This is a genomic window from Lacticaseibacillus paracasei subsp. paracasei (assembly GCF_000829035.1).
GTDB lineage: Bacteria > Bacillota > Bacilli > Lactobacillales > Lactobacillaceae > Lacticaseibacillus > Lacticaseibacillus paracasei.
The window spans coordinates 1-57,671 of sequence record NZ_AP012541.1 but is presented as its reverse complement, the minus strand read 5'-3'; the positions used below and the strand labels follow the sequence as shown (position 1 = coordinate 57,671).

The 57,671-nt window shown below is 46.4% G+C and carries 55 protein-coding genes and 2 pseudogenes; 28 read left to right on the top strand and 29 right to left on the bottom strand.

Annotated features, from left to right (window positions below):
- Positions 1-101 precede the first annotated feature (101 nt).
- The 11 genes from LBPC_RS00280 (at position 102) to LBPC_RS00230 (ending at position 11,301) form a co-directional block, all read left to right on the top strand.
- Positions 102-1,118: an IS30 family transposase gene (locus LBPC_RS00280; RefSeq protein WP_003596308.1), complete on the top strand. Its 1,017-nt coding sequence runs from the start codon at positions 102-104 to the stop codon at positions 1,116-1,118.
- Between the two features lie 283 nt (positions 1,119-1,401).
- On the top strand, positions 1,402-2,055 hold the full coding sequence (locus LBPC_RS00275) for a CPBP family intramembrane glutamic endopeptidase (protein WP_016365705.1): 654 nt from the start codon (positions 1,402-1,404) through the stop codon (positions 2,053-2,055).
- Positions 2,056-2,287: 232 nt separating this feature from the next.
- The gene (locus LBPC_RS16785) at positions 2,288-2,623 is read left to right on the top strand and encodes a hypothetical protein (protein ID WP_016365706.1); all 336 of its coding nucleotides are present in this window, start codon (positions 2,288-2,290) and stop codon (positions 2,621-2,623) included.
- Between the two features lie 51 nt (positions 2,624-2,674).
- Complete coding sequence (locus LBPC_RS00265) at positions 2,675-3,928, top strand: betaine/proline/choline family ABC transporter ATP-binding protein (RefSeq protein ID WP_003662250.1); 1,254 nt, start codon at positions 2,675-2,677, stop codon at positions 3,926-3,928.
- 2 nt (positions 3,929-3,930) lie between these two features.
- Positions 3,931-4,560 carry an ABC transporter permease gene (locus LBPC_RS00260; protein WP_003568628.1) on the top strand — a complete coding sequence of 210 codons (630 nt, stop codon included), beginning with the start codon at positions 3,931-3,933 and terminating at the stop codon, positions 4,558-4,560.
- Positions 4,561-4,571: 11 nt separating this feature from the next.
- Entirely contained in the window at positions 4,572-5,501 is a 930-nt protein-coding gene (locus tag LBPC_RS00255) for an osmoprotectant ABC transporter substrate-binding protein (RefSeq protein WP_003562594.1), read from the top strand.
- Positions 5,501-6,163: an ABC transporter permease gene (locus LBPC_RS00250; protein ID WP_003562592.1), complete on the top strand. Its 663-nt coding sequence runs from the start codon at positions 5,501-5,503 to the stop codon at positions 6,161-6,163. The genes LBPC_RS00255 and LBPC_RS00250 overlap by 1 nt, the downstream gene beginning before the upstream one ends.
- A gap of 212 nt (positions 6,164-6,375) precedes the next feature.
- Entirely contained in the window at positions 6,376-6,636 is a 261-nt protein-coding gene (locus LBPC_RS00245) for a hypothetical protein (protein WP_003572931.1), read from the top strand.
- A 250-nt stretch (positions 6,637-6,886) separates the two neighbouring features.
- A complete protein-coding gene (locus LBPC_RS00240; protein WP_003572929.1) occupies positions 6,887-7,489 on the top strand; it encodes a TetR/AcrR family transcriptional regulator in 603 nt (200 codons plus the stop codon).
- A complete protein-coding gene (locus LBPC_RS00235) occupies positions 7,486-10,797 on the top strand; it encodes an MMPL family transporter (RefSeq protein WP_003662255.1) in 3,312 nt (1,103 codons plus the stop codon). The genes LBPC_RS00240 and LBPC_RS00235 overlap by 4 nt, the downstream gene beginning before the upstream one ends.
- A 180-nt stretch (positions 10,798-10,977) precedes the next feature.
- On the top strand, positions 10,978-11,301 hold the full coding sequence (locus LBPC_RS00230; protein ID WP_016365800.1) for a hypothetical protein: 324 nt from the start codon (positions 10,978-10,980) through the stop codon (positions 11,299-11,301).
- Positions 11,302-11,518: 217 nt separating this feature from the next.
- On the opposite strand, the gene LBPC_RS00225 is transcribed toward LBPC_RS00230, so the two are convergent.
- Positions 11,519-12,535 carry an IS30 family transposase gene (locus tag LBPC_RS00225; protein ID WP_003596308.1) on the bottom strand — a complete coding sequence of 339 codons (1,017 nt, stop codon included), beginning with the start codon at positions 12,533-12,535 and terminating at the stop codon, positions 11,519-11,521.
- A 135-nt stretch (positions 12,536-12,670) separates the two neighbouring features.
- On the opposite strand from LBPC_RS00225, the gene LBPC_RS00220 reads away from it, so the two are divergent.
- Complete coding sequence (locus tag LBPC_RS00220) at positions 12,671-14,044, top strand: MFS transporter (protein WP_016365799.1); 1,374 nt, start codon at positions 12,671-12,673, stop codon at positions 14,042-14,044.
- A 336-nt stretch (positions 14,045-14,380) separates the two neighbouring features.
- Here LBPC_RS00220 and LBPC_RS00215 read toward each other — a convergent pair whose 3' ends face one another.
- Complete coding sequence (locus tag LBPC_RS00215; RefSeq protein WP_003662262.1) at positions 14,381-15,973, bottom strand: ATP-binding cassette domain-containing protein; 1,593 nt, start codon at positions 15,971-15,973, stop codon at positions 14,381-14,383.
- Between the two features lie 91 nt (positions 15,974-16,064).
- Between LBPC_RS00215 and LBPC_RS00210 the strand changes: the two genes are divergently transcribed.
- Positions 16,065-16,940, top strand: a complete 876-nt coding sequence (locus LBPC_RS00210) for an Rgg/GadR/MutR family transcriptional regulator (protein WP_003577278.1) — start codon at positions 16,065-16,067, stop codon at positions 16,938-16,940.
- A 188-nt stretch (positions 16,941-17,128) separates the two neighbouring features.
- Here LBPC_RS00210 and LBPC_RS00205 read toward each other — a convergent pair whose 3' ends face one another.
- From LBPC_RS00205 to LBPC_RS00190, 5 genes and pseudogenes are all read right to left on the bottom strand, one after another.
- The gene (locus tag LBPC_RS00205) at positions 17,129-17,449 is read right to left on the bottom strand and encodes a hypothetical protein (RefSeq protein ID WP_003562576.1); all 321 of its coding nucleotides are present in this window, start codon (positions 17,447-17,449) and stop codon (positions 17,129-17,131) included.
- A 64-nt stretch (positions 17,450-17,513) separates the two neighbouring features.
- The gene (locus LBPC_RS00200; RefSeq protein WP_016383971.1) at positions 17,514-17,870 is read right to left on the bottom strand and encodes a hypothetical protein; all 357 of its coding nucleotides are present in this window, start codon (positions 17,868-17,870) and stop codon (positions 17,514-17,516) included.
- Between the two features lie 276 nt (positions 17,871-18,146).
- Positions 18,147-18,266 (bottom strand): annotated as a pseudogene (locus LBPC_RS14875) (GntR family transcriptional regulator); the annotation flags it as partial.
- A gap of 123 nt (positions 18,267-18,389) precedes the next feature.
- Positions 18,390-19,268, bottom strand: coding sequence for an IS3 family transposase (locus LBPC_RS00195; protein ID WP_274990968.1), 879 nt, complete (start codon positions 19,266-19,268; stop codon positions 18,390-18,392).
- A 17-nt stretch (positions 19,269-19,285) separates the two neighbouring features.
- Positions 19,286-19,537, bottom strand: coding sequence for an IS3 family transposase (locus LBPC_RS00190; protein ID WP_002816285.1), 252 nt, complete (start codon positions 19,535-19,537; stop codon positions 19,286-19,288).
- 881 nt (positions 19,538-20,418) lie between these two features.
- Here LBPC_RS00190 and LBPC_RS00185 point away from each other — a divergent pair.
- Positions 20,419-21,030 (top strand): hypothetical protein, encoded by a 612-nt coding sequence (locus tag LBPC_RS00185; protein ID WP_032781128.1) that lies wholly within the window; start codon positions 20,419-20,421, stop codon positions 21,028-21,030.
- 172 nt (positions 21,031-21,202) lie between these two features.
- On the opposite strand, the gene LBPC_RS00180 is transcribed toward LBPC_RS00185, so the two are convergent.
- Positions 21,203-21,835: a DUF6198 family protein gene (locus LBPC_RS00180; RefSeq protein ID WP_003662275.1), complete on the bottom strand. Its 633-nt coding sequence runs from the start codon at positions 21,833-21,835 to the stop codon at positions 21,203-21,205.
- Positions 21,836-22,029: 194 nt separating this feature from the next.
- On the bottom strand, positions 22,030-23,472 hold the full coding sequence (locus LBPC_RS00175; RefSeq protein ID WP_003662276.1) for a C69 family dipeptidase: 1,443 nt from the start codon (positions 23,470-23,472) through the stop codon (positions 22,030-22,032).
- 240 nt (positions 23,473-23,712) lie between these two features.
- Here LBPC_RS00175 and LBPC_RS00170 point away from each other — a divergent pair, with 240 nt between their 5' ends.
- Together LBPC_RS00170 and LBPC_RS00165 are read left to right on the top strand one after the other, a co-directional pair.
- A complete protein-coding gene (locus tag LBPC_RS00170) occupies positions 23,713-24,072 on the top strand; it encodes a hypothetical protein (protein WP_003562540.1) in 360 nt (119 codons plus the stop codon).
- Between the two features lie 75 nt (positions 24,073-24,147).
- The gene (locus LBPC_RS00165; protein ID WP_003562527.1) at positions 24,148-24,492 is read left to right on the top strand and encodes a hypothetical protein; all 345 of its coding nucleotides are present in this window, start codon (positions 24,148-24,150) and stop codon (positions 24,490-24,492) included.
- Positions 24,493-24,714: 222 nt separating this feature from the next.
- On the opposite strand, the gene LBPC_RS00160 is transcribed toward LBPC_RS00165, so the two are convergent.
- The gene (locus LBPC_RS00160) at positions 24,715-26,091 is read right to left on the bottom strand and encodes an Nramp family divalent metal transporter (RefSeq protein WP_003568512.1); all 1,377 of its coding nucleotides are present in this window, start codon (positions 26,089-26,091) and stop codon (positions 24,715-24,717) included.
- Between the two features lie 228 nt (positions 26,092-26,319).
- On the opposite strand from LBPC_RS00160, the gene LBPC_RS00155 reads away from it, so the two are divergent.
- Positions 26,320-26,958 carry a TetR/AcrR family transcriptional regulator gene (locus tag LBPC_RS00155; RefSeq protein WP_003662282.1) on the top strand — a complete coding sequence of 213 codons (639 nt, stop codon included), beginning with the start codon at positions 26,320-26,322 and terminating at the stop codon, positions 26,956-26,958.
- Positions 26,959-27,006: 48 nt separating this feature from the next.
- Positions 27,007-27,900 (top strand): magnesium transporter CorA family protein, encoded by an 894-nt coding sequence (locus LBPC_RS00150; protein ID WP_003568507.1) that lies wholly within the window; start codon positions 27,007-27,009, stop codon positions 27,898-27,900.
- Between the two features lie 123 nt (positions 27,901-28,023).
- On the opposite strand, the gene LBPC_RS00145 is transcribed toward LBPC_RS00150, so the two are convergent.
- A complete protein-coding gene (locus LBPC_RS00145; RefSeq protein WP_003600709.1) occupies positions 28,024-28,629 on the bottom strand; it encodes a TMEM175 family protein in 606 nt (201 codons plus the stop codon).
- A gap of 177 nt (positions 28,630-28,806) precedes the next feature.
- Here LBPC_RS00145 and LBPC_RS00140 point away from each other — a divergent pair, with 177 nt between their 5' ends.
- The gene (locus LBPC_RS00140) at positions 28,807-29,580 is read left to right on the top strand and encodes a sulfite exporter TauE/SafE family protein (protein WP_003662284.1); all 774 of its coding nucleotides are present in this window, start codon (positions 28,807-28,809) and stop codon (positions 29,578-29,580) included.
- A 56-nt stretch (positions 29,581-29,636) separates the two neighbouring features.
- Here LBPC_RS00140 and LBPC_RS00135 read toward each other — a convergent pair whose 3' ends face one another.
- The 3 genes from LBPC_RS00135 to LBPC_RS00125 are packed head-to-tail and all read right to left on the bottom strand — an operon-like array spanning position 29,637 to position 31,363.
- Entirely contained in the window at positions 29,637-29,957 is a 321-nt protein-coding gene (locus LBPC_RS00135; RefSeq protein ID WP_003662286.1) for a hypothetical protein, read from the bottom strand.
- Between the two features lie 4 nt (positions 29,958-29,961).
- Positions 29,962-30,768: a Cof-type HAD-IIB family hydrolase gene (locus LBPC_RS00130; RefSeq protein ID WP_003662288.1), complete on the bottom strand. Its 807-nt coding sequence runs from the start codon at positions 30,766-30,768 to the stop codon at positions 29,962-29,964.
- Positions 30,769-30,811: 43 nt separating this feature from the next.
- Positions 30,812-31,363: a TetR/AcrR family transcriptional regulator gene (locus LBPC_RS00125; RefSeq protein WP_016366194.1), complete on the bottom strand. Its 552-nt coding sequence runs from the start codon at positions 31,361-31,363 to the stop codon at positions 30,812-30,814.
- Positions 31,364-31,659: 296 nt separating this feature from the next.
- Here LBPC_RS00125 and LBPC_RS00120 point away from each other — a divergent pair, with 296 nt between their 5' ends.
- The 6 genes and pseudogenes from LBPC_RS00120 to LBPC_RS00095 form a co-directional block, all read left to right on the top strand.
- Positions 31,660-32,361, top strand: a complete 702-nt coding sequence (locus LBPC_RS00120) for an ABC transporter ATP-binding protein (protein WP_003568488.1) — start codon at positions 31,660-31,662, stop codon at positions 32,359-32,361.
- Positions 32,362-32,373: 12 nt separating this feature from the next.
- Positions 32,374-34,947, top strand: a complete 2,574-nt coding sequence (locus LBPC_RS00115) for an ABC transporter permease (protein ID WP_003662290.1) — start codon at positions 32,374-32,376, stop codon at positions 34,945-34,947.
- A gap of 203 nt (positions 34,948-35,150) precedes the next feature.
- Positions 35,151-36,386, top strand: a complete 1,236-nt coding sequence (locus LBPC_RS00110) for a cell wall hydrolase P40 (RefSeq protein WP_003577228.1) — start codon at positions 35,151-35,153, stop codon at positions 36,384-36,386.
- Between the two features lie 523 nt (positions 36,387-36,909).
- Positions 36,910-37,212 carry a hypothetical protein gene (locus LBPC_RS00105; protein WP_011673935.1) on the top strand — a complete coding sequence of 101 codons (303 nt, stop codon included), beginning with the start codon at positions 36,910-36,912 and terminating at the stop codon, positions 37,210-37,212.
- Positions 37,213-37,424: 212 nt separating this feature from the next.
- A complete protein-coding gene (locus tag LBPC_RS00100) occupies positions 37,425-37,820 on the top strand; it encodes a hypothetical protein (protein ID WP_003584064.1) in 396 nt (131 codons plus the stop codon).
- A 396-nt stretch (positions 37,821-38,216) separates the two neighbouring features.
- Positions 38,217-38,807 (top strand): annotated as a pseudogene (locus tag LBPC_RS00095) (TMEM175 family protein); the annotation flags it as partial.
- Positions 38,808-38,977: 170 nt separating this feature from the next.
- Here LBPC_RS00095 and LBPC_RS00090 read toward each other — a convergent pair.
- The 3 genes from LBPC_RS00090 to LBPC_RS00080 all read right to left on the bottom strand — a co-directional run bounded on the left by LBPC_RS00090 (position 38,978) and on the right by LBPC_RS00080 (position 40,211).
- Positions 38,978-39,193, bottom strand: a complete 216-nt coding sequence (locus tag LBPC_RS00090) for a Blp family class II bacteriocin (protein ID WP_016366383.1) — start codon at positions 39,191-39,193, stop codon at positions 38,978-38,980.
- A gap of 184 nt (positions 39,194-39,377) precedes the next feature.
- Positions 39,378-39,596: a Blp family class II bacteriocin gene (locus LBPC_RS00085; protein ID WP_003662299.1), complete on the bottom strand. Its 219-nt coding sequence runs from the start codon at positions 39,594-39,596 to the stop codon at positions 39,378-39,380.
- 417 nt (positions 39,597-40,013) lie between these two features.
- The gene (locus LBPC_RS00080; RefSeq protein WP_016383835.1) at positions 40,014-40,211 is read right to left on the bottom strand and encodes a hypothetical protein; all 198 of its coding nucleotides are present in this window, start codon (positions 40,209-40,211) and stop codon (positions 40,014-40,016) included.
- A 96-nt stretch (positions 40,212-40,307) separates the two neighbouring features.
- Here LBPC_RS00080 and LBPC_RS00075 point away from each other — a divergent pair, with 96 nt between their 5' ends.
- The gene (locus LBPC_RS00075; RefSeq protein ID WP_041091277.1) at positions 40,308-41,324 is read left to right on the top strand and encodes an IS30 family transposase; all 1,017 of its coding nucleotides are present in this window, start codon (positions 40,308-40,310) and stop codon (positions 41,322-41,324) included.
- 102 nt (positions 41,325-41,426) lie between these two features.
- On the opposite strand, the gene cydB is transcribed toward LBPC_RS00075, so the two are convergent.
- Together cydB and LBPC_RS00065 are read right to left on the bottom strand one after the other, a co-directional pair.
- A complete protein-coding gene (gene cydB / locus LBPC_RS00070; protein WP_003662302.1) occupies positions 41,427-42,446 on the bottom strand; it encodes a cytochrome d ubiquinol oxidase subunit II in 1,020 nt (339 codons plus the stop codon).
- Complete coding sequence (locus LBPC_RS00065) at positions 42,439-43,917, bottom strand: cytochrome ubiquinol oxidase subunit I (protein ID WP_016377483.1); 1,479 nt, start codon at positions 43,915-43,917, stop codon at positions 42,439-42,441. The genes cydB and LBPC_RS00065 overlap by 8 nt, the downstream gene beginning before the upstream one ends.
- Before the next feature lie 129 nt (positions 43,918-44,046).
- On the opposite strand from LBPC_RS00065, the gene LBPC_RS00060 reads away from it, so the two are divergent.
- Positions 44,047-44,967 carry an IS30 family transposase gene (locus tag LBPC_RS00060; RefSeq protein WP_003574021.1) on the top strand — a complete coding sequence of 307 codons (921 nt, stop codon included), beginning with the start codon at positions 44,047-44,049 and terminating at the stop codon, positions 44,965-44,967.
- Positions 44,968-45,413: 446 nt separating this feature from the next.
- Here the strand turns inward: LBPC_RS00060 and rpsR are convergent, their stop codons facing one another.
- From rpsR to ssb (LBPC_RS00040), 4 genes are all read right to left on the bottom strand, one after another.
- Positions 45,414-45,650, bottom strand: a complete 237-nt coding sequence (gene rpsR, locus LBPC_RS00055) for a 30S ribosomal protein S18 (protein ID WP_003568467.1) — start codon at positions 45,648-45,650, stop codon at positions 45,414-45,416.
- Positions 45,651-45,736: 86 nt separating this feature from the next.
- Positions 45,737-46,333, bottom strand: coding sequence for a single-stranded DNA-binding protein (gene ssb / locus LBPC_RS00050; protein WP_003662304.1), 597 nt, complete (start codon positions 46,331-46,333; stop codon positions 45,737-45,739).
- 30 nt (positions 46,334-46,363) lie between these two features.
- Positions 46,364-46,660 carry a 30S ribosomal protein S6 gene (gene rpsF, locus LBPC_RS00045; protein ID WP_003568460.1) on the bottom strand — a complete coding sequence of 99 codons (297 nt, stop codon included), beginning with the start codon at positions 46,658-46,660 and terminating at the stop codon, positions 46,364-46,366.
- Positions 46,661-46,787: 127 nt separating this feature from the next.
- Positions 46,788-47,219 (bottom strand): single-stranded DNA-binding protein, encoded by a 432-nt coding sequence (gene ssb, locus LBPC_RS00040; protein ID WP_003662305.1) that lies wholly within the window; start codon positions 47,217-47,219, stop codon positions 46,788-46,790.
- A 182-nt stretch (positions 47,220-47,401) separates the two neighbouring features.
- Here ssb (LBPC_RS00040) and deoC point away from each other — a divergent pair, with 182 nt between their 5' ends.
- A complete protein-coding gene (deoC, locus tag LBPC_RS00035) occupies positions 47,402-48,106 on the top strand; it encodes a deoxyribose-phosphate aldolase (RefSeq protein ID WP_003568456.1) in 705 nt (234 codons plus the stop codon).
- A gap of 104 nt (positions 48,107-48,210) precedes the next feature.
- Here the strand turns inward: deoC and gyrA are convergent, their stop codons facing one another.
- The 6 genes from gyrA to dnaA form a co-directional block, all read right to left on the bottom strand.
- Entirely contained in the window at positions 48,211-50,832 is a 2,622-nt protein-coding gene (gene gyrA / locus LBPC_RS00030) for a DNA gyrase subunit A (RefSeq protein ID WP_003662307.1), read from the bottom strand.
- Positions 50,833-50,893: 61 nt separating this feature from the next.
- A complete protein-coding gene (gene gyrB, locus LBPC_RS00025; protein WP_003662308.1) occupies positions 50,894-52,855 on the bottom strand; it encodes a DNA topoisomerase (ATP-hydrolyzing) subunit B in 1,962 nt (653 codons plus the stop codon).
- A 252-nt stretch (positions 52,856-53,107) separates the two neighbouring features.
- Complete coding sequence (gene recF / locus LBPC_RS00020; RefSeq protein ID WP_003662310.1) at positions 53,108-54,223, bottom strand: DNA replication/repair protein RecF; 1,116 nt, start codon at positions 54,221-54,223, stop codon at positions 53,108-53,110.
- Positions 54,220-54,432 carry a S4 domain-containing protein YaaA gene (yaaA, locus tag LBPC_RS00015; protein ID WP_003568449.1) on the bottom strand — a complete coding sequence of 71 codons (213 nt, stop codon included), beginning with the start codon at positions 54,430-54,432 and terminating at the stop codon, positions 54,220-54,222. The genes recF and yaaA overlap by 4 nt, the downstream gene beginning before the upstream one ends.
- A 577-nt stretch (positions 54,433-55,009) precedes the next feature.
- Entirely contained in the window at positions 55,010-56,149 is a 1,140-nt protein-coding gene (gene dnaN / locus LBPC_RS00010; protein WP_003568447.1) for a DNA polymerase III subunit beta, read from the bottom strand.
- 172 nt (positions 56,150-56,321) lie between these two features.
- The gene (gene dnaA / locus LBPC_RS00005; RefSeq protein ID WP_003568444.1) at positions 56,322-57,671 is read right to left on the bottom strand and encodes a chromosomal replication initiator protein DnaA; all 1,350 of its coding nucleotides are present in this window, start codon (positions 57,669-57,671) and stop codon (positions 56,322-56,324) included.

The following is a 57,671-nucleotide window of genomic DNA, read 5'->3' as shown; positions in this document are numbered from 1 at the left end:
CCCAGTTTACAATTCAAGTGCAACACCCTGACGACTAGACCATAAAGGCCATGAAGACCTATTCTTGTTAGTGCTAGCTAAACAAGAAAGCAGGAATCTTCATGACCCACTCTCAGACTAACACCCACAAGCATTACCAACAACTCAGTTTTAGCGACCGTGCTACAATTCAGGCCCTTCAGGCTGCTGGTGACACCGCGACCGTGATTGCACAGAAGCTTCATCGCAGTAAAGCGACAATCTCACGAGAAATCACGCGTGGATCTGTAACTCAGCTCGACTCGAAGCGTCACTCGCATCAAGTCTATCTTGCGGAAACTGCCCAAGCCATGCACGACCGTAAACGCGATAGAACCGGTCACTACGCCTTTCTTAAGACCGGCCGTGCGTTCTTCAAGGCTCTCGCCAGGGAGCTTACTCGTAAGCCGCGCGTACACAGCGTTGATAGCTTCGTACACTTCTATCGCGACCAGGGCAAGGCTTGCCCTTCAACGACAACTGTCTATCGCTACATCGACGCCGGGCTGCTTGAGCTAGACAACATGACACTTCCCAAGAAGCTCCGACGCCGCATCAAAGGCTATAAGAACGCCCACAAGCGCAAGAATAAGAAGATATACGGCGACTCAATCGAGTTGCGTCCTGCGGCCGTGAATGACCGCACAGGCGTGGGACATTGGGAAGGCGACTTGGTCAAAGGTATTCGCTTAGCTGATGAGCCAGCATTAATGACGCTCACAGAACGGTACAGCCGGACTGAGATCATCGTCAAGATTCCTGACTATCATGCGGGCACCTGCCTTAAAGCCTTGCAGGACACGATCGACGACTACGGGGCCAAGGAATTTGAGAGTATCACTTTTGACAATGGTTCCGAGTTTGCCAAGTTATCAGAGATTGTTGGAACCCAGATTTACTTCGCACATCCGTACTCGCCTTGGGAGCGTGGCACAAACGAGAACGCCAATGGACTGCTTAGGGAATTCTTCCCGAAAGGGAAGTCTCTCAGAGCAATTACCCTGGTTGAAATTCAAGCAGTCCAATCCGCACTGAACCATCGTCCCAGACGTATTCTGAACTATCTTCGCCCATGCGATTACTACCGATGCATGGCGTAACAGCCTAGACCACTATCAAGAATTCGTTATCATCGTTGCACTTGACTTGAAAATTGAGGAGATATATCGAAGCTCTCTGGACGAACAATATGATATTCGGGAATGTGCTCAAGGGGTTAAGCGCTATCGTAACCTGCGCGGCAATCTATGTATTAATAAGATGTTTGCATGAAAAGTATGCGTCTAATCCAAAGCTTCATGCCAGCAAGCATCAGTAGCGACAAGATTATCACCAGCGCATGATGCTACCTGTTTCTTAAGCTTCTACAAATTGGAGAAATGTTTGAATAAACTAAAGCAGCTAGTTATCGGGATCATTCTATTTATACCATTCTTATTCCTTGCCTCTGGAGTCTCCCTAGTTGACTGCTTTTTTGAAGGTGTCTTATTAAACTGGCTATTTATTGTTATTGCGGCCAGTATCTCAATACCATCACTGCTATTCATTGATCGTCATATAAAGCCTTCTTCAACGCAACAACTTAATCAGCCACTCAAAGCACGTTATTTTTATATGGCGGTCATTTGGACCATTTTCATTGTTGTTTTAACAATAACACTCAATAATCTGCCATTTCTCCCGGCTCCAACTGACAATGTGTTGAAGTCGTCAACTGCAAAAGTATTAACTGGCCCATCGCGCTGGCCAATGATTATCTCTCTGTGTTTCTTAACCCCGATATGCGAGGAACTCGGATTTAGAGGCGTTATCCAAGATTATTTAACAAATATTTTTGGCTATTGGCCATCAGTTCTCATAACCTCGCTCATTTTTGTTTCTCTCCACGGATTGGAGATTGTTGCTGCATTGTGCTTACTTCTTTGTGCAATTGGTTTTAGTCTTCTCAATCGGGCTTCTGGAACAATAAAAACAAGCATTGTATCACACATGACTTATAACATTATCGTGACAATACTAGTCATGCTGCGATTGTGAATCTCGGAAAAGTAAAAAGAAACTTCCGTCGCAGACACACTTGAAGTCAGTCTCTTGGGAACGCCGGTTGCTTACGGGAACGCGGTTAGGCCATAATTCACAGCCACCAAATAAAGGACAAACAATTTCTAAAAGTGCGGAAATTGTTTGTCCTTTCATTTGGGTAGTCTATTGGAATTTTAAAGATACCAGTGCCAAGGCGGAGCAATCGTAGGCCAGATGGGGCTCAGCCGTGCAAACAACACAGCGACCGGGCTTGGAGCTGATGTTGTTAGGCGACTTCGAGGCTGGTTTTTGGGCTCGAAGCGCCGTCTCCGCTCTAGCTCCTCATCGCCAGCCCCATCTGGCCGGAGATTGCGGAGTTTGGCACGGCAAAGGATTCTTTAGCTTAAATCTTTCCCAGATTATTCGGAATCTAATGAATCATCAGTCCAGTACGGGAATTATGACCCATCCTTTTTCCGAGAGGTGGATTTTTTTAGTTCCGCTAAATCCTCTGATCACTTTAAATGAGCTAGCTAACAAAACACTCCTGCAAACACCCGTTCCCAAATATATTAAAATCTGATTAACCCCATGTGGTAATATAGAAGTATTCAAATAAAGGAGGACGCGTCAGATGCCAGAAGAACAACCAATGGTCCTATTTAAGGACGTTGAGAAAGTTTATCGAGGCGGAAATGTCGCGGTCGAACATATCAACCTTGAGATCCATAAGGGGGATTTTGTCTGTCTCATCGGGACGTCTGGTTCCGGGAAGACAACGACCATGCGGATGATCAACCGAATGCTGGAGCCCAGCGGCGGCCAGATCCTGTTTAACGGCAAAGACATTCATAAAATCGATGCCGTTAAACTACGTCGGCAAATCGGTTATGTCATCCAGAATATCGGCCTCATGCCACACATGACGATCTATGAAAATATCACCATCGTGCCAAAGCTGTTAAAGTGGCCCGAAGAAAAACGCCGGGAAAAAGCCAAGGAACTGCTCGATTTAGTTGAACTTCCAGAAGACTATCTTGATCGCTATCCTTCCGAACTTTCTGGCGGTCAACAACAGCGTATCGGGGTTATCCGCGCGTTAGCAGCCAATCAGGATCTGATTCTGATGGACGAACCATATGGCGCCTTGGACCCCATCACTCGTGAAGCTTTGCAGGAACTGATTAAGAACTTGCAAGAAAAACTCGGTAAAACCGTGGTCTTTGTCACCCATGACATGGACGAAGCTTTGAAACTCGCAACTAAAATCGTGGTCATGGATCATGGGCATATTATTCAAAACTCGACACCGACAGAACTCTTAACCCATCCGGCCAACAAATTCGTCGAAAATCTTGTCGGGCAAGACCGACTTGTTCAAGCGCGGGCCGATGTCACCACCGTTGAACAAATCATGCTTAAAAACCCAGCCGCCATCACACCAGGCAAATCTTTGGCTGAAGCGATTCTGCTGATGCGCAAACGCCGCGTTGATACGCTGCTGGTCACAGATGACGAGAATCATCTTAAAGGTTTCATTGATCTTGAATCCCTTGAGACGCGTTATCAAAGTGCCACTAGTGTTGGCGATATCATTAAAACCAGTATTTTCTACGTGAATAAAGACTCACTGTTGCGTGATACCGCTGATCGCATTCTCAAACGTGGGCTTAAATATGTCCCTGTTGTCGATCATTATAAGAAACTTGTCGGCATTGTCACCCGAGCGGCCTTGGTCGATGTTGTTTACGACACTATCTGGGGCGACAACGATAACAAGTCTGACGATAACGACAGTGACCAAGCGGATAGCGATACCGAAAATACCGCTTCAGCAACTGCTGCTTCGGAAGCGCCTGCTAACAGTGACACGCCTAAGGAGGTGTGACCATGTTCGCATTTCTAAACGCACATGGCAGCGAGCTAATCACCAAGACTTGGGAGCAGCTCTACATTTCCGCCATCGCACTGGGTCTTGGCGTGCTGGTAGCCGTACCGCTGGGCATTGTGCTGACACGTTTTCCTAAAACGGCGAAAGTTGTCATCGGTCTAGCCAGCATGTTACAAACGGTGCCATCGCTGGCGTTGTTGGCCTTAATGATTCCAATTTTTGGGATCGGCAAGTTGCCGGCCATTGTAGCGCTGTTCATCTACTCGCTGCTACCGATTCTGCGTAATACTTATATTGGCATGGAAGATGTCGATCCGGTTTTGATTGATGCTGCTAAAGGCATGGGCATGACGGCCTTGCAATCAATTCGGCAAGTCGAAGTGCCGCTGGCGATGCCGGTCATCATGGCCGGTGTGCGCCTATCCGCCATTTATGTCATCGCTTGGGCAACCCTCGCATCGTACATCGGTGCTGGCGGCCTTGGAGATCTCATTTTCAACGGCTTGAACCTCTTCCAGCCGGACTTAATCATTGGCGGGACGATTCCGGTTACCATCTTGGCACTCTTGGTTGATTGGCTGCTGGGCCGGCTAGAACATCGGCTGACCCCAGTAAGCGAACAGGCCTAGGAGGTGGCGAGATGAAGACATTCAGAAAAATGCTCCTATCGCTGTTCCTCATCCCTGTCTTGCTATTAGGCGGCTGCGGCTTTCCCGGACTGGGCGGCTCTGGTAATGACGGTACTGTGCGGATCGCTTCGCAAACCAGTACTGAATCGCAGATCATGGCAAATATCATTGCCGAACTCATTAATCATGAACTCGGCTACAAAACGACTTTGGTCAACAACCTGGGTTCTGGTACCGTGGTGCATCAAGCGATGATTCGTAACGATGCTGACATTAGTGCTACTCGTTACACTGGGACCGACATTACCGGTACCTTAGGCATGAATCCCGTCAAGGATCCTGCCGAAGCTACGGCGATTGTTAAGCGCGAATTCAAAAAGCGTTACGACCAGACTTGGTACCCGTCTTATGGTTTTTCCGACACTTATGCTTTCATGGTGACCCAACAGGAAGCCAAAAAGGACGGTTTGAGCACCATTTCCGATTTGAAGAAAGTCGCTTCGCGTTACAACGCGGGCGTAGATTCCAGTTGGATGAACCGCAAAGGCGACGGTTATAGCGACTTCACCAAAATGTATGGGTTCGATTTCAAACGAGTCTACCCGATGCAGATCGGACTGGTTTACGACGCGGTCGAAGCCAACAAGATGCAGACGGTCTTAGGTTACTCAACAGACGGCCGCATTCGCAGTTACAACTTGAAAGTGCTGAAGGATGACAAAAAGTTCTTCCCACCTTATCAATGTTCACTCGTCGTCAACAACAGCTTTTTGAAAAAATACCCGAAACTCAAGCCGCTGTTACATCGGTTAGATGGCAAAATCAACCTGAAGACGATGCAAGAGCTGAATTATCAAGTCGATGATCAACTGCTTGAACCGAACGTGGTCGCGCAAAAGTTTCTTGCCAAACACAACTATTTCAAAGGAAGTGACGACTAATGGCCAACATGGATACCTGGCAGCAATTCTGGTACTATCTTGCCAATAATGGCTCGTATGTGCTGAGTCAGTTTGCTCGCCATTTTCTGATCTCAATTTATGGGGTGTTAATCGCCGCCATCATAGGGATTCCGATCGGGCTGGCAATTGCGCGGCACCGGACATTAAGTAGCACGGTGATTGGCATCGCTAACGTCATTCAGACAATTCCTAGTCTGGCGATGTTATCGATCATCATGCTTGGCCTCGGGCTGGGTGTGAATACCGTCATCGTGACTGTTTTCCTCTACTCGCTGCTGCCGATCATCAAGAATACTTACACAGGCATGCAAAATGTCGACAAGAACTTGATGGATGCGGCTAAAGGCATGGGCATGACCCGTTGGCAATCGCTGTACATGGTTGAAATTCCTTTGAGCATGTCTGTCATTATGGCCGGCATTCGCAACGCGCTGGTCGTGGCCATTGGGATCACCGCCATTGGTGCCTTCGTCGGTGCCGGTGGTCTGGGCGACATCATTGTTCGCGGCACCAACGCAACCAACGGCGGCGCCATCATCCTTGCCGGCGCATTGCCAACCGCGTTAATGGCGATCATCTCTGATTTGGTACTGGGCTTCTTGGAGCGCCGCTTGGAACCAAAAGGCAAAGCAGAATCTTAAAATCGTCATGAACCTTATTTAACCCTAAAGACGGCCATTGCTGGTCGTCTTTTTTACGCCCCTTAAAGGTTCCTTTAGCAAAAAGCCATGTTTTCATCGTCCTTTTTCAACAAAACCGCCACTGAGTCGGTACGAATCCGTCTCATCCCTTCGGTAAGCTTTTGCTATTGGCTGTTATGAAAGCAGTCAAATGATCGAAGGGAGTCTTACTTATGAGTATCACTTTTTTGGCCATCGCCGCCAGCCTCTTAACAGCCGGGAATCCGCAACCGGCCAAACCGTCGACGTCTGCCGTTCCCATCTCGACCAGTCAGGTCCAACCGCTGGCAGCTCCAACCCCTGATTCTTGGCAGGCGGCCATCACGCCACACCATGCCACACCAGTGCACGAGGAACCTGCCAGCTTACCGGAACAAAATCTGGATCAGAAAGTCAAAACTTCACGGGTAAAACCGAGCCGTTATTCAAAGTGAGTCTCGTTAAGAACATCGTGACAGTCTGTTGTAAAAATTAACCTAGTTACCTTTCCTTCCACCATCAAGATTTTGATGGTGGTTTTTTTTGAAAATGATAGCCACCTGCCACCTTTGTATTGCTTCTTTTATAGACATTGTGCCAGTTACAACATCGTAGACGCTCCCTGTTAATTTTCAATATGCTCTTGACAAGAATATTCACAACTTCTAATATATGCGAATGAACGTTCATTCCGGAGGAGAAAAAATGAAACCCATCGCCACCCCAGATCCAATCATCGCCCAAGCAGTCAAGCTGTTTGCCGAACGCGGCTACGCGGAAACCAATTTACCGTCAATCGCCAAAGCTGCCAATGTAGCGGTTGGCACAATTTATCGTCACTTTAAGGGTAAAGAGGATATCCTTAACACCGCGTTTACTGACATCATGGATTATTTTCACGACTCACTGGCTGACGCTGCCAATTGCAACGTCAGTGATCCCGAATCAACTTTCAGCCACCTCTTTGATGCCGCTGCACTGACCATGCAACATTACCCAACTGAACTGCATTTTATTGAACAAAATGTGTTTAATGAAGCGCTACGCCCAGAGAGTCGTGCTGCTCGCGACCGTGTTACCACATTGATTAGCAATATGCTGATGGAAGGTCAGGAACACGGTGTCATTGTGAAAGCTGATGTTCGCACCCAGTTAGCTATTTTATACGGCAGCATCGTCAGCATGATTGACATCGTTTGGGTCCAACAACAACTTCAAGGCCATGTGCCCGATCAAGATCAGTTAGCCCTTGAGCTAAAAAATCAGATCTGGAACGGCTTAACCTGTGAAAGGAGTATCTTTCAATGAAAAATCTTCGTCATCGTCACATACCGGCCCTTATTTTCTGGCTAATCGTCATCATCATGACTTTAATCACCATGCCAGATGTTTCCGGCATCGTCCGAGACAAAGGCGCCTTATCGCTGCCGAAAAACGAAGAGAGTCAAATTGCCGCAAACATTGAAAAGAAAGCCAACAATAATCAGAAGGTTCGCTCTTATGCACTGGTTTTCAACAATGGTGACAAAAAACTGACTGCCTCGCAAAAACAAGCCATTCATCAAACTCTCAAGAACCTTAAGAGTACCGGTGCTGTCAAAATTATCAACGTCACACAAGCATCTGACAACGCCGAAACTAAGAAACAGCTAGACGCCAAAGACGGTACGACTCAGATGGCGTTGGTCGATGTGAAAGCCCAAGGGCAAGTCGGACCGCAAACGCGCAATTTAGAAAAACAAATCAAAACTAGCAACGTCAAAACCTATGTAACTGGCAGTGATGTCTTGAACGACGACTTTGCGACCGTCACTGAAAAAGGGATTCAGAAAACAGAAATCATTGCGGCAATCTTCATTTTCATTGTGCTCATCATTGTCTTCCGTTCCCCGATCGTCCCGCTCGTGTCGCTGCTCACCGTTGCCATTTCCTTCATGACTTCCTTGAACATCATCATGAATTTGGCGGACAAGTTTAACTTTCCAATCTCAAACTTTACTCAAGTCTTCCTAGTGGTTGTCCTTTTCGGAATTGGAACCGATTATAATATTTTGCTATACGACGACTTCAAAGCAGCCCTTTCACAAGGCATTCCACGAACGAAAGCTGCCGGGGTTGCCAGACGTTTTGGTGGGCGAACGATCCTGTACTCTGGCCTCTCAGTTCTAATCGGCTTCTCTGTGCTCGGCCTTGCCAATTTCAAGTTCTATCGTTCCGCAGTTGGCGTGGCCATTGGTGTTTTGATCCTCTTGACCGTGCTGCTCACGCTCAACATGTTCTTCATGGCCACTTTAGGCGAAAAGCTCTTTTGGCCAAGTAAGAATCTCAACGGTCATAGCACCAGCCGACTGTGGCACGGCCTGTCCAAAATGGGCATCGCTCGACCGCTCATCACACTCGGGATCATTGGCATCATCGCAGTGCCGTTTTTGCTGAATGCCAACCAAACCTTGAATTTCAACAACGCGGATGAACTGCCGGAAACGTTACAATCCAAGGTCGGTTATAAGCTGATTCAGGATCATTATTCAAAAGGTATGGCCTCACCAACAACCATCTATATTCAAAGTAAGCAACCGTTGAATACACAAACGGTTCTTGGTACGATTGATGACCTCACAACCTACCTGCAAAAGGAGAACGGCGTTAAGACAGTTGCCTCTGTGACACAACCAGGCGGCAGTCAGATTAAGTCGCTCTATCTCGACAATCAACTCCAAACGATTAATGCGGGCCTGACAGACAGCGTGAAAGGGTTGAAGCAGGTGCAAGCAGGCCTTAGCTCAGCCAATACGCAAATTACAAATGCTGATGTCGCCGGCAGCACGCAACAAGTGCAGACCCTTGCTAATGGCACCAACACCCTTTCATCCGGCGCCTCCAGTCTTAACAGCGGGATCGGCCAGTATACTTCCGGCGTTGCATCGTTAAACACCGGGATTGGCCAATTAAGCAGCCAGCTGCCGGCCCTGAGTTCAGGGGTGAACACCTTAAGCACGAGTTCGACCCAATTAGCTAAGGGCATGGATCAGCTTAGCGGGAATAGTACGCTACTCGCCAGCGGGATGAATCAACTTAGCGACAAATCTGGTGAGTTGACTAGCGGGATGAACAAGCTCGCCAGCCAAGTTCAGAACTTGACCGGCAGTGCTCAGCAAATCGTTACCTTAATTAACCAACTTCCCAATGGCAGTCAACTGACACAGTCAATTCTAGAAGAAATCGCCAAGTTTTCAGGTGGTGTGCAACAGCTGACGAACGGTACCAGTTCGCTTGGCGATGGCATCAAAACGCTGAACAATGGTACGACAGCCTTAAACAGCGGCATCAGTACGCTCACCAGTGGCACCCACCAACTGAGTAGTGGGATTGGTTCCTTAAACAGCCAAGTACCGAGTCTTGTTTCCGGTGTCAACCAACTCAACACGGGGTCCTCACAGCTCGCCGGGCAAAATGGCACCCTCAATAGTGGCGCGGCACAAGTTGCCAGTGGTGCCGATCAGATCAATACCGGTGTCCAAACCCTGAACACAAAAGTGAAGGCAATCTCCGAACAAGTCACCACCATGCAAAGCGGCTTAACCTCGGCAGACAAAGCACTCGGCACGATTGCAGACGGCAGCACCAGCATGAAACAATACCTGACCGAGCTGCAAAAGTCGTATCTGGGGAAGAAGTTCTATATCCCTAACGCCACTTTAAAGAGTAAAACCTTCAAGCCTGCGTTAACGACCTACATGTCTGATGGCAACAAGATTACCAAATTGACCGTTGTTCTAAAGGGAGATCCCAGCACAGATGCTGCCGCCAAACAGATCGAAGCGATTAAAACTGACATGACGGCCAAATTAAAGCACACGCCGCTAGCCGATGCAACAGTCGCGGTTGGTGGCCAAACTTCACAAACCGCCGACCTGCAAAAACTGGCTAATGGCGACTTTGAACGAACCGCCGCGATCATGATTATCGGTATCGGCATCGCCCTCATTTTCGTCACCCGGTCCTTGATTCAACCTATCAGCATTATCTCAACGTTGCTGTTGGCCTACGTCACCTCGTTAGGCCTCACCAAACTGTTCTCAACTTACGTGCTTGGTCGCGACATGCTGACGTGGAATACACCGTTCTTCACCTTCATCATGCTCGTTGCCCTCGGCGTTGACTACAGTATCTTCCTCATGGTGCGCTACCGTGATAACGCCCTCGAAGGCGGCACCATGACGCATCGGATTGCCAAAGCCGCTAGCGTCATCGGTGCGGTTGTCATCTCCGCTGCCATCATCCTAAGTGGTACCTTTGCCGCGATGATCCCATCCGGCATTACAACCCTGATTCAGGTCGCGCTGGCCGTCATCATCGGCCTGATCCTCCTCGTCTTCCTGCTCCCACTGGTCATGTCCAGTGTCATCAGCCTGACTGACAAGCAGATGAACAAAAATAATCATCCGCAAGGCCCCGGCCCACATGACGACAATGATCATGCGTCACCAAAAAGCCCTAAAACACCAACGCCTAATGGCCCAAACTCAAGCCATTCAGCAACACCGGCGGAACCGCGCACGTCACAGAAACCGCGTGTTCATTTAGCGGCTGTCCCACCTGATTCAAAAAAATAAACGGGTTGCACGCACACTCTCTCCGTTGAGACCTAACACCTGTAGTTTCCAAGACTGCAGGTGTTTTTGTATCTGTTTAGAAAGCTATATGACTCGGTTGTTGCCATGAATCTGATGCTGTTATAAGCCGAGGCCATCTCGACAGTGGTTTAATAAAGATAACACTAGGGGATGTCGATCATGCGCTCAAACAAATCAGGCAAACTACTATCATTAACCATACTTTTCATTTTTGCCTTTTTTCTGCTTTCTGTTGTGTGGACCTTGCGCTCAGATACAAAGATAGCAAGAATTGTCCCTCTCATCCTTGTCCTCATTTTGACTATCTTAAGCTTCTTACACTACGCACCCGCTCCAAAAACAAAACAGCAACCGTTGTTCGTCCCAAAAAAGTTTGGCATTGGCATTAGTGTTAACCCCAATAACCCAACAGGACGGTTATTCTGGTATCTCGTTTTCACAGTTATGACGATCCTGATCATAGTGGTGGCTTTCAGTAACTAACGGAACCATTTCTTAGCATCCAAATTGTTTATTAAGCAGTTATATGTAGACTGTACTTTGCTTTAAATGAAACCGTTTGCCTTTGCATCATTTTTTTGAATCTGCTATCGTCAGCAGTGACCTGTTGATACATGATCCATGTGTATCAGGTTAAATGACCTCAATTTTCAAGTCAAGTGCAACGATGATAACGAATTCTTGATAGTGGTCTAGGCTGTTACGCCATGCATCGGTAGTAATCGCATGGGCGAAGATAGTTCAGAATACGTCTGGGACGATGGTTCAGTGCGGATTGGACTGCTTGAATTTCAACCAGGGTAATTGCTCTGAGAGACTTCCCTTTCGGGAAGAATTCCCTAAGCAGTCCATTGGCGTTCTCGTTTGTGCCACGCTCCCAAGGCGAGTACGGATGTGCGAAGTAAATCTGGGTTCCAACAATCTCTGATAACTTGGCAAACTCGGAACCATTGTCAAAAGTGATACTCTCAAATTCCTTGGCCCCGTAGTCGTCGATCGTGTCCTGCAAGGCTTTAAGGCAGGTGCCCGCATGATAGTCAGGAATCTTGACGATGATCTCAGTCCGGCTGTACCGTTCTGTGAGCGTCATTAATGCTGGCTCATCAGCTAAGCGAATACCTTTGACCAAGTCGCCTTCCCAATGTCCCACGCCTGTGCGGTCATTCACGGCCGCAGGACGCAACTCGATTGAGTCGCCGTATATCTTCTTATTCTTGCGCTTGTGGGCGTTCTTATAGCCTTTGATGCGGCGTCGGAGCTTCTTGGGAAGTGTCATGTTGTCTAGCTCAAGCAGCCCGGCGTCGATGTAGCGATACACAGTTGTCGTTGAAGGGCAAGCCTTGCCCTGGTCGCGATAGAAGTGTACGAAGCTATCAACGCTGTGTACGCGCGGCTTACGAGTAAGCTCCCTGGCGAGAGCCTTGAAGAACGCACGGCCGGTCTTAAGAAAGGCGTAGTGACCGGTTCTATCGCGTTTACGGTCGTGCATGGCTTGGGCAGTTTCCGCAAGATAGACTTGATGCGAGTGACGCTTCGAGTCGAGCTGAGTTACAGATCCACGCGTGATTTCTCGTGAGATTGTCGCTTTACTGCGATGAAGCTTCTGTGCAATCACGGTCGCGGTGTCACCAGCAGCCTGAAGGGCCTGAATTGTAGCACGGTCGCTAAAACTGAGTTGTTGGTAATGCTTGTGGGTGTTAGTCTGAGAGTGGGTCATGAAGATTCCTGCTTTCTTGTTTAGCTAGCACTAACAAGAATAGGTCTTCATGGCCTTTATGGTCTAGTCGTCAGGGTGTTGCACTTGAATTGTAAACTGGGGATCAGGTTAAATGATAGAAATGAAGGCACTCCCATGACAACTTCACCAGTTTCACATCGCACGCAATTGGCTATTTTATCAGCAGGATTACTGACGTTTGTCGGTATTCTGGTTGAGACTTCCATGAACGTTACCTTTCCAACGCTTATCAAAACGCTGCATGTTTCATTGTCGACAGTGCAATGGCTCACATCAGGTTATTTGCTGATGGTTACCTTGGTCATGAGCACAACCGCTTTTTTATTGCGACGATTTGATACACGGCGCTTGTTTCGAACTGCCATTCTTTGCAGCCTGGCCGGAACCTTATTGTGTATCTGGGCACCGAGTTTTCCAATTTTGTTTGCTGGCCGTTTGTTGCAGGCCCTGGCAACTGGGGTCTCGACCCCGTTGATGTTTCATTTGATTCTGACCATGATCCCGCAAGTCCACCTCGGGATTTACGTGGGGATGGCCAGTGTTGTGACGTCACTGGCCCCTGCGCTTGGGCCAACTTATGGCGGTTTACTGACATATTATGCCTCATGGCGGATGATTTTTTGGCTGGTACTGCCAGTTATCCTGCTCGTCTGGTCCTTGGGCGAAGCCACGATTCGCGTTAAAGCGCAGACGACGACTGATTGTTTTGACTTTCTAGGTTTGCTGCTGCTTGGACTTGGTCTGTTCTCACTCATCGAAGTGCTGGATCAATTCACAGCATCTGGGCTGACTGCTGGCTTTTGGGGCTATGTCGCGGCTTTGGCTGTCGCTATTGTTGGGATGAGCTATCACTTAAAACATACAGCCACACCGCTGCTTAACTTTTCGCTTTTCAAAAAGGCTGGTATTCGGGCACGCGCCATTAACTTCTTTATTTTACAATTCAGCAATATTGGCATTGCTTTCGTTATTCCAATTTTCGCCGAAAACGTCCTGCATACCAATGCTTCTGTGGCCGGCCTGATTTTGCTGCCCGGTTCATTGATCGGTGCGGCGGTTTCACCCATTGGCGGCGCCTTGTATGATCGGTTCGGCGCACGTCGCCTGCTCCTGACAAGTAATACCGCCATGTTCGTCGGCGCTATCTTGCTCGGCATCTTCACCCACCAGCTGAGCATCCCCTTGATTGTCGGCTTTTATATCATTTTCCGCATGGGCTTCAACCTCGGCTTCGGCAACACCATGTCAGACGCCAGCACCATGGTAACCGGCTCAGCCAAAGCAGACATCAACGCCTTGTTCAATACCATTCAGCAATACGCCGGCTCACTAGGCACTGCCAGCTTATCAGCCATCATCACCTTGCAACACCGCCTCTCTCCAGTGGGCGCCGACGCGACAGGGAGTCAAATCGACTTCATCGTGCTCGCGGTACTTGCTGTGTTGACCTTTGTTGTGCAATGGCGGTTGCGGGCGGATCAGCAGTAAGCAGCGTCTAAAAGAGCGTCTAGGATGTTCGCGCCGTTATGATGCCATAAAGACCCTACTTGTAAGAAACTGTCTGACAATTTTTCATTCAGCGAAACAGAAAAAGCTCTTTGGGATGACGTTTTTTCATTCAAACAATTAGGAAACTACGGTTGGGTCGCAAGCGAATAATCTACACTCTTAGTTTCCTTGTTAAAGAGTGAAAACCAAATAGCAACAGAAATTCCCGAGAAATCGGGAATTTTTTGGTACAAAACAAAAACCCGGGACATTGAAAGAATCAGTTCCGAGTACTTTTTGAAACATTTGTTCGATCAAGTCTGGCAACATGCCAAGTCATGCGCCTAAATTGATCACTTGATCGTATGCCCCCTTCAACTGCGCATCAAGGTGATGACTCACCTCAATCAAGGTCATATCAGGGTCATTCAAAAATTGCTTGGTAACTTGTCTAGCAGTTTCTGCGTCTAACGCAGATGTGCCTTCGTCAACAAATGCAATTGGTTTTGGTGAGTAGAAAAATCTTGCTAATGCTAAGCGTTGTTTTTGACCGCCAGACAAATTTTGGCCGTTCTCTTCAATCATTTGATCTGATGACTTAACGAAATCTACCTTTGCCTTTAATAGTGCCTGTTGCAAACTGTCCCCAGATTTTTGCTTGTTTGCCCAAAGCGACGTGTTGTTCGCCACTGAATCATTGAATAAATAGACATTTTGATCAACGTATTGAGAAATTTTTGTTAATGCTGTCATTGTCATCGTCCGCAAATCTTGGTCGTCAATATAAACATGTCCAGTATAATCCGTGATTTGACCATCTAAAATTTTCAATAAGGTACTCTTCCCGACACCGCTTCGACCAACGATCGCATATTTTCCTCCTCGTTCAAATGTGAGGTTCAAGTGATCAAGTATCTCGTTCCCATTAATCGAATAGCTAAGATCAACCACCTTTAAAGCGTGCTGAAATGCTGGTTCTTGGGTGCTTTCGTTTGCCATTGCCGACTTAGAAGATCCTTGAATGACTTTATCAAATAATGGGTGCGTTGCTTTAATCTGCACGGCATCGTTGCTAAGGCTAGACAAAGAATTAAAAATACTAGCAGCAATACTGCCGGTTGAACTAATTGCCCCAAGTGGAATAGCACCAAGGATGGCCAAAATACTGGTCATAATATCGACCATGACCTGACAGAAGATACTTAAAGCTGCTATTGAATTAGAAATGCGAGCGTTGGTTTTAGTGTATGAAACTTTCACTTCCGCATATCTTTTGGCAGCCGTTTTTACCAGTTCTTGAAGTTTGCTTAATTTATTTGCATTTAATAAAACATCAAATCCGTTAAGAACATTGGTCACTTGATTCGAGAACGCCGCATTCCCGTTTGACATTTCTGTCGTCGCCACGGTCATTGGCTTACCTAGACGAGAAGGAATTTTCAGCATCAATATCGATAAGAAAAGAATCATTGGGATGAATAGTAAGTGATAAGCAGCAAGTGCTATGGTTGCGAAGACAACGGTAGTCCCATCAGACAGCAACGAGAATAAGTTCTTAATGGCGTTACTTTCAATGTTGCCAACATCATTAACATATTCAGAAAGATACTCTCCAGTTGTTTGTTTGTGATACTGTGCATAAGAACTTCCGACAATCATTCTCGAAATGGTATCACGCACATCAATCATAATCCGCTGCGTGAGTTTTTCTTGAAAAACCGCCTGAAAATAATTGCTAATCAAAAAAGTTCCCCAAACTGAAAGATTAATGGCGGACCACAGTAAGAGTGCCTTCATATCCCTCGAAAAAATGGCATTCGTTGTAAAAGTTAAGAGAACTGATGTGCCTGTGTACAAAAGGACGTTCACAATAATCCAAACAATGTTGATCCCTGTGCGGCCTCGCTGATGTCTTAAATATGTTTTCATGATTAAGCACTCCTCCGACCTTTATTGATACTTCATACGATAACCGCTAAACTGAGTTTCAATAGTTATGTTTCGAAAACGAAACGAGGAGATGCTCATCATCGAAAATTTTGGCGCAACATTTAAGTACTTGAGAGAGTCGCGAGGCATAAGCCTTAGCGCCTTAGCAGACGATGTTGTCTCAAAGGGTATGATTTCAAAATTTGAGAATGGTACATCAGATCTATCAACCAAAAGATTCTTCCATTTGCTTAAGGAAATCTATGTGACCCCCTTTGAATTTACAGTTGTCATGAACCATTTTGAACCTTTATATGACAACAAGTTATCAACCGAATTAACGCAACTTGCTCTAAGTCATAATGTTCAAGGACTTAATCACTTAGTCGACACCGAATATGCGCGTTGCCAAAACTCGCATTTGATTTTTGATCAGCTGAACTGGATTATGGCTGAATGTGTTCGCGCAGAGGTAGAAAAGAAACCCCTACCTAGCCATGTTCCCTTGAATGTACTAACGGATTATTTATTTCAGTGTGAGGACTGGGGAAACTTTGAACTCGTCCTCTACGGCAATACAATGACCCAGCTTCCCATTGAAACTATCACCGTATTTTCACAAACCCTATTAGACAAATGCGCTATCTACATTGGTCTACCGAATACTTACGAGACATGTATGAATGTCTTGCTAAACACAGTGGGACTGCTGATTCGGTACGGAAAAATCCAGCATGCTTTAAAAGCGCTAGCCGTTCTTGAGCAAAAAGATTTACCGGAATCTTTTCTATTAGAGCGCGTGCTATTGAATTACTATAAGGGAATATTGCTATTTAGGACGGGGAAAGAAGCTGAAGGCAGACAACTAGTTGGTGCTGCTTTGTCTGCTTTAAAGGCGGGAAACTGTGTGGACTTCGTTGACGCTTTAAAAAAAGATTTGCCAGAATTTGGCTTGTATCATATTTGAAACGAAAAGCCGGCCTCCCCGATTGCGTGAATAATAGCAGCGGCAATTACCCAATAGATTGCTTATAGGTCTCCGCTTGAAAAAAAGTTTTAGGAAAGAAAAAGAATCTGAGATTCCAAGTGTTTAGGAATTTCAGATTCTTTTGTTTTGTCTTGAAGCCAGCTTATCAATATACAAAAAATGACTAGCTAGGCATTCCCTTGAATCTGATACTGCTTCAAAAACTTTTTCTTCGAAACAACTCGATGATTCGTAACATCTAGATAATCACCTAGATACCCAAGCGCATACATGTTATAGCCAGCAAAACCGCCGCCGATCGTACCAACCGCGGCGGTTTTTAAGTTTGCGCCAAGCGACGGGTTCAGTCCACTCATTAAAATGCGTAGGTGATTGTCTAACCAACATAGATAGTTCTCTTCAAAAGCGGCTTTAACCCAAGCCGGTCGTTCATTGGTTTGACTAATCTCCCAAACGTCAGCTGAACGGCCTTTATAGACAGCTTTCATAATATCCTCGCTTTCTAATCCTTCTCCATTTACAAGCAACTTTCTGAATAGCAAAGCAGCTGTGTCATGGCGCTGCTATATAAAAAATATGCAGATATACGAAAACGCCACAAATCAGGACTGTTCCCCCCAGTCTCGTCAGCCATTGTCCCTTGGAAACCCACATGGCAGCGAGCGTTCTGGTTTGAATATGCTGATGAACGTATATCTCAAAATTGAAGCAAAAGAATAGCCACAATAAGCTGCCTGAAAGAAGCCCCCACCACGACCAGTTTGGCCCTAAGGAACTGACGAAGACACCATAAGGCAGCGCCATCAGTGTGGCTTTTAATCCGCAATACAAATGATAAGGCATCCCCAGTTCTTGATTGACACGAAAGCCATTTCGATAATGCGTTCTCCAGACTGATTTAACTGACATAAAGTGCTCCATCTCGGCATTCTGCAAAAAGTCGATTCTTCTTTTAATTGTAATCGTGCACGGAAATTTTGTGTTCCTCAAAAAATAAACGTTGGGTTTTCGCCGATTAACGTCAATGAGCGGGCTTGTCGTTATTTTTTATTGCCGAAGTTTCAGCACCCACGATGCACAGAACTTAGCTGACCGTACACAAAAACGCCTGAAAACAGGATTGTTAAAAATCTACGTTTTCAGACGTCATTGATTAACTGAATCATTCCGCGAGCAAGAACACAGTCAGGTTAACTGAGGCTCGTTCGATTCATGACTTTTAAAATAATCAGGATAAGTGGTTAAAACTGATTTGACATCTTTACCAACTGCTAACAAGTGATCGGTGGCCATCTGACTTGCCAACTGGATTGAAGTCAATATTTGAGACAGATTTTAAGAGACATTCAGAACCGCGTTTACCTTCCACAGCTCAAATAAATCATTAATCGCGATTAATAACTTATTTGAACCCTGGAAAGCATTAAATCAGGCGGCCATTTGGCTCGTAAGTGTTGCAATTTCAACTTGTAAGGGGGTCTGGTAGCCCAGTGAACTATGAATTCTCTTCCTATTGTAGAAAGCATGCACATATTCAAAAAGGACGGCAGCGGCAGTTTCATAATCTTCAAAGACCGGCACTGGATAAACACATTCCTTTTTGAGGGAAGCGTGAAAGGATTCCATTGGCGCATTATCATACGGACAACCCTTACGGCTGTATGAGTGGCGGATATGTAGTTCAGTTAAACGTTGATTGTAATCATCGCTGGTATACTGTGATCCTAAATCCGTATGGATAATCAGGTCCCCAGTAATGGTTCGATTTTTAACCGCGCTTTCAAGGGTCTTTAAGACTAAATCAGTATCCATCTTTTTTGAGAACGAATAGCCGATAATCCGTCGTGAGTGCAGGTCCATGATGGTTGATAAGTAACACCAGCCATTACGCTTCGTTTGAATATAGGTCATATCAGCGGTCCATTTTTGATTTAAACCAGTGGTCGAGAAATCCTGCTTAAGCAAGTTGGGACGCTGTTCAACCTTGGTTTTGGAAGCCGAAGCCGCTTTCCACTTATTGACGGTAACGGAGTGGATATCCAGTTCCTTCATGAGCCGGGAAATCCGTCGTGGACTGCACCGAAGCTGCAGTGGTTGAAGTTCCAGATTCAATTCATGGTGGATCTTCATAACACCGTATCGCTGCTTAAATTCCGCAAAGATCCCCAGAATCCGTTGTTTCAAGTCCGCATCTTCGGCCCGGCATTTTGAAGGTTTGGGGGATCGATAACGATAATACTGAGCTCTGGAAACACCGAGGATTCGGCACATCTTGGTTACCTGGTGGTGATGGCTTTCTTGGTGAATGTAATCAAAGATATTGGTTACTTCTGCGCAAGGAAGCCCAGGGCTTTTTTTAGGATTTCGTTCTCCTCAGACAGCGAAGCCAGTCGCTTTTCCATCGCTTTGATTTCGTCTGGCGATTTACCGGATTGAGTTTTGGCCTGGCCCTGGATCCACTTATGAACTGTTGAATAGCCAATGCCATATTCTCTGGCCAGTTGAGCAGCTGATTCGCCTTGCTTATATAGGTTGATAATGTTTTGTTTGAATTCTTTGTCGTAACGAGTTGGCATGTAAAAATTCCTTCCTTTTGAGAGACGATTTATTCATTATACCCTCTCTTAAAAGTTGTCTCAGGAATCAGCTTACATCCACAGTTTATTAATCGGCATCTGTAATCAAAGTGATTATCCTCCCCGATTTCTTGAATCGGGGGTTTTTAAAGTCTAACTAACTATATGTTTGGAAATTGCTATAAATCATTAACAACAAGCCGCCGTCGTTCCAACCTGAACTGAGGTGAAAAATGAAAAACAAATTTAGGATTAGTCCCCCTCTTATACTATTCTCACTAACTTTTATCGGTGTTCTATTGATGTCTAACTGGGTTCTCCTTCAAACCGCTAGCTGCTTTTTGGGTTCTCTGTTGTGCCATCATGACTCTGAATGTGGGTTATCTAGAGCAACCAATTAAGAAAACTAAAAATTGGACGAAGGTAGCTCTCTACATTGCCTTAGGGCTGAGCTTATTCATGCTTCTGATGTCTACACATGAAACAAGTTTGTCAACGGGTGGGGAAGTTCCAACCAGTGTCATGTACGATTCTCGCCCCATACCTATAACCATCAAAAACAAGCATTACGTGTTAACAGTTTCTGAAAGAACTACTATGATTATGACTATTCGTTATAATGTCTACCAACGTAAGGGCGTGTTTTATACTAGAATAAATACAGCTCCATATATCGTCGCCTCAACGAATTCACGACTCACTAAAACTCATACTTGGATATTTAAAAACAGCGTTGTTAAGAATCAAGACATCAACCTAAACCATAATACCCAACTCATGAACTGGAGTTCTCACCTTTGGCATTCAGATATCGCCACTCATCCTTAATGCCACTTTGCTTTCTATCAGCAACTCAAAATCAACCTCAGAAAGGATTCCTCATGTTGCGTCTGATAGTCATATTAGTCATCTTCGCAATTTTCTTTGTGCCAGCACGAATCATTCGAGTCGAAGATGAGAAAGCTATTTCCTTTCAGCAGGAAAGACTTCCGCAGATGACCCGAGAACAAATCTACCATGCGCGTGTTTTTTATAAGAAAACAATTTACGCACGGCATCTGCTACTCAGAATATTGCGAATTATTTCGCGCATCTTCTTGATCATAACGGCGACACTTTTTGTCGGTGCAGTAAGTATTCAGTTTGGACTGCTTTTCAATCTCGTTCCCGTTGGCATGACTCGCCTCTGGGCCTTAAGCCAATCAGATGGCTCGCGGAATTTGCTGCTGATTTTGGCAAGCATCGTGGGGTCCTTTGGTGTCATGACGTGGTGGTATCAATATTCCCGCTTACTGGCGCTCATTGAAGATGCCAGCCATCGACCCGAAGACTTACTATGGACTTCGCCAACCATCTTGCAGCGACAAAAAGAATGCTACTTGTTTATGCTAGTTATGTTCCTGATGGTGGTGTATGGTTTCACCTTCCTAGCCGTCACCAACGGCATCCCAAGTTCAGTAACGCCGTATTATTTACCCAAGATTTTCTTTTAATCGACTGGTTTACAGTCATCAGCACGAAAATCACAGTAAGTTTAAATTCGATCAACCATGTACTAAAAGAAGGTTCCGCAGACAATCAAGTCAGTTGCGGAGCCTTTTTTGTGCAAAACGTTTATAGCTTTATTTGCATCCCAAGGAACGATTATTGAGGAAAATAGGCATATCATTTCGCTTCGCTAGGCTTCACCTTAAAGTTATGTACCAACCGCGGCCAAACATGCTCGTCTGCCCATGCAATGATGATGCCGTTGCCGAGAAATGAGAACAATGTCGCGATATTGATGCCTAAGAGCTTACCTGTCGCGATCCACGCAACTACGATCACGATGATTGGGGGGATAAAATCAGTAATCTGGGAAGCAGTGGCGTTGCCTTGAAAATAGAGAAATCGCAGGATATTGGTGGTGTCATCGTTTGGATGCATGATGATGTTGGCGCGTTGATAGAGCGAAATCGCTACACAAAAACAGAAGACCCCGAAGCAGGAGACGAAAATGCGCGCCACCATTGGCCAGTTGCCAAGTCCGAGCCATGTGAATAGCCAAGTAAAGACATTGACAAAATAGCTGAAGAACAGTGTATAAATCACTTCGCCGATCAACCGCGGCCAATCCCAGCGCCGAATTAACAACAGATTCGATAGCGCGTTCAGTACCCCAAAGGTAAACAGTACCGCGCCAATATTCCACCCTTGCCAGTCATTCAAGTTAATGGCGGCCGCCGTCCATAAGCCACTGCCCATAGCCCCAACAATACAAAGGCCATTTCCGGCAGCGTTCAGAACTAAGCCAACCATCAAACCGATCCAGCGTTCTGTTTTCGTATTTTTAATGCGATGACCTTCTTTCTGTCAATATACTTGTCAAAAGCATATTGCCTATTATAAACGCCCAGCCCCGCTGATGAAAATCCGTCAGTAGGACTGAGCGTTTATTTTTTTGACATACTGCTTCTTTTACCGGTCGCACCTGCGCTAAGTTCGCAGTCCGATTAAAGTTCCCCGCCTTTTTCAAAGCTTGGTGTCATTTTCTCCGCGCGGATGCAAACCAGCTGGTGTAAGAGGTATTGTAGGTCATTCGTGATCGTCGCTGCCGTTTCGGCGTTCAACGCATCATGCCACGCTGGCAGATCTTCTGGTTTGACATCGGCAAAAGCCGCATCCCCTTTGGCCACAGCGGCACGGCCGGCAGCGAAACCAAACTTGCGACTTTCAGATACGGCGAACTCGGCATCCCAGTCATGTTCTGCAAACAACGGATCAGCCACCATAGCGATTAGCTTGTTGAGCCAATAGAAGCTATCGGTTGAACTTTTATCAATCGGCGTGTACTGGAAATTCTCCGGTGTCGTTGTGCAATTGGCGAAAAATGGTACCGGGCTGTTGAAAATATTAACGCCTTCCGCAAGCCAGTGAATGGCAGCATGACTCTTCGGCATATTTGGCCGAATTTGTAGAATATGCATTTCTTGATTGCGATTCATGCCAATCGGACGATAGCGCCGCCGCGTCTCAGGCGTGCCGGTCTGCCCGTAAGGATCAAAGTCGGTGGCTTGGTAATGACTGCTCAATACCATCGCTACATCTTCGACTGAAATCAAGTGACTCGGGACACGACTAAACGGCATCGTTCGGCTTTCAGGATCTTGATCAATTTCAGGATTCAGCATTTTCTGGGCATACCAAACCCGCGGCGTATTGTAATAATGATCGGCCTGCGTATCTTCACCGAAAATGTCTCGAAAATTGAACCCTTCCTTTGCCTTATTCAAATGATACTTAGCTGCAAAGTCTTTGAGATCAGCACTGTACTTGTAATGTTCCGGTGCCTGAAAATCAATCTCCTGAATACCAGTTTGATTCGGAGCCAGCACATAACGATCATCAGGAATCCGTTCCGCCGCCCAGTGATGGCCGCCAACTGTTTCAAAATACCAGATTTCGTTAGCATCAGAAAAGGCGATCCCATTACTTTCGCAGGTACCATACTTGGTGACCAACTCGCCCAGGCGTTCGACACCTTCGCGAGCGTTGTGAATATAAGGCAATACCACCGTCAACATGGCCTCTTCACCAATACCGTCCGGCTCAAGCGGGTCCAATCCCAGCATTGTGGTGTTTGTGAACTCAGTTTCAGTTGCACTCATCGCCACATTCTCGCTGTTGATACCAGCTTCACCCCAAGTCCCATGACTTTGATCAGCAACCGGCGTGCAAGTATACTGCAACGGTGTTTGCGGTAAATCCAACTGAAACCCATTCAATGTCGATACGTACCGTTGCGGCTGATCAGCCGGCTGCACAACAATGAAACGCTTCGGATTAATCCCACCGCTAGCATCCTCATTTCGCGCAATCATCGTCGATCCATCAACCGACGCCTTCTTACCAACAAGCAACGCTGTACAACTCAAGTGATTCACAAACTGATCCATAGCCACGCTTCCTTTCAGATGACTTTATGATAGCACTGGTTCGTACTAATGATGCTGAAAAGTAAAAGGGAGAGGCGAACGTGGTAAGTTAGATGGTCATTTTTGGAATGTTTGGCATTTTATGATTTAGTCGATATTGTTGCTTGTTTAAACGTTTGACATGTTGAACACATGGGGATAAAATCGGTTCGTAGCATGAATTATACTTCTGGCTTTTTAGTCGCAAGGGGGAAAATCAAAATGGAATCAAATAATTTAGCGTCTCAGATCACAAAATTTGTTGGAGAAAAGCACCGTATTGTTAAAGCGGAAGAAATTTACACTGCTTTTAAAGAAGAATTTTCTGACGGACAAATCGCTGGCGTATTACGGCGACTTCGGACAACCGGTCGTTTGGTTTCTCCAAAACGTGGATATTACGAAAACACTAAGTCTAGTAATGTTCTGGCAGAGTTAGTCAAAGATATTTCTAACCTAATTCAAAAGTACAATACTTCTGTCCCCATCACCGTTTTCAATGGCCTCAATGCAGCAGACAGAAAAAAGTATACAGAGACACTTGATAAATTAATGGCATGTCAAAAGTCAATTGAGAGCTAAGATCAAATAGCGACTTAGCTTAAGGGGCTTATGAGAAAGATTTAAGCTCATAAAGCTCTCTTTTCGGTTCAAGAAATGGGCGTTTTTTCCTATACTAAACCTTCGTCGAACCAAGTACTTAAACTGATCATCGGCACCATCATTGGCCTCTTTGTGCTCGGTCACCTAACACCAACACTGGCAGTCAGAACGCAGCTTTTGATGCATGGATACTTTCAAAGTGCCTTTTGCGCGAAGATTGCGCGGTCATCCGAAAATGCTTATGCTCCTGCGTATAGTCATGACAATGATGGCACTGTCTATTACGTTAAGCCTTCACCGGTTTCCCACGAAGAACTCAAAATGACGAGTGCCCGGCCGAATCGTTACGCTGTTCAGACATTTGGTTTGAGCTTTGCCACCATGACTTGGTATAACTGATGTCAATTGAACGCAGGTCCACTCTCCTTCGTGACGGCAATATTTGCTGTTATCACAATGACTATGGCTCTGGTTCAGCTACTATATACTAGGACATCAGCGCCAATAACACTCGCTGCCCTTACGCCGAAATTTGATGAGTCAACTGTCCCCTTTTTAAATAAATCGACACTAAAAGCCGCTCGATCAGCGAATCGAGCGGCTTTTGCTTGCTACAATGACTTATTTAACAAACCCTAACGTCTGCGCAATCAGGTAAAGGTTCAAAATGATCAGGACCCCACTGATGAACCATGCTGTCCACTTCACCCAAGCACGGTTGGCGAACTCACCCATGATTTTTTTATCACTAGTGTAGAGCACTAGCGGGATGACGGCGAATGGTAATGCGATACTGAGGAAGACCTGCGAGAAGGTCAACAGGTTTTCGATTTTGGCTTCGTTGCCATGGTAGTAAATCGCGAAGATGAGCACTGGGGTCACGGACATGAGCCGAGTCAAAAGTCGTTGGGCCCAGAGCGGCATTTTCAAATGAATGAAGCCTTCCATGATAATCTGACCGGCAAGTGTTCCTGTAATCGTGGAGCTTTGGCCGGATGCGAGCAGCGCAACCGCGAACAACATGGAAAGCATCGGGCTGGCGATCGCACCGACAATCTGGGAGTTGCTTAATGCGTTGAAAAGATCAACGAAGCGGCCAACTGAGCTACTGGTGCCGAAGAACAGCGCTGCGCCAAGAATCAGCAGTAGTGAGTTGACAATGAAAGCCATGGTCAGTTGCAGGTTGGAATCAATGGTGGAGAACTTAATCGCCTTTTTGACTTCTTCGTGCTTCGTGCGATCAATTTTTCGTGTTTGCGAAATCGAGGAGCCGAGGAACAGGTCATGCGGCATCACCGTGGCACCAACAATCCCCAAAGAGAGATAGAGCATTGATTTGTTGGTCACGATATCCGCGTGTGGCAGATAGCCTTTCAGCAGTTCCGGGACATTTGGTTGCGCGAGAATCACTTCATAAGCGAAAACCAATAAGATAACCAGCACTAAGGTCGCAACAACCGCCTCAATCTTACGGAAACCGAGGCGCATGAGCAGTAAGAGGATCAGCACATCGGCGGTCGTGATAATGATGCCGACAATCAGCGGCATGTTGAACAGTAACTTCAAGGCAATGGCAGAGCCAATGATTTCGGCGATATCAGTCGCCATAATCGCAAGTTCTGTAATGACCCAAAGAAAACCGCCCATCGCTTTGCTGGTGTGATCACGTGTCATCTGCGCTAAATCTCTGCCGGTCACAATACCAAGACGAGCCGCCATGGCTTGCAGCAGCATCGCAATCAGACTGGAAATAAGAATGACAGATAGCAAGGAATATTTAAATGAAGCGCCACCGGCAATACTGGTGATCCAGTTACCAGGATCCATATACCCAACGGCAACTAGGATGCCTGGGCCAGTATAAGCTGCTAAAGTTTTCCAAAAGCCCGCATTGTGCGGTACTTCAACACTGCCATTCACCTCATCAAGACTTTTGCTTGGCGTATCTTCGAAGTGAATAATGTGTTCGCGTTTTGATTTTTTATCTTCTGATGCCATTGTGTGAAGCCCTCTTTCCATTGGCTTGAAATTTGGGTCTAATTTGAGTATTTACTCAACATCGTCCGACATAAATATACACCCTTTTGGATACAGGTCAAGAAAAAGGTTAGGCTTGCTTAACTTATTCGCCAAAATCGCTATTGAGGCAACAGGCTGCGTGCTATAATGGGACCAACTTGTTGACTTTAAGTTTTCACTCAAACCCATGAGAAGGGATCCTGACGTATGGCCAGCTCAGCAGACAACATCTTGCATCAGACGCAACTTTTTACCAATTTCACCGCTAAGCAGAAACTCATCATCATTGCGGCCATTGAGGTTTTTGCTGAAAAAGGATACGCCGCGGCCAGTACCAAAGAAATTGCTTTGCGAGCTGGGGTGGCCGAGGGGAATATTTACAGCCGCTTTACCAATAAACGCGGCTTGCTCAATGCCATCATCGCACCGGTGCTGAGTCAAATGTTCCCTGATGAGTTGGACGATTTCATTAAGTCTCGCCTCCATCAGGACTATGTCTCATTGGAAACTTTCTTGACGGTGTTAATAAAGGATCGCGTGACTTTTTTAAAAGATAATGCCCAGATCATCAAAATTGTACTGTCGGAATTACTGAATGATACGCAGGTGCGGGCTCAGGTCGTTGATGGTTTCACCACCCATTATTGGGAATCCATGACACATGACCTGAACGCGATGGTAAAGCGCGGTTTGATTGTTGATTGGCCGCTTGAAGATATTCTGCGAACAATGTGGTCGATGACCGGTGGCTTGATTTTAGGCTTCTTGTATTTTGACCAACCTTTGGACGCCAATACCGTCAATCACGCGATCACCGCCGCTATCAAGGCCTTATCGCCGAACTAGCCACCTGCTACTTACCGCTCACTTCTGTTTTGAAAAGGACTTTTGCTAATGCCAACCCCTACTGAAACCTGGCGTCCGGTCACGCGCGACGATGCGTCAGGACTGACACAATTACAAATTGATTTTGGTATCACCGATGAAATGCTGGGATACGCCCGTGACGATTACGAGCAACCGCATATGGAATACGATGCAGAGAGTGACACTTTTCTGCTGATTTATAATGTGCCTAGCGATAAACCTGATACCGATGGCTACCTTTCTGAACCCATGGCGTTTCTCGTCACCGATGACCGCCTCATCACAGTTGGCAGCCATGATGTGAACAATACCAATGCCGCCATCGCCAAAACGGTTGCGCGATTTGGCAGCGAATCGGTATACAGCCTTTTGTGGCAATGCCTGCTTGCTATCACCGATAATTTTGTCACACTGGTGAAGCAGCAAGACGCCACTCGTCGTCAAATTGCCACACGCTTACGTGAACACACGACCAAAAAAGACTTGTTGAAAATCGCCGAACTTGCCTTGAGTGCTGATTTTTTGGTTCGAGCAACGATCCAAAATGCCGCTGTTTTGAAACAGATCCACGCGTCAACCCGTGTGCCTGGCATCACTGGCACACAAGGGGAACAACTGGAGGATGTCATCATTGAAGCCGATCAGATTGCGGAAATGATGAACTTGTCTTCCCACACCTTGGATCACTTAACGGATAGCTACAACACCGTTTTGAATAATAACTTGAATGACATCATGCGGTTCATGACAGTATGGTCGATTTTGCTCACCGTGCCGACCATCGTTTCCGGCTTTTTTGGCATGAACGTGCCCCTGCCTTTCGCCCACGAACCACTCGGCTGGATTATCACGATTATCATCGCGGCCATCTTGTGGATCGCATTGGGATTGCTGCTTAATCGGTACATTCGGAAAAATTGAACAATCTAACTCAGCCGTGCCAAACTCCGCAATCTCCGGCATGGCACTGGGGTCTTTAAAGCTCACTAGGTCATTCATGGGAAAGAAAAGAACGTTTCCCATTATGCGAAAAATTATTCGCCTTTACTTAGCTTTGCTTTGGCGCTGAAGCCGGCGTCCAATTGTATTATTCAGGGTTCGTGCGCCTAAACCGAGGGCAATCACAACAAGAATCCACTTCGGCAGCAGCAAGCCCACCAGAATGTAAACAATGGCGACGAGCACCATGAGTGATACCGCGCGATATTCCTCCCAATCATGGGCATTTAGGTTTTCCTTTTTTGGTCGTTCGCCAATGACGGATCGGAACAAAATAAATTGAAACAAATCGACCATAAAAATAATGATGGCAAATAATGTTGCACTGATCCGACTGCCTGGATGGTCACCGATGAAACTGGTCGCAAATGGCACTAAACAGATGAACACAAGATAGAAAAAATTTAATACTAAGAAATTAGTGCTCGGTTGCGTAACGGTATGTAGTAGTTCTTGGTGAAATGTCCAGTATTGGCCGACCACCGCAAAACTGATAAAGTAAATGACGACAGAGAAACCAGTCGCATAAAGATCTGCTATGGTCAGTGTTTTAGGCACCTTAATGTCCAACACCATTAATGTCAGCACAACCGCAAAAACGCCGTCAGAAATGGCATCAAGTCGGCTCTTACTATTTTCAAACATGTGCATCTGTCCCTTCTTCGCTTTTTATCATAACCCCAAATGACGGTGCTTTAGCGTATGATTGACCTATCAACGTTCGACAGCGTAAAAAAACTGTGAGTGCCCCATGGTCACAGTCCGACCTGACACACGGCATTTCTAAATGCGCTAGATGACGTCCATTCAAATTCTTGGAGGAGCAATATGAATTTTTCGATCTTTGCCTTTCTACTGATTGCCGGGATCGGTGCTGGACTAACGTCTACTTTAGCTGGCTTGGCTTCACTGGTTTCGTACCCAGCCTTGCTTGCAATTGGCGTGCCGCCGGTCATTGCTAACGTCACAAATACCGCAGCACTCGTTTTTACTGGGGTTGGCTCGGCTGTATCCTCACTGCCAGAACTCCGTGGCCGCGGTAAATTTCTCTGGCGGCTGATCTTACTGGTATCACTTGGTAGTATTTTTGGCAGTGCCTTGTTGCTGATCGCCCCGGCAGCCACATTTGAAAAAGTTGTGCCTTTCTTCATCATTGCCGCGGGCCTGTTACTACTCTTCAGCGGCCGACTGCCAACTCAAGAACATCGTCCCGGAGAACCGGCACGCACCTTAACATTTGGACAAGAAGCCGCTCAAACCATCGTCATTTTTGTTACTGGCGCCTATGCTGGCTATTTCGGCGCCGCTACGGGTGTGGTCATGCTGGCAACCTTAACCTTGACCGTTGATCAACCTTTCATCGTCTCCAATTCCATGAAGAATTTGACCGGATTCGCCGCCAATGCCATCGCCACCGTCATTTACGCCTTCACCACCAAAATTGAATGGCTCATGGTCATCCCGCTCGGCATCGGTCTGTTCATCGGTGGCTATATCGGCCCCATCATTGCCCGCCGCCTGCCGGTTCAACTGTTACGATTCATCATCGCAGCCTTAGCCTTTTTGTTAGCAGCCAAGTTATTTGCGCAGGCTTATCTTTAACCAGTATTAAAAAGCAGTATCGCTTGCCTTCACAAGTGATACTGCTTTTTAATTACTCAAAACAGCCACACCGCTAACCCAAACAAAACAAGATGGACCAGTAATCTGATGATGTGATGATTCACATGCGGTTTACCGTATACCGCGACGCCATTGAACCATGTCACCGTGGACAAAGCCAATAACCCAATCAATAAAACGGTGAGCGCACTGAACTTATCAGGAATAATTGCCGCAGTCATCACTAAGGCCGCAGCCAGGGCCGTCAGTTGGTCTAAACGGACATCCCCTTGTTTTTTCTGCCATGCTTGCCACGCTGTTAATAACATCAAAAAGCCGTATACACCAATTGCCACACGTATTGAGATAACTGCCATTAGCCTAGCCTTCTTGCGCTTGTAACACCTGATCCATCACATGCAAGACGCCGAATTCATCGTTACTCCGCGTGCGATATTTGGCATGTTGCGCCATGCCTTGCGTTGCATTGGCCATGATGTAACTGTAACCAACCGTTTCTAGCATTGGAATATCATTATCATAATCGCCAAACGCCATCATTTGTGTCGTAGGAATATCAAAATGACGACTCAAAATTCGCATGCCGCGGCCCTTGTTCACGCCGAGGTTCTGAATATCTAGCCAAGTCTCACCGCTGACTTGAACGGTATAATTCTTGCCAAATACTGGGCGGAAATAACGTTCGGAATTTTTGCGGCTGTCTTTATTTGGAAAATAAATTGTCACCTTATCAACTGCCAGCGACTGCGTTAACAAATCCGGCACCTTTTTCAATTGGTGATAAAACGGCAAAAGAGCTGGTGAATATTGGGCATCAGTAGCATTAATATACGCGGCATCCAAAGCACACAGGACAGGAACACCGTCTGTTTTCGTCATGATAAATTGCACGATCTCACGATATTTTTCCTCAGGGATCAGGCTTTTCCCGATTAATTGGCCGTGCGAATAAACAAGGCCGCCGTTATCGCAGACCATCGAAATTCGGTCACTAAAGTGTGGGAAAGTTTCCTGTAGCGTATAAAGCGGCCGTCCACTAGCCACGGCAAACTCAATGCCAGCCTCGCCAAGGCGATGAAGATAACGATCAAAATGCGGCGGCAAGGTCCCTGCACTTGTCAGTAAAGTCTGGTCCATGTCACTCGCAATTAATTTTACATTCTGCATGCTAATTCCCCTATATTATTTGTCTAATTTCACTTGCTATAATTTAATGCGGTGCGCCTTTAGTCACGACATTTTCGATCACCGCCGCAATCTGTTCAGAATGCTCAACCGTGCCATTTTTCAACCATTTTGTCAGCACGCCAATTGCCCCGTCAATGAAGAACGCGTAGTAGTAAGTGAGAACACTTTTGTCGGTCTCACCATACCACGATTGATAGCTGGTTTCTGTTTTTTGTCGAATTGGATCCGTTATCTTCTTCAACACCACGCTATCAGGATTATTCAAAATAATCGCTGCTGCTTGCGGCTGATTGGCAATGACATTTAAAATCGGCACCAACCATGTGGCCATATCGTTTATTTTAACCGTTAGATAAGGCCGAATTGCCTCGACCAAATCCATTTCAATGCGTTCGAACAAATCGCGTGGAGATTGAAAATGTAAGTAAAACGTCCCGCGATTCAAATCTGCCTGTCGACAAAGCTCAGTCACCGTGACCTCATCCAATGGTTTCGTCGCCAAAATATGCAACAAAGCGTCTTTAAATCGATCCGTCGTATACTGAACCCGCCGATTATCCTTCGTCCCCGACATCGTCATCCTCCGAACATCATTTGAACAAGTTGTCCATTTAAAAACAAAACGACCATTTCTGTCCTTGAACGGCCGGTTTAAATCTAACATAATGTTATGAAATGGACAATGTGTTGAAGAGCGTGAGCAGGCGCGGTTAGAAGAGCGTGAACAGGCCCGCTTAGAAACCGGAGCATAAGCGGCCTATGGCTGGGCTTTGGCCATTTAGGCTTGAGGTCCTTATGTGCAGGTTTCTGGGCCTGTGAACGCGTCTAAGAACTTCACACATTGCTCACCATCCACGCTAGGAGGCAATCATGGCATATATCGAAGTCAAACATGAATCAAAACGTTACAAAATGGGCGAAACCATCATTACAGCAAATAACGACATTAATTTTACGGCTGATCAAGGCAAATTAACCGTGATTCTTGGTCCCAGCGGTGCCGGTAAATCAACCTTGCTCAATATCCTCGGTGGCATGGACTCCCCCACTGAAGGCGAGGTATGGATTGACGGCACCGATATTGCGACTTTTTCTGATCGTCAACTGACCGCTTTTCGCCGGCATAATGTTGGCTTCGTGTTCCAGTTTTACAATCTGATTCCGAACCTGACAACAAGGGAAAATGTTGAACTGGCTGGCTCAATTGTCAAAGACGCCTTGGATCCGACAACCGTTTTAAAGCAAGTCGGCCTAGGTGCGCGACTAGATAATTTTCCGTCGCAGCTGTCTGGCGGTGAGCAACAACGGGTGGCCATTGCTCGGGCGTTGGCGAAAAACCCGAAGCTGCTGCTTTGTGATGAACCAACTGGTGCCTTGGATTATCGAACCGGCAAACAAGTCTTGCAGTTGTTACAGGATGCCAGTCGTAAAGATCATAAAACCGTCATGATCATTACCCATAATGCAGCGATTGCCAAAATGGCTGACCGGATCATCGAAATTAATGATGCGCAGGTTCGCAGTATTCACGATGAACCGCAGCCAACGCCTGTCGCAGACATTGAGTGGTAGGTGAGTCACGTCATGAAACCATTAACCAAAAATCTTTGGCGGAACATTCGCGACTCTTTGGGCCGGTTCATCGCCATTGTCATTATTATCATGCTAGGTGTCCTGCTGTTCGTCGGCGTCAAGGCCACGGGCCCGGCACTTAAGGATTCTCTAAACACCACAGTGAAAGCCGATCATCTGGCTGATAGTCAGTTGCTGGCAACGACTGGTGTCAGTAAGGCTCAAGTTAAAGCCGCTGAATCAGTTAGCGGCGTGCAGGCAGAAGCCGTCAAGTTTAAGTATGTCATAGGCGGCCGCGCCAGCGATGTTGTTGCGCTTTACGGCTATCAAAAAGGGACAACCATCAATCGACTGCATCTCACCAGCGGACAGCTGCCAACGCAAGCCAATCAGATTGTCCTCGACACGGCAGCTAAAAAAAGCGGCTATCAACTTGGTCAAACTTACACCTTCACCAGCGGCAGCAAGCTTGCTCGACGTACTTTTAAAATTAGCGGTTTTGCTGATTCGCCAGCCTACATCGAAGACACTAGTCGTGGGTCAGCGAATATCGGTGATGGCACCGTGCGTTATTTTGCCTACATCCCAGCAAGTCAGATGAAGATGCCGGTCGCCTCGCAGCTCAACATTCGCTTCCCAGCTTTGCAAACACGCGATACCTTCAGCAACCGTTACAAGGACGCCGTTGCTACAAAAATGAAATTGGTGAAACAGCGCGTGAAGGCGCAAGGCGAAAAGGATCTGCGAGCAGCAGTATATGCCAACATTGTTAAAACCGCTACGGCCAAAGCTCAAGCACAATTAGCGGCGTCAGGCATGCCGGCAGCCGCCGTTGCCGCAGCTGCCGATCAAGCTATCAAGCCGCAACTATCAACCTTTCAGCAACAGGCCACTGTCACAGCTCGCAAACAACTGTCAACCAGCCTCACATGGCAAACTCGGGAAGATCTGCCTGGCTTTGGCGATTACGGCGGTTCTGCTGATCGAATTGCCGCCATTGCCAATGTTTTCCCAGTTTTCTTCTTTCTTGTCGCTGCGCTGATTACTTTCACCACGGTCAGTCGCATGGTCGAAGAAGCCCGCGCGCAAATCGGCACATTCAAGGCGCTTGGTTACGGCAAATGGGCGATTGCGCGCAATTACCTCGCCTATGCTGCCTTAGCTGGTTTATTAGGTGGGATCATCGGGGTTTTTGCTGGCAACTTGAGCATTCCGCGCATTGTCTTGAGCTTGTATAAAAATTACATTCCGCTCCAACAAGTCGTCTCCTTGCAATGGCCGTTGATCGCCTTGTCATTGTTATTGGCGCTGATCGCAACATTAGGGGCCGCCGCCATTGTGGTCCGCAATGAACTAACCGAAAAGCCGGCTGCCTTGATGCGGCCGCGAGCACCGAAATCAGCCAAACGCATTTTGCTGGAGCGGATCACGCCGCTTTGGTCGCGTCTGTCTTTTAACCAAAAAGTCAGCTATCGTAATCTTTTCCGATACAAATCACGGCTGGTGATGACCATTCTTGGGATTGCTGGCGGCACCGCCTTGATCCTCACCGGGTTTGGCATCAAAGACTCAATCACTGCTACTGGTGTTCAACAGTATGGTGATGTCATCCATTATCAAGCCATTGTGCGATTGGCTGATGGCAAAAAGCCAGCTGCGGCCCGCGACATTCTGGCTAAAAGCAAAGCTTATCGCAGCGCGGGCACGGTTAGCGGCGCGGTGGCTAAGCTCAGTGCTAAAGGCCATAGCCTGAGCGATGTTAATTTGTTTGCCCCAGCAAACGGCAACGATCTTGAACCTTATGTCAGTCTCCGTTCAACGGCGTCAAATCGCAAACTGACCTTGCCGCGCCACGGTATCGTGATCACCAGCAAACTGGCTAAGGCACTCAACGTGACAACGGGCGATACCCTTAAAGTCGCCACAACTAATGGTCAGAGCAAGCGATTCACAATTAAAGGCATTGCTAAGAATTACGTTGGCCATTTTGGCTATCTCTCCAACACCGCTTATCACCAGCTCGCTGGTAATAGTGCGAAACCAAACACCTTGCTAGTCCGCTTGCAGCCCCAAAGCAGCAAACAAAATGATCGACTCGCTAAGCAATTGCTCAATCATCACGCGATTGTCGGGATTAGTTTCACGACGACAGCAAAGAAAACGTTAAGCAATATGAGCGGTATGTTAGATCCTATTGTTTTGATTTTTATTCTGCTCAGTGCGGTTTTGTCATTCGTGGTCTTGTACAATCTGAATAACATCAACGTTTCGGAACGCATTCGGGAACTATCCACAATCAAGGTGCTTGGCTTTTTCGATCGCGAGGTCACCATGTACATCAGTCGTGAGAGCATTGTGTTGACAGTGATCGGCATCGTGTTCGGCTATCTGCTCGGCAATTTGCTGACAGCCTACATTTTGTATCAAGCCGAAACTGAGGCCGTGGTTTTTCCACTCACGATCAGCATTGTCGGCTACCTCACGGCCACGTTACTCATGTTGGCCTTCACCGGCGTCGTCACCTGGCTCACGCATCGTCGACTCCAACGGGTGGACATGGTCGAAGCCCTGAAATCAAACGAATAACCTACAATTTTGTCAGGCAGCGTCGTCACGGCGCTGCTTTTTTCATACAAAATTCATCAAAAATTGGGATTAAAAACGTTCATGATCGCAATTTTGAAGCGCAAATGAAGATTGAGACCAACTCCTAACAGTCCTGTAACGCTGACGTAACATTGACACAGTAAAGTAGCCTTTAGTTAATCAAATTAAGGGTGAGGTCAAAAATGAAATTCAATAAAGTCATGATCACGTTGGTTGCTGCAGTTACCTTAGCAGGTTCTGCTAGCGCCGTAACACCAGTTTTCGCTGATACAAGCGACAGTATCGCTTCCAACAAAAGCGAAACCAATGCACTGTTGAAGCAAATTGAAGATGCGAACACAGAAGTTATCAATTTGAACAAGCAGATCGATACCAAGAATGGTCAAATCAGCGATGCAACGGCTAAGATCAGCGCAACTGATGCCAAGATTTCATCACTCAGCGGTGAAATTGTTGCCGCTCAAAAGAATGTCACAGCACGCAAGAACAACTTGAAAGATCAGTTGATCTCCTTGCAGAAAAAGGCTGGCAACTCTGTCAGCGGCAATGTCTATATCGACTTTGTTCTGAATTCCCAGAACTTGTCTGACTTAATTGCCCGCACCATGACGGTTGGCAAACTTAGCCAAGCCAGCAAAGATGCGCTTGATGCCGTGACAGTTGCCAAGGATAAATTAGCTGGCTTGAAGACGGAACAGGAAAATGCCCGTCAGACGCTGGTTTCAACTAAGGCTTCATTGGAAACCCAGAAATCACAGTTGGTTTCCCTACAAAAAGATGCTAACGATAAACAAGATGCTTTGAATAAACAAATTGCTGATCATAAAGATGAGTTGGTTGCTTTGCAAAGCCAATTTGCCCAAGAACAGTCTGAAGCAGCTGCTGCAACCCAAGCCGCTTTGAAGACCGTTGCCGCTTCAACCGCAAGTTCTTCTACTACCAGCAGTTCAAGCAGCGCAACTTCAACCAGCACCATCGCCAACAACACATCAAGTTCTTCAAACAACAGTTCTTCTGTTATCACCAACAACACAGCTTCAGGCAGTGGCAGCCACGCTGACTTCAGTGGTTCAGGTAACACCTATCCTTGGGGTCAGTGCACCTGGTACGTCAAATCAGTTGCACCATGGGCTGGTAATGGCTGGGGCAACGGCGCACAATGGGGCGGTTCAGCCGCAGCAGCTGGCTTCACTGTTAACCACACGCCAGCAGCCGGCTCAATCATCGTCTTCGCCGCTGGTCAATCCGTTGGCGGTCAATGGACAGCCGATGGTTCATATGGTCACGTTGCTTATGTCCAATCTGTCTCCGGTGACAGTGTCACGATCAGCCAAGGCGGCATGGGCTTCAGCTCACCAACCGGCCCGAACACCCAAACCATCTCTGGTGCAAGCAGCTACGTTTATATCCACCGGTAATTTTTACCTACCCTTAATCACGTCTTGGGATCACATCACGATCCCAACCTAAACGCGTTCGCCAGACCAGAACCCTGCGTGTAAGGACCCTGAACGCAATGACCAAAGCCCGGTCATCACGTTCAGGCCCACTTACACTCCGGTTTCTAACCGGTCTGGCTCACGCTCTTTCTTAAAAACTACCGAGTTATCTAAAAGAAGTCACAAAGAATGTTCGATCGCATTCCTTGTGGCTTCTTTTTTTGGCACTTAAGGAGGTTTATCAGCAACTATTTCGCTTGTTCGAGACACGCCCCGGTAGCAATCAAACGCGACATGACAGGAATCGCAATTGTCACCAGTTATGATACCCAACACGGAATCGATATCGGCTTTTCACCAAACGACCTTGTTTATCTCTGCTGCTGTCTGTAACTGAGACGCAGCATAACACTATCAAGTCTGAATTTTTGTTGGTATGATACGTGTACAACAATGCAAAATTGATTCGTCCTTTACAGCACGTTTAAAGGAGCCCAATAAAATGGTGTATCTCAACACAATTTTACAGCTACTCATGGCTTTGTTGCTGCTGGCACAGCTACTAGTCATGGCCACGGCTTGGTTCACCAACGCCGTCACAATCTGGCAGCGCCTTAGCATGACGTTCACTGCACTAGTCCTTGCTGGCGGCCACCTTGTTATCATGTATGGCTTTGGCTATTTGGCAGATGCTCATGTTCCCATTGCCGGTTGGACTTGGTTTGCTTTGGCGGCGGCAGTCCTGCTTCTGCTTGCAACCATCGCGGGAGCCAGCAGACATGAACGTAGAAGCAGTCACCGATGAAATGACGGTCTCACACTGAACAATTGTTTCACTTTTGATTCGCTTTTTAAATTTCAGGTGTGTTTATACAAGCAATACATTCAATAACTATCGCCTCATTTATATATTAATTATATTTTTATAGTTATAAATTGATTTTAAAACACATTGAAAAGTCGTTTCCCTCTGTGTATCCTATCGTTTAGAAAACGTTTTCTTGGCGGGGCGATTTATTGCTTGATAAAATTACTTTTAAAATGTATTTGCGTTTCTCTATTTTAGGCATGCTGCTATGGGCTCAACACACTTCCGAAGATCAAACTGGTAAGATCGCCCTGTCTCTGAATGGTGGTTATATTCTCTTTTTTCTCGGCGGTATGTTGCACAGTCCTGAACTATCAATGATCCCTATCTTCTTGCTTATCTATGGAAATGCTAACTTTATTAAGCATATTAAGGGTGATGAACCGTATCTTTTTTCAAACGTTGGTAGTCTCTTGATCATGACTGTTTGTTTTGCAACGATTTTTTTGATGAAATCACGGTACGCATTTGTTCTAATACCTTTGTTTTCATTATGCTCCAATAGTCTTTTAGTCAGTCTTCAAGTCTCCGAAAAACACAAATAAAATAATTCACGTTTCTCAACTTAAAGGTCGATTGGCTAACGTAGCTTCGACCTTTTTCAGTTGTTTCCCAACGCATGCTTTTTCAATTTTATGGCTTTGACTAAAAGTCGAAAATCACACATTATTAACAGTAGGAAACCGCGATGAAAAATATACCTTTATGAACGTTTGCTGCTGCGCCACTCACCAACAAATGATGTCGCAATTTTTTCATATTAAGAGAGATAAAACTTTTTTCACCAGAAACTCAAAAACGCTTAGTGAGCTTGCTTATCTGTCCGCTTCTTCAGACCCATATTTGGGGTTTAAAAAGTGTCCTCAGAAACAAACAGTAGTAAACTCAGATCAAATGATCTTATTGTCGAATCATTCTTAGTTTACGATAAAGAGGAAAAAATGAATAAAGGTCGAGTTGAAGCATTCACAGACGCAGTCGTAGCCATTATCCTTACCATTATGGTGCTTGAGTTTAAAACCCCGGAAACCGCAAAATGGACGGGTATTATCCATCAATTACCTTATTTTTTTGCTTATATTGTCAGCTTTCTTTTTGTCGGGGTGGCTTGGTACAACCATCACTACATGTTTGCCTTAGCCCTCAGAATATCAAAAAAAGTTTATTGGATTAACAACTTGTGGCTTTTTAGCATGTCCTTACTGCCTGTCGCAACTGGTTGGGTCGGGAAGTTTCCACAAGCTACTGGACCGGAGTATCTATATTTGTTTGTCTTCATTTTTTGGAGTTTATCGTATCTATGGCTTTCAGATGCCATTAGAAAAACACCTGAACACGTGCATACTGCTGTTAGTCAAAAAATTGCGCAGATGTTTCCTTTTAAATTTCTATCCTCAATCTTTTTCCCACTATCAGTTGTCATCACTGCTATTAGCATCTATTTTTATCCAGCACTTGGGATCTCAATCACCTTTGTCGGCTTGATCATCCTGAGTTTTTTAACACCATCAGACAGCGATCAAGTCAGCCAACAGCCGACGCCAAATCAGCATTCAAAATACCGCCGCGACTTGACCATCGCAGCGGTATTTTTTAATCACATCTTGAGAGCAAAGTACAAATAGACCGGTTTATTCAGAAGATGTCTGCATATAATTCTCAATCTTAAAATAAAAACGAATTCTAAGTGTTTTAAGATTAGTTAGCAACTTGTAGCATAACCAGTTAGAATGCCGCTGAGTGTCCCGTAAAGACCACCAATCGTAACTCCTGCTGGGCCAAATCCACTTAGAGATCCCGCTCCGTTTAGACCACCAATAGCCCCGCCACCAACGAGTCCCATAAGGCATTTATTAGAATCACTTCCGCCGACAAACTGTTGTAGCTCAAGTTCACTCAGTTTCCTTGTTTTACTCATGTTCATCCTCCATCATAAATGATCTTTCGCTGAAAAATGGGCGACTGTTATTTCTATTGTGATAACAATTATCCAGAAAAAAGGGATTACTGTTAATATATTCAACATTGACTGCTCGAATGTATCACCGATCAATATTCGGAAGATGATATTGATCAAGCCACAAATCACCCAAAAAATAAGTTTAAAAACACGATTCTGAAGCACCGTAGATAGCGCCTCCGACGCCTCCTAAAATTCCCAATCCGCCAATGACATACAGGTTTTTGGTTTTGGAACCTAATCCTCCACCTGTGAGGGCACCCAGGACACCACCCCCGACGGTTCCAGCAATGCATTTCCCTATGCCACCACCAGTAACTTGAGCCAATTCAGTTACATTTAGTACACTTACGTCTTTCATGTGTATTCTCCTTTATTATTTAATTCGTGCCATTTACGTTTAGTTTTTGGGTATACAGAAGCCGGCTTCTGTATACCCAATATAAAATAGCAAGTGTATTTTGTGGTAAAAAATTTTTAACCGTCGTGTTTTTACCGATAAACGTCGCACACTGACTCTTATAAAGGTTAAGTTCAGATTTTCGTCCTTTTATTTGGGACTTTTGGCTAAAAATAATCCTCTGAATCTAATCCAACTATTTTTAGGCTTTTTGATCAAGTCTTCATCGTTTAAATGTACAATTCCATCTCTCAACTGATTGTCCATCAGGTACCCAACGGTATACAGAACTGGGAATATAATAAAAAAGACAACTAAAGTCACACATAATAACTATGTGCGAACTTTAGTTGTCTATTTGGCGTATAAACTTCATCTTTATGCTTTCTGCCGACCGTACCTTTTTACTGTAGCCCGAACTGCAAAACCGAAAGCAATAGCAGCAATGCTGTACAACGCCACCATGCCATAGAACTTGCTGATCGGGTTCCAGAATAATGGCCAGAAGAGCTGATAGAGCCAGAAGCTGACGACTAACAGCCCCCAGAAGATATTGATCCAGATCTTTTTCCCCAGTTTACAATTCAAGTGCAACACCCTGACGACTAGACCATAAAGGCCATGAAGACCTATTCTTGTTAGTGCTAGCTAAACAAGAAAGCAGGAATCTTCATGACCCACTCTCAGACTAACACCCACAAGCATTACCAACAACTCAGTTTTAGCGACCGTGCTACAATTCAGGCCCTTCAGGCTGCTGGTGACACCGCGACCGTGATTGCACAGAAGCTTCATCGCAGTAAAGCGACAATCTCACGAGAAATCACGCGTGGATCTGTAACTCAGCTCGACTCGAAGCGTCACTCGCATCAAGTCTATCTTGCGGAAACTGCCCAAGCCATGCACGACCGTAAACGCGATAGAACCGGTCACTACGCCTTCCTTAAGACCGGCCGTGCGTTCTTCAAGGCTCTCGCCAGGGAGCTTACTCGTAAGCCGCGCGTACACAGCGTTGATAGCTTCGTACACTTCTATCGCGACCAGGGCAAGGCTTGCCCTTCAACGACAACTGTGTATCGCTACATCGACGCCGGGCTGCTTGAGCTAGACAACATGACACTTTCCAAGAAGCTCCGACGCCGCATCAAAGGCTATAAGAACGCCCACAAGCGCAAGAATAAGAAGATATACGGCGACTCAATCGAGTTGCGTCCTGCGGCCGTGAATGACCGCACAGGCGTGGGACATTGGGAAGGCGACTTGGTCAAAGGTATTCGCTTAGCTGATGAGCCAGCATTAATGACGCTCACAGAACGGTACAGCCGGACTGAGATCATCGTCAAGATTCCTGACTATCATGCGGGCACCTGCCTTAAAGCCTTGCAGGACACGATCGACGACTACGGGGCCAAGGAATTTGAGAGTATCACTTTTGACAATGGTTCCGAGTTTGCCAAGTTATCAGAGATTGTTGGAACCCAGATTTACTTCGCACATCCGTACTCGCCTTGGGAGCGTGGCACAAACGAGAACGCCAATGGACTGCTTAGGGAATTCTTCCCGAAAGGGAAGTCTCTCAGAGCAGTTACCCTGGTTGAAATTCAAGCAGTCCAATCCGCACTGAACCATCGTCCCAGACGTATTCTGAACTATCTTCGCCCATGCGATTACTACCGATGCATGGCGTAACAGCCTAGACCACTATCAAGAATTCGTTATCATCGTTGCACTTGGCTTGAAAATTGAGGATCCAGATCTTTTTCATCATATGCACCTTCTTTTCGCCGCCGCTTATATCATTGGCGATGCCGGCTCGTGGTAGTACTTATTGATTAGGTGATAGGCTGTTGCCTGCAAACCCACCATCAAGATAATCGTGAAGCCGAACAACCACGCTGTCCATAACAGAGAAACCGGACCGCTTGTTGCTGTTAACGCCGTAATGGAGGTACCCGCCGTTCGGCCAACAATCAGGGTTGGAAAGACCCCTAGAAAAATGGTGTAAATGAAGCTGGCCATGGTGCCGACACTAAGCCAAAAGGCTACACGCCGTCGTTGTTGGCTGATTGCCCACGTTTCAACACCGAGGAAGGCCACCAGTAAAATCAGCAGTAACGTGACAATGACAGGCCGGTTGGTAAAGAACTGCGTGTTAAACGGCAATAAGATGGCAAACAAGACGAGCGCTGGATAGAGGATCCAAGTGGTTCGTTTTAACGCAACTGTCAAACTTGTTGCTACCGGTTCGGTAACTTTTTTGATGACCCGATTCAAACCAACATTCAGGCTGAAGAGAACGGCCAGAATGCCGCCGAGGATACTGAATGGCGTCAGAATGTCACCCATGCTGGCGTAGACGAAGCCATTGCGAATCGGCACGCCGCTTACTGTGGAACTAAAGATAATGCCTAACAGGAATGGTGGCATTAAACTGCCAATGAAAAGTGCCCAGTCCCAGAAGCGATTGTAGTGGCGACTGTGCCATTGATTGCGATAATCAAACGAGACCCCGCGAAAGATCAGAAAGAACAGCATAAGGAAGATGAGTGGGTAATAACCGGATGTTAACGCTGAGTACCACCCCGGATAAGCCGCAAACATCACTGCAAAGGCGGTGACCGCCCAAGTCTCATTACCGCCCCAAACTGGTCCAGTAACCTTCATAATTTGTTGACGCTTGGATAGATCATCGCCAACAAAGAATGTCGCCATGCCGGCTCCGAAATCAGCGCCGTCCAAAACGAAGAATAGCATCAGCTCAGTCGAAATGATACCTAGAAAGATCACTTGTAAATTTGAAAGGCTAGGCATGACTGAACGCCTCCTTTGCAAATGGATCCGGAATTGTGCGATCTTCTGGATAATCACCGGTGATTTGCGGCAAACCGCGTTTAACAGTGCGATGTGAAATGTAAATCATCGTGGTCACTAAGAAGATATCGGCCATTAAGAACAAGGCCAGACTCGTACCAGCCTCAGTGACGGTCACACTCGGTGAAACCGCATCGTACTGCGTGAGTAGCCCATAAACCACAAATGGATATCGGCCAACTTCCGCAACGATCCAGCCAGATGTGAAGGTCAAATATGGCAGCCATAGTACCCAACCGAGTGTCCGCAACGTTTTGGGATGATCTTCGATTGCCGATTGCCGCCGATGCAGCATGATCGTCGCAAACAACGCGAACATCGTGAAGAAGTACCCCGCATAAACCATCAAATGCATGGTCCAGAACAGCAGGGTCACTGGCGGATAATAAGTCATCTGGCCATCGTACGACTTGGCAACCGTCTTATCGAACTTTGCGTGATACATTTTGGCAACAGCGTTCATGCCCGGCATGGTGCCAGTGAACGTGTTCTTGCCGAAGTAAGTCCCCATGTTCGGAATCGACACGGCCTTGGTTGTGTGCGTGTCTTCATTGATCAGCGCAGCCATCGCCCAAGGTGCCCCAGTTGTGGGACTACCTTCCGTCTCATACCGGCCTTCAATTGCGGTAAACTTCATCGGCTGCAACGCTGCTGTTGCGGCACCTTGATCGTCGCCTTGTGCCGGCTGTAAGAATGCTGCTGGCAAAGCAATGAGTAAGCCAATTTGAACGGCAATTTTGAACGCTGACGTATCACGCTTGTGCAGAATCTGCCAGGCAGCAATCCCTGCTGTCAAAAATCCGCCGGTGATCAGGATCGCGAATAAAACATGCAAAAATTCCGGCCGATATTGCGGGTTCTGTAATAACGTAATCAGACTCGTGAGCCGTGCACGGCCACCTTCCAGACGGAAACCATAAGGATTTTGCATGAATGCATTGATTGCAATGATCCAGACAATGGAAAAAAGCGATGCACCCAACATCCCAACGCCTAACCAAGCATGTGCTCGTTTTGGCAACTTACCCCAAGTAAAGCGCCATAAACCGATGATGGTCGACTCAACGAAGAAGGAAATCATACTTTCGCTCGCCAGTGGTACACCGGCAACATCACCCATCAACCGCGTAAACGCCGACCAATTCATCCCAAATTGAAACTCCATGATCAGCCCGGTAACAACACCTGTCCCAAAACTGAAGAAGAAAATCCGACTGAAGAATAAGGTCAGCCGGCCATACTTTTCAGTATCGCCACGGCCATACGCGTACATAAATTCAAAAATCATCGTCGTCAACAACATGCCAATGGTCGTTGTTACAAATAGAAAATGCGTGATCGCGGTTACCGCAAACTGCATGCGTGACAGATTCGTCACAGCCAGCGGAATCGTGGCTAACGTGAGCCCCATTTTGATCACCTCTATTAACCCTAGATTGCATAATTAAAGTTACCACCCAGAAAATGTGAAAAAAGACCTGTCCGTTCTTGCTAAAATGGTGTTTGCATAACATACCATCTAGAGAGAAGGACAGGTCCCATGGCCATTATAACCTTAATTGAACGATCTCAGATAGAACTGATGCAACACCACACGATTCAATACATCGCCGCGACCTTAGGCCGCTCTCGTATTTCTATTAGGCATGAGCTTCACCGTTGCCCTGAAGGTGATTACTGCGCCATTATAGCTCAGGATCATGCCGATACTTGTCGGCATCGTTGTGGTCGGCACTCGATTTTAACGCCTAAGTTGAAGCGGATGGTAACTGAGAAGCTAAACCTAGGTTGGTCCCCTGAAATGGTCGGTTATGCCGTTCACTGTGCGCCACACACGATTTACCACTGGATTTATCAAAGACAAGTCGATTTTCAGCCAAGCCAACTCTTTGATCACGGTAAACGTCATAAAAGAAGACAAGACCTTCGGTCGCGCTATAACCAAGCAGTAGGCACCTCAATTGAGATTCGCAGTGAGTCAGCTAATCGGCGAACCGAAAAAGGACATTTAGAGATGGATACAGTTCGCGGTGGTCGCGGGTCAAAGGCTGCTGTTTTGACCATTGTCGATCGGGTGACACGTTTAATGGCGACAACTAAGCTTGAAAACTTATCACAAAATGCTGTTCTCAAGGGATTTGCAAGACTGATGGTGGACTTTCCGGGTCCGGTTCGATCAGTGACGGTTGATCACGGTAAAGAGTTTTCCTGCGATCAGGCGCTTACAAAGCGCTATCGGATACCGGTTTACTTTTGCCACGCCTATCACCCGAATGAACGGGGCACAAATGAACGGTTCAATCGAGAACTTCGCTACTATTTCCCGAAGGGAACACAGTTTGATCAGGTTTCAGAGACCGATATTCAACAAGCCACAGCGCTTATCAATAACAAACCTAGAAAATGTCTCCGTTGGCAAACCCCAGTTCAAGCAGTGAGCAAGCCTCTTTCTAGGTGGTAACTTTATTATTGCAATCTAGGTAACCAATAATGTCATTTTTCCCTGTATTCCTGATCACCGCTATTGTAGAACTATCTCGTTATTTTATATAACAATAAGCTTGTGATAAATATTGCAATCGTCATACATTGGTCTGCTTCATGATAGAAAATGTTTTTAGCCAGTATTCAATTTATTTCGAGAAAAGGGCTTGCTGTTTTACCGATTGGTCTCATACACTTCTCTTCTTTGTGACAGGATCGAAAATAACAATTAAAGGCGTCAAAATTCATCATAACGCGCGAATTGGCGCAGTATCCTGCACGTAAAGACCTAAGTCGCAATGACCCAAGACCGGTCATCACGACTTAGGCCGCTTACGCTCCGGTTACTACCCGCGCCAATTCACGCTCACACAAAAAAAGACGCTCCCGCCAGTTAAGCAGGAACGTCCTTTTGAATACCAATTAATCTTCTGAAACAAATGGCAGAAGACCCATAATCCGAGCTCGCTTGATTGCGATCGTCAGCTTACGTTGGTTCTTAGCGCTGGTGCCGGTTACCCGACGCGGCAAAATCTTGCCACGTTCTGAGATGAACCGATCCAACAAGTTCGTGTCTTTATAATCGATATATTCGATGTGGTTTGCGGCGATGAAGTCGACTTTACGACGACGACGGCCACCACGGCGTTGTTGTGCCATGAGAATTCCTCCCTTATCAAAGATTCCACTTAGATAACCCTTCGCCTGAAGGGATTACCGCGGTTAGTGCGACTTTGAGTCACACCTTAGAATGGCAAATCATCATCGGAAATGTCGATCGGCTTGCCATTATTAGCAAACGGATCGGGATTAGCAGGGTTAGCCGCGGAGTTGCCTCCTTGGTTCTGACTTGCTGCCGGATTTTGACCCGGATTCGGTGATGATGCATTGTTCGGGGCGCCTTGTGAACCAAAACTTGGCGGATTCTGCGGTTGGTTATTGCCAAACTGCTGCCCGCCGCCATAGTTCTGATTACCTTGGCCAGCTGGATTTGCCGGTTCGGACGGCCGCTGTTGAGTCGTTGCCCGGGATTCCAGCAACGCAAAGTTTTCAACGACGACTTCGGTCACGTAGACCTTTTGTCCTTGCGCGTTATCATACGTACGCGTTTGGATATGGCCTTCAACTCCAACCATGGATCCCTTTTTGGTGAAGTTTGCAAAGTTCTCTGCAGACTTACGCCAGATCACACAATTGATGAAGTCAGTTTCACGTTCGCCGTTTGCACTGCGGAACTGGCGGTCAACGGCCAGCGTGAAAGAACCGACAGCCGTGCCACTTTGCGTGTAACGCAAATCAACGTCTCTGGTTAATCGACCTGTCAATGCAACACTGTTAAGCATGCCGTAGCGCCCCTTTCAAAAAAGTTACGATTAGTCTTCTCGCTTCACGATCATGTGACGCAGAATATCGTTGTTGATCTTGCCAAGACGATCAAATTCATTGATCGCTTTGTCATCTTCTGCGGACAAGTTCACGATATGATAGAGACCTTCGTTGTACTTGTTGATCTCATATGCGAGCTTACGCTTTTGCCAATCCTTGGAATCAATGATGTTGGCACCATTTTCCTTCAAAATATTGTCAAAACGTTCAACCAATTCAGTCTTTGCAGCATCGTCCAAATCTGGACGGATGATATAAGTGACTTCATATTTGGTTTCAGCCATGACGATTCACCTCCTTATGGACTTTAGGCCCCGGTCATTTGCCGGAGCAAGGAGAGTACTAAGGCTATAGAATAGCCGGATACTCACGAGTTAAAATTGTAGCATAGATCCGCGGCGAATACCACCACTAAAATGGCAGATCGTCGGTTGCGACCTGTGGCAGGGTGCCTTCCTCTACTGGCATGACGTCGTCTGTTCCTGTCGCCTGCAAGGTCCCTGCCCGGCGGCTTTCCGTCGTGGCTCGCGACTCCAACCAAGCAAAATTATCAACGACGACAGCGGTCCGCCACACTTGCTCACCTTGCTTATTTTCAAAATGATTATTACTCAGCCGCCCTGAAATACCCAACAATGACCCTTTGGTAGTTGATCCCGCAAAAGTTAAGGCGCGTTTGCCAAAAATGACACACTCAATAAAATCAGTCTCGCGCTGTCCCGTTTTATTCTTGAAAACGCGATTCACCGCCAACGTAAATCGGACGATATCAAGCTCGTTAGCCGTTCGGAAAACTTCAGGTTCCTTGGTCAACCGCCCTGTTAGACTCACACTATTCAACATTCGCTTCTCCTCCTCTAAACGCGTTCACTGGTGCAGCAACCTGCACATAAGGACCTTGACCGCAATGACCTTTCTTCTGCATGGTTGCTTGCACAACACCGTACTATTTATCGCTGTCAGATATACATTACGCAAAAAGTGGTATGCTAAATGTAAACGAATTCAACTTTGGAGGAAAAATCATGACAGCTTATACTTTAGATCAATTCAGTCGCATGATTGATCACACAAACTTACATGCAGATGCAACTCACGCAGATTTGCGCCAGCTTTGCAACGAGGCCAAACAATATCATTTTAAAATGGTGGCGATTAACCAAGTCCAATCGGCTTTTTGTGCGAAACAACTAGCAGGTACCGACATTGATGTTGGCGCCGCAATTGCTTTCCCCTTAGGCCAAACGAGCATCGCGGCCAAAGTTTTTGAAACCAAAGACGCCTTACAAAACGGTGCCAACGAAATTGACTACGTGATCAATATCACGGCGCTTAAGGAACAGCAATACAGTTATCTTGAAAATGAAATGCGTCAAATCGTTGCTGTCTGTCATGCGGTCAATGTACCGTGCAAAGTCATTTTTGAAACCGCCTATCTTACCAAGCCGGAAATCATCAAAATGGCAACTATTGCTAAGGACGTCGGTCCTGATTTTATTAAGACTTCAACGGGCTTTGGCCCAGCCGGTGCCACTGTCGAAAATGTGGCTTTGATGAAAGAAACAGTCGGCGATCAAGTGCAAGTCAAAGCGGCTGGCGGTATCAGAGATGTTGATACCTTTTTGGCAATGATTAAAGCTGGTGCTACTCGCATCGGTACCAGCAGCGGCGTTAAGATCATCCATGAACTTAAGGCGCGCATGGGCAACCAATCAACCTTCACGATTTGAGGTTATCTGTACGCAAACAAATACCGGTCGAAGTGGCAAATTGCCATTTCGACCGGTATTTTTATTGAGCGTGAATCAGCTCAATTGATGCTAGCATTATTAGATTATTCAGGCTGGTCGCCAGTATCATGTTGCTCTGGTTGATCAGCTTCAGCGCGATCAAGCAATTGGCTCACTTGCTGATCGGCATCGCCAGCATACGAACCATCAGCTGGCTGCTGCGAGGTTGGTTCAGCAGAACCGTCTGTCGGGCTAGTTGGCTGATCTGGCTTGCTGCCATCGTCTGGATCGTCGCTTTCCGGTTCAACCTTGGCCATCGTTGCAACCTTGGCATCGTCGTCAACTCGAATTAAACGAACCCCTAACGTTGCTCGGCCAGTTTGCGAAACACTTTGAATATTGAAGCGAATCATGACACCAGAATCAGTCATAACAAGAATATCTTCGGTACCATCAACGGTGGTGACCCCTGCCAACGGACCATTCTTGGCGGTGATGTTGGCTGTCTTGATCCCTTTACCGCCACGACCTTTAATCGGATATTCCTTCGCTGCCGTCCGTTTACCGTAACCTTTTTCTGAAATGACAAAGACTTCGGAATCGGGTTTGAGAATGTCGGAACCCACTACGTAATCGTGTTCACGTAAACGAATACCTCGAACCCCAGTCGCTGAACGTCCCATTGAGCGAACGTCTTGTTCCTTGAAGGTCACACTGTAACCCAGATGCGTCCCGATCAGGATATTGTCTTGTCCGGACGTTAGGATGACATTATTCAGTTCGTCTTCATCCTTGAGATTCAACGCAATCAGTCCGTTGCTGCGAATATTGGCGAATTCCTTCACCGGTGTGCGCTTAACAACGCCTTTTTGCGTGACGAAGAAGAGATAACGATCATCATTTTCGCCTTCATGCACGTTGATAACCGTTTGAATCTTTTCACCGGCACCGACACCAAGCAAGTTGATAATTGGAATCCCTTTTGCGGTTCGACCGTACTCAGGAATTTCGTAACCCTTGCTGCGATAAACTTTACCTTTGTTGGTGAAGAAGAGCAGGACATCATGCGTGGAAGTCGAAATCAGGCGTTCAACGAAATCGTCATCATGGACGTTCATCCCCTGAATACCGCGACCCCCGCGATTTTGTGCCTTGAATTCACTGGTTGCCAATCGCTTGACGTAGCCGTTATGACTCAACGTGATGACCACGTCTTCTTGCTCGATCAGATCTTCATCTTCAAGACTGAGCACTTCACCGACCAGTAATTCAGTACGGCGCTTATCGCCGAACTTCTTCTGAATATCCAGCAATTCGTTGTAGATGATCTGATGAACACGTTCTGGTCTAGCAAGAATATCAGTATAATCAGCAATCGCTGCTTCAACATCCTTATATTCGCTTTCAACCTTCTCGCGTTCCAAACCGGTCAACCGAACCAGCCGCATATCCAAGATTGCTTGGCTCTGCTTGTCAGACAACTTAAACTTGTCCATCAAGATGACTTTTGCCTTGTCGCCAGTTTCAGAACTACGGATAATCGTGATGATTTCATCAATATGATCAAGCGCAATCCGTAATCCTTCGAGGATATGCTCACGAGCCTTGGCCTTACGCAGGTCAAATTGCGTCCGCCGACGAATGACGTTTTCTTGATGATCCAGATAATATTGCAGGATCTGTTTCAAGCTCAACACTTTTGGCGCACCATTAACGATTGCCACCATGTTGAATGAAAAGCCGGTTTGTAGTGGCGTGAGCTTGTACAAGTTATTCAAAATAACTGATGCACTAGCATCACGGCGCACATCAATGACGATCCGCATCCCGTCACGGTCAGATTCATCCCGCAAGGTTACGATCCCATCGATTTTCTTTTCATGAACCAAATCTGCGATCCGTTCAACCATTTTGGCTTTGTTAACCATATATGGAATCTCGGTAATCACGATCCGTTCACGGCCAGACTTCTCCGTCTGAACATCAACTTTCCCGCGCAAAACAATCGTGCCGCGGCCAGTTTCATAAGCATGGCGAATGCCTGACTTACCCATCACAACGCCGCCGGTTGGAAAATCAGGTCCTGGCAGTGCCTGCATTAGGTCAGCTGTCGTGGCATCTGGATTATCCATCAACACGTGCAGCGCCGAGATAGTCTCTGACAGATTATGCGGCGGAATATTGGTCGTCATACCGACCGCAATCCCAGTCGCCCCATTGACCAACAGATTTGGAAAACGTGCCGGTAAAACAACCGGTTCTTTTTCCGTGCCATCATAGTTATCCTGAAAATCAATCGTATCTTTGTTGATGTCACGCAGCATCTCGACTGCTATTTTGCTCATGCGAGCTTCGGTATACCGCATCGCAGCGGCACCGTCACCATCGACAGACCCAAAGTTCCCGTGGCCATCGACCAGCATGTAACGATAGCTGAAGTCCTGTGCCATTCGTACGAGCCCTTCATAAATCGAGCTATCACCATGCGGATGGTATTTCCCCATGACATCCCCAACAATACGCGCACTCTTCTTGTACGGTTTATCCGGCGTCACGCCGAGTTCATTCATACCGTACAGAATCCGCCGTTGAACCGGCTTGAGGCCATCGCGCACATCAGGCAAGGCCCGCGCCACAATGACACTCATCGCGTATTCAAGGAATGATTTACGCATTGTTTCGCCGAGGTTCACATTGGTAATTCGGCTTTCTTGGCGATCATCCATTAAGCGAAAAGTCTCCTCTCAAAAATTCTCATGCAAAAGCTGACTTAGTTAAACTGATCAATCAAGCATCAATGTTGTTCGGATCAACAAACACAGCGTTATCTTCAATAAATTTACGCCGCGGTTCAACATGATCACCCATCAACATTTCAAAAACGCCATCTGCAGCTTCGGCATCCTTTGGCGATACCCGCAGTAAGCGCCGATTATCCGGATCCATGGTCGTCTCCCATAGCTGGTTGGCGTCCATTTCCCCAAGCCCTTTGTAACGCTGAATCTCTGGCTTTGGACTCGGAGGCAACTGGCCTAGAATGTCTTGCAATTCTTCATCGGAATCGATATATTGCGTCATTTTGCCTTGGCGTAACCGATACAACGGCGGCTGTGCGATGTAGACATAGCCAGCGTCAAGCACTGGCCGCATGTAGCGATAAATCAACGTCAGCAACAAAGTCCGAATGTGGGCACCATCAACATCGGCATCGGTCATAATGATCAGTTTGTGATATCGAGCCTTATTGATATCAAAGTCCTGCCCAAAACCGGTACCCATCGCGGTGAATAAGGTTCGAATTTCTTCATTGGCCAAGATGCGTTCCATTGAAGCCTTTTCGACATTCAGAATTTTCCCACGAATTGGCAAAATGGCCTGCGTCAGGCGACTACGCCCTGATTTGGCAGAACCACCAGCGGAATCCCCTTCGACGATAAATAATTCAGAGATCTCTGGGTCCTTACTGGTGTTGTCGGCCAATTTACCAGGCAGGTTCGAAATTTCCAACCCGCTCTTTTTCCGGGTCACTTCACGCGCCCGCTTAGCCGCCAAACGTGCCTTGCTGGCCAGCATGGCTTTGTCAATGATTAGCTTGCCATCAGCTGGGTGTTCCATGAGAAACTTATTGAAGTGGTCAGAGAAGGTACGGTCAACCACCGTTCGGGCATCCGAGTTCCCTAATTTGGTTTTAGTTTGCCCTTCAAACTGCGGATCTGGATGCTTCACGGAAACAACCGCCGTCAAGCCCTCACGAACATCATCCCCGCTTAACGGATCATCGCTGTCTTTTAGCGCACCAGACCGGCGAGCGTAATCATTAATGACCCGTGTCAGCGCCGTTTTAAACCCGGTCTCATGCGTGCCGCCTTCATACGTATGGATGTTGTTGGCAAACGTCAACAAGGTGCTGTGATAGTCGTTGGTGTATTGCAACGCGAATTCCACCGTGATGCCTTTGTCTTGTCCTTCCACATAAATCGGTTCTTGTAACAGGTTTTCTTTTTTCTCAGTTAAAAAGTCAACGTAAGACTTGAGGCCGCCTTCATAATGGAATACCAGCTTCTCGTGCGTTGCCGCGCGCTTGTCGGTAAAGGTCAACTTGAGACCCTTGTTCAAGAAAGCCAGTTCGCGAATTCTGGTGGTCAGAATCTTATCATCGAATGTTCTAATTTCGGTAAAAATGTCCGGATCAGGCAGAAAATGAACCTTGGTGCCATGTTCGTGCTCCGGTGCCGTGCCAATCACTTTCATCGGCGTGTTCACCTTGCCGCGAATAAAGTCAATGTAGTAACGTTTGCCACCACGAGTAACCGTGACGTCCAAATCAGTCGACAACGCATTCACGACTGATGCCCCGACACCATGTAGGCCACCGGAAACTTTGTAGCCGCCGCCGCCGAATTTACCACCGGCATGTAAAACGGTATAAACCGTTTCAAGTGCTGGCCGTCCGGTTTTAGACTGGATATCGACTGGAATCCCGCGACCGTCATCTGTTACCGTCACACTATTATCTGGGTTAACTTCAACTTCAATCCGTGTTGCGAATCCAGCCAGCGCTTCATCAATCCCGTTATCAATGATTTCCCAGACCAAATGATGCAAGCCTTGGCTGCTTGTCGAGCCAATATACATCCCTGGACGCTTCCGAACCGCTTCAAGTCCTGAAAGTACTTGAATCTGGCTGGCATCATACTCAGCCGCCAGTTCATCCTTCTTCTCTTCGGCCGTTTCTTTCTTGTCCGTCACTGGTTATCCTCCTTGTTAAAATGCGTTCACTGGCACAGAAACCTGCACATAAGGACCTTGAACGCAATGGCCAAAAACCGGCCATCACGTTCAAGCCCACTTATGTTCCGGTTTCTAAACGTGCCTGTTCACGCTCTGCTTTAAACGCGTTCACCAGCCCAGAAACCTGCGTGTAAGGAACCTGAACGCAATGACCAAAGTACGGTCATCACGTTCAGGCCCACTTACACTCCGGTTTCTAACCGGGCTGGTTCACGCTCTTGCTAATGTCCCCTCATCAACTTTAAAGACTGCAGGGGTTGCGATGATTTCTTTTTGAATGCCTTCCAAACTTGTGGTGGTTAAAAAGGTTTGGACTTTGGTTTGAATGGCCTTAAGTAAATGGGTTTGGCGAGCCGCATCTAATTCTGACAACACATCGTCCAGTAATAGCACTGGATATTCGCCGGTTTGATCCTTCATAAGGTCAATCTCTGCCAGCTTAACAGCCAATGCTGTGGTGCGTTGTTGCCCTTGACTGCCAAAATTGGCAACATCCTTATCATTGACGATGAACAACACATCATCTCGCTGGGGACCGACTAAACTGGTTCCTTGTTCGATTTCGCGCGCTTGCTGCTTGGCAAACATCTCGCCCAAAGCAGTGTAAACCTGCTCACTGTTACCGCGAAGACTGGGGTCAACCTGTGTTTGATAAGAAAAATGTAATGACTCCCGCCCCTTGGTGATATCTTGCTGAATCGTTGCAGCATAATCCGACATCGTCTCCAACAACTTAGCGCGCGCCGTAATTAGCTCTGCCCCGAAAGCTGCAAGCGAGTCAGTCAACACATCCAGATAAACCAGATCCTTGGCCTGATGATACTTAAGCTGCTTCAAATACGCATTGCGCTGCTTCAAAAACGTTTTATATTGGCTCAGATTATAAAGGTACTTGGGACTCATCTGGCCAAACTCCATGTCGATGAAGCGACGCCGCCCAGCCGGACTGCCCTTGACAATGGCTAAATCCTCAGGTGCAAACAAGATGACATTAAAATGCCCTAAATACTGGGAAAGCTTCGGTTGTTCGATGCGATCAATCCGGGCACGCTTGCCTTGATGACTGATAATCAACTCCAACTGATGGGAACCGCTTTGTCGCGAAACTTGCCCGGAAACCCGTGCAAACTCGCTACCAAAGCGAATCAGTTCCTTATCATTGTTGGTTCGATGACTGCGAGCCAATGCCAAAACATAGATTGATTCAAGCAGATTCGTCTTGCCTTGAGCGTTTGCCCCAATCAAAACATTGATTTCTGGTGAAAATGTTGTATCAACAGCAGCATAATTGCGATAATTTTTCAGCACCAAGTGATCCAGTTTCATGCGCTCACGATCACGTATGTTTGGCCGGCCACGCTGACTTGATCATCTGGATACAGCTTGCGCCCACGTCGCTCCTCAGCTGCGCCGTTGACTGTCACTGAGTTTTCACCCAGATACCACTTGGCCGCACCGCCACTATCGATCAATCCCGCCTCTTTCAGAAACTGGCCCAAGGTCAAAAAAGGGGTCGTGATTTCGATTGTTGTCATTGCTGTCGCCCTCCATTCCGAAAAGTGCTAGACAAACCGCGTTAAACCGCGATTTGTCGTCAATGAACACGAATTAATTATACCCTTATACTACTTAAAACACAATTCTAAAACGGCATTAAAGCGGCTCTGAGGCAATCTGAACGTTGTGCGTCCCCCTAGACTAAAAAGACCCAGAAAGGCCAAAATCGGCTAAATTTTGATTTCTATCGATTTTGACCGCTCTCAACGCAACTTTCGATTATTTGTCATTAGGAATTCTAAATAGAAATATTCGACTGATCGTGAAACTTTATGAAAGTCATCTGTTTGACCTAGGTTTACAGAAAAAATGACTGATCTATTTGTGAACAAACCAACAATCAAAGTCTGTTATCATCACCTTTGATTAAAGTGGGACGAAAAAAGACCCATAAAACGACTCACTGCCATCAAAAAAGCTGATGTTGGCTAACGGATCATGTGGCTGCTTTGCATTTTGATGCGCACATTATCAGTTCATTTCATGAAGCATAAGTTCGTCAAAAAAACGCCTCACCGAATCTTTTCGGTAAAGGCGTTTTCAAGTCATGTTTAGTTAGAACGTTCGAACTGGCGTGATGAGTTGGATAAACCGTTCCTTGTCTTCTGTTGGAACCAAAGTGAATGGTCGCAATGGTGCGGTGAAGTCAACTTCAATTGCCGTTTGGCCAAATCCTTGCAAGGCATCCTTCATATAATCAGGGTTGAACGAGATTTCTAGATCCTCGCCGCTAAGTTTGTTGAAACTAAGTACTTCTTCAACATTCCCGACATCTGGCGAATTACCGTAGATAGTCGCTTTTTGATCAGCGATATTAAGGACAAGCCGAACTACATTGTTGCTACTTTCGTGACTCAGCAAGCTGGCACGTTGAATGGAGGCCAGCAATGCTGGTGCGTCAAATTCCGCTTGCGTATTGCTGGATGTTGGAATAAGTCGGCTTGTGTCAGGGTAGTTGCCTTCAAGTAAGCGTGAATAAAAGGCCGTTTGCCCAAACACGAACAGCACTTGATTTTCCGCAATGCGAATTTCGATTTTTTCAACGTCATCGCTTAACATGCGGCTAAGTTCTGTCAGACTTTTCCCTGGAATAATGATGTCATAATCCGAGGCACTTGCTGTTGGTAAGGTCAGGCTACGTTGCGCAAGGCGGTGGGAATCAGTCGCAACAGCTACCAACTGATCGCCGGTAATTGTCAGATGAACCCCTGTCAAGATTGGTCGACTTTCCTGATTAGAAACGGCAATAACTGTTTGGTTAATCAACTGACGTAACACATCAGCTGAAACACTCAACGCTGCATCGGCTGTAATTTCTGGCAACCGCGGATAGTTATTGGCATCCAAACCATTAATGGTAAATTCAGATGCCCCAGACGTGATGACGGTTTGGAAATTGTCTTTAACTTCAAGCGTCATTGTGCTTTCTGGCAAACGTTTAACGATTTCGCTAAAGAAACGGGCTGGCAAGACGATTTCACCAGTGCTTCCGATTTGGAGATCATTATTTTCATCCGTTGCGTTGATCCGTGATTCGATTGAAATATCGGCATCACTACCAGTGAGGATTAAGCCGCTATCGTTGAGCACAATTTTCAATCCAGTCAGAATCGGAATGGTTGTTTTGGTTGAAATGGCCCGAGAAACATCATTCAAGGTTTTTAAGAATGTGGATCGGGTGATCGTAAATTTCATAAGAGCCTCCTGAACGTCTTTTATATATATAATATAAAGCTTTTGAAGTAATAGTAATAGGGCGTGTTCAAACTGTGGAAAACTTTGAGAAACAACAACTGAGAAAGTTATGCACTTGTGGATAAGTGCGACGGATAAAATGGTTTGTTTTTGAAGGTTATCCACATGTGCATTACCCGCGGTTTTTCAAGATATTCCGCAATTCGATCACTTGAGCTTTTAAATTCTCATCAGTTGTCATTGAAGCCATAATTTTTTCGTGGGCATGGATGACGGTTGTATGATCCTTGCCGCCGATTTCCTGACCTATTTTCGGTAAACTGTTATCGGTCATTTCGCGCGCTAGATACATCGCGATTTGGCGCGGAATGACAATCTGTTTGACGCGTTTCTTTCCTTTAAGATCCTGAACCGTCAGCTGAAAATATTTCGCGACAGCATTCAGGATTTGCGGAATGGTCAATTGTCCGCTGCGGTCATCAAGTTTCAGGGCTTTCAAGGCATCCGCGGCTAAGCTGGTCGTGATATCTTCGTTTTTCATGGTTGAAAAGGCTTGAACGCGTACTAACGCACCTTCGAGATCACGTACGTTACTTTCAATTTGACCAGCAATGTAAGACAAGGTGTCATCTGGAATGCTGAGATCTTCAGCATCGGCTTTATTCCGCAAAATAGCGATTCGTGTTTCCAGATCTGGCGGTGTGACATCGACAGACAAGCCCTTATTAAACCGCGAAACCAACCGTTCTTGAAGTTTGGGGATTTCGTTAGGCAGGCGATCACTGGTCAAAACAATTTGCTTCATATTTTCATACAGCGTATTGAAGGTATGAAAAAATTCTTCCTGTGTGGCCTCTTTGTCACCAAAAAACTGAATATCATCTACCAACAGCAGATCCACATTTCGGTATTCTTGCCGAAATTGTTCCTGTTGTTTGGTTTGAATCGAGTTAATGAAGTCATTAGCAAAATTCTCACTGGTGACGTATTTTATGTTGGCTGCTGGATTATTACCTAGCACCAAATTACCAATCGCTTGCATTAAGTGGGTTTTGCCAAGACCAACGCCACCATAAATAAACAGAGGGTTGTATGTTGTCCCAGGGGCTTCAGCAACCGCCAAAGCAGCCGCGTGGGCCATTTGGTTTCCCTTACCAATCACGAAGCGGTCAAACGTATATTTCGGATTTAAATGGGTTTTTGCCTTAAAAGTCAGATTTTGATCGTCTTCTTCAACCGCAGGACGTTGATCTGTAGCCGGAGCTGGTTGCAACTCATCCTTGGTCATAATGACGGGATCAACTTCAAGTTGCGCGAATTCGTAAACGCCTTCGACTACCTTGGTCACGAGATTCTTTTCCCAATAAGCTTTGTGTAAAGAAGCTGGGACTTCAATTTCGAGTTTATCTTTGGTTAATTTGACGGGTTTTGCTGTCTGGATCCATGTGCTGTAACCGACCGGGGTCAATTCTTCACGGAATTTATCATTCAGGTAAGCCCAAAGTTCCTCTAAATTGGGCAT

Excerpts from the sequence above, each read along its gene's own strand:
- LBPC_RS00280 (WP_003596308.1), top strand. The coding sequence starts at position 102 with ATGACCCACTCTCAGACTAACACCCACAAGCATTACCAACAACTCAGT.
- LBPC_RS00265 (WP_003662250.1), top strand. The coding sequence starts at position 2,675 with ATGCCAGAAGAACAACCAATGGTCCTATTTAAGGACGTTGAGAAAGTT.
- LBPC_RS00260 (WP_003568628.1), top strand. The coding sequence starts at position 3,931 with ATGTTCGCATTTCTAAACGCACATGGCAGCGAGCTAATCACCAAGACT.
- LBPC_RS00255 (WP_003562594.1), top strand. The coding sequence starts at position 4,572 with ATGAAGACATTCAGAAAAATGCTCCTATCGCTGTTCCTCATCCCTGTC.
- LBPC_RS00250 (WP_003562592.1), top strand. The coding sequence starts at position 5,501 with ATGGCCAACATGGATACCTGGCAGCAATTCTGGTACTATCTTGCCAAT.
- LBPC_RS00245 (WP_003572931.1), top strand. The coding sequence starts at position 6,376 with ATGAGTATCACTTTTTTGGCCATCGCCGCCAGCCTCTTAACAGCCGGG.
- LBPC_RS00240 (WP_003572929.1), top strand. The coding sequence starts at position 6,887 with ATGAAACCCATCGCCACCCCAGATCCAATCATCGCCCAAGCAGTCAAG.
- LBPC_RS00235 (WP_003662255.1), top strand. The coding sequence starts at position 7,486 with ATGAAAAATCTTCGTCATCGTCACATACCGGCCCTTATTTTCTGGCTA.
- LBPC_RS00230 (WP_016365800.1), top strand. The coding sequence starts at position 10,978 with ATGCGCTCAAACAAATCAGGCAAACTACTATCATTAACCATACTTTTC.
- LBPC_RS00225 (WP_003596308.1), bottom strand. The coding sequence starts at position 12,535 with ATGACCCACTCTCAGACTAACACCCACAAGCATTACCAACAACTCAGT.
- LBPC_RS00220 (WP_016365799.1), top strand. The coding sequence starts at position 12,671 with ATGACAACTTCACCAGTTTCACATCGCACGCAATTGGCTATTTTATCA.
- LBPC_RS00215 (WP_003662262.1), bottom strand. The coding sequence starts at position 15,973 with ATGAAAACATATTTAAGACATCAGCGAGGCCGCACAGGGATCAACATT.
- LBPC_RS00210 (WP_003577278.1), top strand. The coding sequence starts at position 16,065 with ATGCTCATCATCGAAAATTTTGGCGCAACATTTAAGTACTTGAGAGAG.
- LBPC_RS00205 (WP_003562576.1), bottom strand. The coding sequence starts at position 17,449 with ATGAAAGCTGTCTATAAAGGCCGTTCAGCTGACGTTTGGGAGATTAGT.
- LBPC_RS00200 (WP_016383971.1), bottom strand. The coding sequence starts at position 17,870 with ATGTCAGTTAAATCAGTCTGGAGAACGCATTATCGAAATGGCTTTCGT.
- LBPC_RS00190 (WP_002816285.1), bottom strand. The coding sequence starts at position 19,537 with ATGCCAACTCGTTACGACAAAGAATTCAAACAAAACATTATCAACCTA.
- LBPC_RS00185 (WP_032781128.1), top strand. The coding sequence starts at position 20,419 with ATGTTGCGTCTGATAGTCATATTAGTCATCTTCGCAATTTTCTTTGTG.
- LBPC_RS00180 (WP_003662275.1), bottom strand. The coding sequence starts at position 21,835 with ATGGTTGGCTTAGTTCTGAACGCTGCCGGAAATGGCCTTTGTATTGTT.
- LBPC_RS00175 (WP_003662276.1), bottom strand. The coding sequence starts at position 23,472 with ATGGATCAGTTTGTGAATCACTTGAGTTGTACAGCGTTGCTTGTTGGT.
- LBPC_RS00170 (WP_003562540.1), top strand. The coding sequence starts at position 23,713 with ATGGAATCAAATAATTTAGCGTCTCAGATCACAAAATTTGTTGGAGAA.
- LBPC_RS00165 (WP_003562527.1), top strand. The coding sequence starts at position 24,148 with ATGGGCGTTTTTTCCTATACTAAACCTTCGTCGAACCAAGTACTTAAA.
- LBPC_RS00160 (WP_003568512.1), bottom strand. The coding sequence starts at position 26,091 with ATGGCATCAGAAGATAAAAAATCAAAACGCGAACACATTATTCACTTC.
- LBPC_RS00155 (WP_003662282.1), top strand. The coding sequence starts at position 26,320 with ATGGCCAGCTCAGCAGACAACATCTTGCATCAGACGCAACTTTTTACC.
- LBPC_RS00150 (WP_003568507.1), top strand. The coding sequence starts at position 27,007 with ATGCCAACCCCTACTGAAACCTGGCGTCCGGTCACGCGCGACGATGCG.
- LBPC_RS00145 (WP_003600709.1), bottom strand. The coding sequence starts at position 28,629 with ATGCACATGTTTGAAAATAGTAAGAGCCGACTTGATGCCATTTCTGAC.
- LBPC_RS00140 (WP_003662284.1), top strand. The coding sequence starts at position 28,807 with ATGAATTTTTCGATCTTTGCCTTTCTACTGATTGCCGGGATCGGTGCT.
- LBPC_RS00135 (WP_003662286.1), bottom strand. The coding sequence starts at position 29,957 with ATGGCAGTTATCTCAATACGTGTGGCAATTGGTGTATACGGCTTTTTG.
- LBPC_RS00130 (WP_003662288.1), bottom strand. The coding sequence starts at position 30,768 with ATGCAGAATGTAAAATTAATTGCGAGTGACATGGACCAGACTTTACTG.
- LBPC_RS00125 (WP_016366194.1), bottom strand. The coding sequence starts at position 31,363 with ATGTCGGGGACGAAGGATAATCGGCGGGTTCAGTATACGACGGATCGA.
- LBPC_RS00120 (WP_003568488.1), top strand. The coding sequence starts at position 31,660 with ATGGCATATATCGAAGTCAAACATGAATCAAAACGTTACAAAATGGGC.
- LBPC_RS00115 (WP_003662290.1), top strand. The coding sequence starts at position 32,374 with ATGAAACCATTAACCAAAAATCTTTGGCGGAACATTCGCGACTCTTTG.
- LBPC_RS00110 (WP_003577228.1), top strand. The coding sequence starts at position 35,151 with ATGAAATTCAATAAAGTCATGATCACGTTGGTTGCTGCAGTTACCTTA.
- LBPC_RS00105 (WP_011673935.1), top strand. The coding sequence starts at position 36,910 with ATGGTGTATCTCAACACAATTTTACAGCTACTCATGGCTTTGTTGCTG.
- LBPC_RS00090 (WP_016366383.1), bottom strand. The coding sequence starts at position 39,193 with ATGAGTAAAACAAGGAAACTGAGTGAACTTGAGCTACAACAGTTTGTC.
- LBPC_RS00085 (WP_003662299.1), bottom strand. The coding sequence starts at position 39,596 with ATGAAAGACGTAAGTGTACTAAATGTAACTGAATTGGCTCAAGTTACT.
- LBPC_RS00075 (WP_041091277.1), top strand. The coding sequence starts at position 40,308 with ATGACCCACTCTCAGACTAACACCCACAAGCATTACCAACAACTCAGT.
- cydB (WP_003662302.1), bottom strand. The coding sequence starts at position 42,446 with ATGCCTAGCCTTTCAAATTTACAAGTGATCTTTCTAGGTATCATTTCG.
- LBPC_RS00065 (WP_016377483.1), bottom strand. The coding sequence starts at position 43,917 with ATGGGGCTCACGTTAGCCACGATTCCGCTGGCTGTGACGAATCTGTCA.
- LBPC_RS00060 (WP_003574021.1), top strand. The coding sequence starts at position 44,047 with ATGGCCATTATAACCTTAATTGAACGATCTCAGATAGAACTGATGCAA.
- rpsR (WP_003568467.1), bottom strand. The coding sequence starts at position 45,650 with ATGGCACAACAACGCCGTGGTGGCCGTCGTCGTCGTAAAGTCGACTTC.
- ssb (WP_003662304.1), bottom strand. The coding sequence starts at position 46,333 with ATGCTTAACAGTGTTGCATTGACAGGTCGATTAACCAGAGACGTTGAT.
- rpsF (WP_003568460.1), bottom strand. The coding sequence starts at position 46,660 with ATGGCTGAAACCAAATATGAAGTCACTTATATCATCCGTCCAGATTTG.
- ssb (WP_003662305.1), bottom strand. The coding sequence starts at position 47,219 with ATGTTGAATAGTGTGAGTCTAACAGGGCGGTTGACCAAGGAACCTGAA.
- deoC (WP_003568456.1), top strand. The coding sequence starts at position 47,402 with ATGACAGCTTATACTTTAGATCAATTCAGTCGCATGATTGATCACACA.
- gyrA (WP_003662307.1), bottom strand. The coding sequence starts at position 50,832 with ATGGATGATCGCCAAGAAAGCCGAATTACCAATGTGAACCTCGGCGAA.
- recF (WP_003662310.1), bottom strand. The coding sequence starts at position 54,223 with ATGAAACTGGATCACTTGGTGCTGAAAAATTATCGCAATTATGCTGCT.
- yaaA (WP_003568449.1), bottom strand. The coding sequence starts at position 54,432 with ATGACAACAATCGAAATCACGACCCCTTTTTTGACCTTGGGCCAGTTT.
- dnaN (WP_003568447.1), bottom strand. The coding sequence starts at position 56,149 with ATGAAATTTACGATCACCCGATCCACATTCTTAAAAACCTTGAATGAT.
- dnaA (WP_003568444.1), bottom strand. The coding sequence starts at position 57,671 with ATGCCCAATTTAGAGGAACTTTGGGCTTACCTGAATGATAAATTCCGT.